64 protein-coding genes, 1 tRNA gene, 2 pseudogenes and 3 riboswitches (1 of these 70 running past the window's edge) are annotated in these 57,671 nt (G+C 29.7%); of the genes and pseudogenes, 39 read left to right on the forward strand and 28 right to left on the reverse strand.

All coding sequences use genetic code 11. From position 1 onward, the window contains the following. The first annotated feature begins 120 nt into the window (after positions 1–120). Together ABD766_RS09745 and ABD766_RS09750 are read left to right on the forward strand one after the other, a co-directional pair. Entirely contained in the window at positions 121–1,059 is a 939-nt protein-coding gene (locus ABD766_RS09745) for a hypothetical protein (protein WP_344816499.1), read from the forward strand. Positions 1,060–1,348: 289 nt separating this feature from the next. Further along, the gene (locus ABD766_RS09750) at positions 1,349–2,080 is read left to right on the forward strand and encodes a DUF3667 domain-containing protein (RefSeq protein ID WP_344816500.1); all 732 of its coding nucleotides are present in this window, start codon (positions 1,349–1,351) and stop codon (positions 2,078–2,080) included. Positions 2,081–2,083: 3 nt separating this feature from the next. Here the strand turns inward: ABD766_RS09750 and arsB are convergent, their stop codons facing one another. The 5 genes from arsB to ABD766_RS09775 all read right to left on the reverse strand — a co-directional run bounded on the left by arsB (position 2,084) and on the right by ABD766_RS09775 (position 5,259). Further along, entirely contained in the window at positions 2,084–3,112 is a 1,029-nt protein-coding gene (gene arsB / locus ABD766_RS09755) for an ACR3 family arsenite efflux transporter (RefSeq protein WP_344816501.1), read from the reverse strand. A gap of 68 nt (positions 3,113–3,180) precedes the next feature. Beyond that, positions 3,181–3,789 (reverse strand): arsenate-mycothiol transferase ArsC, encoded by a 609-nt coding sequence (locus ABD766_RS09760; RefSeq protein WP_344816502.1) that lies wholly within the window; start codon positions 3,787–3,789, stop codon positions 3,181–3,183. A gap of 1 nt (position 3,790) precedes the next feature. Then, positions 3,791–4,405, reverse strand: coding sequence for a class I SAM-dependent methyltransferase (locus ABD766_RS09765; RefSeq protein WP_344816503.1), 615 nt, complete (start codon positions 4,403–4,405; stop codon positions 3,791–3,793). A 16-nt stretch (positions 4,406–4,421) separates the two neighbouring features. After that, entirely contained in the window at positions 4,422–4,898 is a 477-nt protein-coding gene (locus tag ABD766_RS09770; RefSeq protein ID WP_344816504.1) for a DUF6428 family protein, read from the reverse strand. Between the two features lie 37 nt (positions 4,899–4,935). Continuing rightward, positions 4,936–5,259 (reverse strand): ArsR/SmtB family transcription factor, encoded by a 324-nt coding sequence (locus ABD766_RS09775; RefSeq protein ID WP_298305457.1) that lies wholly within the window; start codon positions 5,257–5,259, stop codon positions 4,936–4,938. Between the two features lie 141 nt (positions 5,260–5,400). On the opposite strand from ABD766_RS09775, the gene tpx reads away from it, so the two are divergent. From tpx to ABD766_RS09810, 7 genes and pseudogenes are all read left to right on the forward strand, one after another. Next, a complete protein-coding gene (gene tpx, locus ABD766_RS09780; RefSeq protein WP_298305454.1) occupies positions 5,401–5,898 on the forward strand; it encodes a thiol peroxidase in 498 nt (165 codons plus the stop codon). Then, positions 5,898–6,269, forward strand: a complete 372-nt coding sequence (locus ABD766_RS09785; protein ID WP_344816505.1) for a diacylglycerol kinase — start codon at positions 5,898–5,900, stop codon at positions 6,267–6,269. The genes tpx and ABD766_RS09785 overlap by 1 nt, the downstream gene beginning before the upstream one ends. Positions 6,270–6,318: 49 nt before the next feature. After that, positions 6,319–8,826, forward strand: coding sequence for a DNA translocase FtsK (locus ABD766_RS09790; RefSeq protein WP_344816507.1), 2,508 nt, complete (start codon positions 6,319–6,321; stop codon positions 8,824–8,826). A 1-nt stretch (position 8,827) separates the two neighbouring features. After that, on the forward strand, positions 8,828–9,469 hold the full coding sequence (gene lolA1, locus ABD766_RS09795; protein WP_298305449.1) for an outer membrane lipoprotein periplasmic chaperone LolA1: 642 nt from the start codon (positions 8,828–8,830) through the stop codon (positions 9,467–9,469). 5 nt (positions 9,470–9,474) lie between these two features. Then, positions 9,475–10,911 (forward strand): annotated as a pseudogene (locus tag ABD766_RS09800) (LptF/LptG family permease); the annotation flags it as partial. Positions 10,912–11,263: 352 nt separating this feature from the next. Next, positions 11,264–12,394, forward strand: a complete 1,131-nt coding sequence (gene ribB, locus ABD766_RS09805; protein WP_425556578.1) for a 3,4-dihydroxy-2-butanone-4-phosphate synthase — start codon at positions 11,264–11,266, stop codon at positions 12,392–12,394. Between the two features lie 158 nt (positions 12,395–12,552). Beyond that, a tRNA-Ser gene (locus ABD766_RS09810) sits at positions 12,553–12,637 on the forward strand. Between the two features lie 149 nt (positions 12,638–12,786). Here the strand turns inward: ABD766_RS09810 and ABD766_RS09815 are convergent. The 3 genes and pseudogenes from ABD766_RS09815 to ABD766_RS09825 form a co-directional block, all read right to left on the reverse strand. After that, positions 12,787–13,044 (reverse strand): annotated as a pseudogene (locus tag ABD766_RS09815) (Sir2 family NAD-dependent protein deacetylase); the annotation flags it as partial. Between the two features lie 208 nt (positions 13,045–13,252). Beyond that, positions 13,253–13,678, reverse strand: a complete 426-nt coding sequence (locus ABD766_RS09820; RefSeq protein ID WP_344816509.1) for a hypothetical protein — start codon at positions 13,676–13,678, stop codon at positions 13,253–13,255. A 207-nt stretch (positions 13,679–13,885) separates the two neighbouring features. Beyond that, a riboswitch (SAM-I-IV-variant riboswitch) is annotated at positions 13,886–13,981 on the reverse strand. After that, positions 13,977–14,291 carry a hypothetical protein gene (locus ABD766_RS09825; protein ID WP_344816510.1) on the reverse strand — a complete coding sequence of 105 codons (315 nt, stop codon included), beginning with the start codon at positions 14,289–14,291 and terminating at the stop codon, positions 13,977–13,979. (Overlaps the previous riboswitch by 5 nt.) A gap of 60 nt (positions 14,292–14,351) precedes the next feature. Next, positions 14,352–14,447: riboswitch (SAM-I-IV-variant riboswitch) on the reverse strand. Positions 14,448–14,596: 149 nt separating this feature from the next. Beyond that, a riboswitch (SAM-I-IV-variant riboswitch) is annotated at positions 14,597–14,691 on the forward strand. A 152-nt stretch (positions 14,692–14,843) separates the two neighbouring features. Between ABD766_RS09825 and ABD766_RS09830 the strand changes: the two genes are divergently transcribed. The 11 genes from ABD766_RS09830 to ABD766_RS09880 all read left to right on the forward strand — a co-directional run bounded on the left by ABD766_RS09830 (position 14,844) and on the right by ABD766_RS09880 (position 20,782). After that, positions 14,844–15,116: a hypothetical protein gene (locus tag ABD766_RS09830; protein WP_344816511.1), complete on the forward strand. Its 273-nt coding sequence runs from the start codon at positions 14,844–14,846 to the stop codon at positions 15,114–15,116. Between the two features lie 2 nt (positions 15,117–15,118). Beyond that, a complete protein-coding gene (locus tag ABD766_RS09835) occupies positions 15,119–15,565 on the forward strand; it encodes a hypothetical protein (protein WP_344816512.1) in 447 nt (148 codons plus the stop codon). A 130-nt stretch (positions 15,566–15,695) separates the two neighbouring features. After that, the gene (locus tag ABD766_RS09840; protein ID WP_344816513.1) at positions 15,696–16,415 is read left to right on the forward strand and encodes a PP2C family protein-serine/threonine phosphatase; all 720 of its coding nucleotides are present in this window, start codon (positions 15,696–15,698) and stop codon (positions 16,413–16,415) included. A 57-nt stretch (positions 16,416–16,472) separates the two neighbouring features. After that, the gene (locus tag ABD766_RS09845) at positions 16,473–17,216 is read left to right on the forward strand and encodes an N-formylglutamate amidohydrolase (protein ID WP_344816514.1); all 744 of its coding nucleotides are present in this window, start codon (positions 16,473–16,475) and stop codon (positions 17,214–17,216) included. A gap of 62 nt (positions 17,217–17,278) precedes the next feature. After that, positions 17,279–17,695 carry a DUF3293 domain-containing protein gene (locus ABD766_RS09850; protein ID WP_344816515.1) on the forward strand — a complete coding sequence of 139 codons (417 nt, stop codon included), beginning with the start codon at positions 17,279–17,281 and terminating at the stop codon, positions 17,693–17,695. A gap of 3 nt (positions 17,696–17,698) precedes the next feature. Continuing rightward, positions 17,699–18,067, forward strand: a complete 369-nt coding sequence (locus ABD766_RS09855) for a hypothetical protein (protein ID WP_344816516.1) — start codon at positions 17,699–17,701, stop codon at positions 18,065–18,067. A 14-nt stretch (positions 18,068–18,081) separates the two neighbouring features. Continuing rightward, a complete protein-coding gene (locus ABD766_RS09860; RefSeq protein WP_344816517.1) occupies positions 18,082–18,594 on the forward strand; it encodes a L,D-transpeptidase family protein in 513 nt (170 codons plus the stop codon). Between the two features lie 21 nt (positions 18,595–18,615). Continuing rightward, positions 18,616–19,191: a matrixin family metalloprotease gene (locus ABD766_RS09865; RefSeq protein ID WP_344816518.1), complete on the forward strand. Its 576-nt coding sequence runs from the start codon at positions 18,616–18,618 to the stop codon at positions 19,189–19,191. A 15-nt stretch (positions 19,192–19,206) separates the two neighbouring features. After that, positions 19,207–19,338: a hypothetical protein gene (locus tag ABD766_RS09870; protein ID WP_344816519.1), complete on the forward strand. Its 132-nt coding sequence runs from the start codon at positions 19,207–19,209 to the stop codon at positions 19,336–19,338. Between the two features lie 209 nt (positions 19,339–19,547). Continuing rightward, positions 19,548–20,435: a hypothetical protein gene (locus ABD766_RS09875; RefSeq protein WP_344816520.1), complete on the forward strand. Its 888-nt coding sequence runs from the start codon at positions 19,548–19,550 to the stop codon at positions 20,433–20,435. Between the two features lie 11 nt (positions 20,436–20,446). Next, a complete protein-coding gene (locus tag ABD766_RS09880) occupies positions 20,447–20,782 on the forward strand; it encodes a hypothetical protein (RefSeq protein WP_344816521.1) in 336 nt (111 codons plus the stop codon). Positions 20,783–20,810: 28 nt separating this feature from the next. Here ABD766_RS09880 and ABD766_RS09885 read toward each other — a convergent pair whose 3' ends face one another. Continuing rightward, positions 20,811–21,158, reverse strand: coding sequence for a hypothetical protein (locus tag ABD766_RS09885; protein WP_344816522.1), 348 nt, complete (start codon positions 21,156–21,158; stop codon positions 20,811–20,813). A 359-nt stretch (positions 21,159–21,517) separates the two neighbouring features. On the opposite strand from ABD766_RS09885, the gene ABD766_RS09890 reads away from it, so the two are divergent. The 4 genes from ABD766_RS09890 to ABD766_RS09905 all read left to right on the forward strand — a co-directional run bounded on the left by ABD766_RS09890 (position 21,518) and on the right by ABD766_RS09905 (position 24,206). Further along, positions 21,518–21,949 carry a DUF1810 domain-containing protein gene (locus ABD766_RS09890; protein WP_344816523.1) on the forward strand — a complete coding sequence of 144 codons (432 nt, stop codon included), beginning with the start codon at positions 21,518–21,520 and terminating at the stop codon, positions 21,947–21,949. 158 nt (positions 21,950–22,107) lie between these two features. Then, positions 22,108–22,461 (forward strand): hypothetical protein, encoded by a 354-nt coding sequence (locus tag ABD766_RS09895; protein ID WP_344816524.1) that lies wholly within the window; start codon positions 22,108–22,110, stop codon positions 22,459–22,461. A gap of 120 nt (positions 22,462–22,581) precedes the next feature. Further along, on the forward strand, positions 22,582–23,580 hold the full coding sequence (locus tag ABD766_RS09900; RefSeq protein ID WP_344816525.1) for a DUF4116 domain-containing protein: 999 nt from the start codon (positions 22,582–22,584) through the stop codon (positions 23,578–23,580). A 137-nt stretch (positions 23,581–23,717) separates the two neighbouring features. Next, entirely contained in the window at positions 23,718–24,206 is a 489-nt protein-coding gene (locus tag ABD766_RS09905) for a GNAT family N-acetyltransferase (protein ID WP_344816526.1), read from the forward strand. A gap of 45 nt (positions 24,207–24,251) precedes the next feature. On the opposite strand, the gene ABD766_RS09910 is transcribed toward ABD766_RS09905, so the two are convergent. Continuing rightward, positions 24,252–25,319 (reverse strand): hypothetical protein, encoded by a 1,068-nt coding sequence (locus ABD766_RS09910; RefSeq protein ID WP_344816527.1) that lies wholly within the window; start codon positions 25,317–25,319, stop codon positions 24,252–24,254. Between the two features lie 377 nt (positions 25,320–25,696). Here ABD766_RS09910 and ABD766_RS09915 point away from each other — a divergent pair, with 377 nt between their 5' ends. The 12 genes from ABD766_RS09915 (at position 25,697) to ABD766_RS09970 (ending at position 40,427) form a co-directional block, all read left to right on the forward strand. After that, complete coding sequence (locus tag ABD766_RS09915) at positions 25,697–26,449, forward strand: hypothetical protein (protein WP_344816528.1); 753 nt, start codon at positions 25,697–25,699, stop codon at positions 26,447–26,449. Between the two features lie 174 nt (positions 26,450–26,623). Beyond that, a complete protein-coding gene (locus ABD766_RS09920; protein WP_344816529.1) occupies positions 26,624–27,562 on the forward strand; it encodes a 5'-nucleotidase in 939 nt (312 codons plus the stop codon). 74 nt (positions 27,563–27,636) lie between these two features. Next, a complete protein-coding gene (locus ABD766_RS09925; protein ID WP_344816530.1) occupies positions 27,637–28,656 on the forward strand; it encodes a virulence RhuM family protein in 1,020 nt (339 codons plus the stop codon). Between the two features lie 127 nt (positions 28,657–28,783). Further along, a complete protein-coding gene (locus ABD766_RS09930; protein WP_344816531.1) occupies positions 28,784–28,933 on the forward strand; it encodes a 5'-nucleotidase in 150 nt (49 codons plus the stop codon). Then, positions 28,933–30,723, forward strand: a complete 1,791-nt coding sequence (locus ABD766_RS09935; protein ID WP_344816532.1) for a site-specific DNA-methyltransferase — start codon at positions 28,933–28,935, stop codon at positions 30,721–30,723. Before ABD766_RS09930 ends, ABD766_RS09935 begins: the two co-directional genes overlap by 1 nt. A gap of 77 nt (positions 30,724–30,800) precedes the next feature. Beyond that, positions 30,801–32,504 carry a site-specific DNA-methyltransferase gene (locus ABD766_RS09940; RefSeq protein WP_344816533.1) on the forward strand — a complete coding sequence of 568 codons (1,704 nt, stop codon included), beginning with the start codon at positions 30,801–30,803 and terminating at the stop codon, positions 32,502–32,504. Between the two features lies 1 nt (position 32,505). Further along, entirely contained in the window at positions 32,506–34,839 is a 2,334-nt protein-coding gene (locus tag ABD766_RS09945) for a DEAD/DEAH box helicase (RefSeq protein WP_344816534.1), read from the forward strand. 10 nt (positions 34,840–34,849) lie between these two features. Beyond that, the gene (locus tag ABD766_RS09950; RefSeq protein WP_344816535.1) at positions 34,850–35,065 is read left to right on the forward strand and encodes a DNA modification system-associated small protein; all 216 of its coding nucleotides are present in this window, start codon (positions 34,850–34,852) and stop codon (positions 35,063–35,065) included. A 2-nt stretch (positions 35,066–35,067) separates the two neighbouring features. After that, positions 35,068–37,056 (forward strand): AAA family ATPase, encoded by a 1,989-nt coding sequence (locus ABD766_RS09955; protein ID WP_344816536.1) that lies wholly within the window; start codon positions 35,068–35,070, stop codon positions 37,054–37,056. Positions 37,057–37,064: 8 nt separating this feature from the next. After that, the gene (locus ABD766_RS09960) at positions 37,065–38,645 is read left to right on the forward strand and encodes an ATP-binding protein (RefSeq protein ID WP_344816537.1); all 1,581 of its coding nucleotides are present in this window, start codon (positions 37,065–37,067) and stop codon (positions 38,643–38,645) included. Positions 38,646–38,709: 64 nt separating this feature from the next. Beyond that, positions 38,710–39,642, forward strand: a complete 933-nt coding sequence (locus tag ABD766_RS09965) for a hypothetical protein (protein ID WP_344816538.1) — start codon at positions 38,710–38,712, stop codon at positions 39,640–39,642. Between the two features lie 215 nt (positions 39,643–39,857). Next, positions 39,858–40,427: a hypothetical protein gene (locus ABD766_RS09970; protein ID WP_344816539.1), complete on the forward strand. Its 570-nt coding sequence runs from the start codon at positions 39,858–39,860 to the stop codon at positions 40,425–40,427. Between the two features lie 79 nt (positions 40,428–40,506). On the opposite strand, the gene ABD766_RS09975 is transcribed toward ABD766_RS09970, so the two are convergent. After that, complete coding sequence (locus tag ABD766_RS09975; RefSeq protein WP_344816540.1) at positions 40,507–40,980, reverse strand: hypothetical protein; 474 nt, start codon at positions 40,978–40,980, stop codon at positions 40,507–40,509. A 211-nt stretch (positions 40,981–41,191) separates the two neighbouring features. On the opposite strand from ABD766_RS09975, the gene ABD766_RS09980 reads away from it, so the two are divergent. Further along, positions 41,192–43,309 (forward strand): DUF262 domain-containing protein, encoded by a 2,118-nt coding sequence (locus ABD766_RS09980; RefSeq protein WP_344816541.1) that lies wholly within the window; start codon positions 41,192–41,194, stop codon positions 43,307–43,309. A 35-nt stretch (positions 43,310–43,344) separates the two neighbouring features. Here ABD766_RS09980 and ABD766_RS09985 read toward each other — a convergent pair whose 3' ends face one another. The 9 genes from ABD766_RS09985 to ABD766_RS10025 all read right to left on the reverse strand — a co-directional run bounded on the left by ABD766_RS09985 (position 43,345) and on the right by ABD766_RS10025 (position 50,121). Further along, positions 43,345–43,713 (reverse strand): hypothetical protein, encoded by a 369-nt coding sequence (locus tag ABD766_RS09985; RefSeq protein WP_344816542.1) that lies wholly within the window; start codon positions 43,711–43,713, stop codon positions 43,345–43,347. Positions 43,714–43,857: 144 nt separating this feature from the next. Continuing rightward, a complete protein-coding gene (locus ABD766_RS09990) occupies positions 43,858–44,562 on the reverse strand; it encodes an SIR2 family NAD-dependent protein deacylase (protein ID WP_344816543.1) in 705 nt (234 codons plus the stop codon). Positions 44,563–44,618: 56 nt separating this feature from the next. Continuing rightward, positions 44,619–45,077, reverse strand: coding sequence for a hypothetical protein (locus ABD766_RS09995; protein WP_344816544.1), 459 nt, complete (start codon positions 45,075–45,077; stop codon positions 44,619–44,621). Between the two features lie 57 nt (positions 45,078–45,134). Next, positions 45,135–45,581 (reverse strand): hypothetical protein, encoded by a 447-nt coding sequence (locus ABD766_RS10000; RefSeq protein ID WP_344816545.1) that lies wholly within the window; start codon positions 45,579–45,581, stop codon positions 45,135–45,137. A gap of 24 nt (positions 45,582–45,605) precedes the next feature. Further along, positions 45,606–47,000, reverse strand: coding sequence for a WG repeat-containing protein (locus ABD766_RS10005; RefSeq protein ID WP_344816546.1), 1,395 nt, complete (start codon positions 46,998–47,000; stop codon positions 45,606–45,608). A 15-nt stretch (positions 47,001–47,015) separates the two neighbouring features. Continuing rightward, positions 47,016–47,717 carry a hypothetical protein gene (locus tag ABD766_RS10010; protein ID WP_344816547.1) on the reverse strand — a complete coding sequence of 234 codons (702 nt, stop codon included), beginning with the start codon at positions 47,715–47,717 and terminating at the stop codon, positions 47,016–47,018. Beyond that, positions 47,698–49,071 carry a hypothetical protein gene (locus tag ABD766_RS10015; protein ID WP_344816548.1) on the reverse strand — a complete coding sequence of 458 codons (1,374 nt, stop codon included), beginning with the start codon at positions 49,069–49,071 and terminating at the stop codon, positions 47,698–47,700. Before ABD766_RS10015 ends, ABD766_RS10010 begins: the two co-directional genes overlap by 20 nt. Positions 49,072–49,112: 41 nt before the next feature. Continuing rightward, positions 49,113–49,394, reverse strand: coding sequence for a hypothetical protein (locus ABD766_RS10020; RefSeq protein ID WP_344816549.1), 282 nt, complete (start codon positions 49,392–49,394; stop codon positions 49,113–49,115). 55 nt (positions 49,395–49,449) lie between these two features. Continuing rightward, the gene (locus ABD766_RS10025; RefSeq protein ID WP_344816550.1) at positions 49,450–50,121 is read right to left on the reverse strand and encodes a hypothetical protein; all 672 of its coding nucleotides are present in this window, start codon (positions 50,119–50,121) and stop codon (positions 49,450–49,452) included. A gap of 82 nt (positions 50,122–50,203) precedes the next feature. Between ABD766_RS10025 and ABD766_RS10030 the strand changes: the two genes are divergently transcribed. Together ABD766_RS10030 and ABD766_RS10035 are read left to right on the forward strand one after the other, a co-directional pair. Further along, positions 50,204–51,076, forward strand: coding sequence for a hypothetical protein (locus ABD766_RS10030; protein WP_344816551.1), 873 nt, complete (start codon positions 50,204–50,206; stop codon positions 51,074–51,076). Next, a complete protein-coding gene (locus tag ABD766_RS10035) occupies positions 51,073–51,318 on the forward strand; it encodes a hypothetical protein (RefSeq protein WP_344816552.1) in 246 nt (81 codons plus the stop codon). The genes ABD766_RS10030 and ABD766_RS10035 overlap by 4 nt, the downstream gene beginning before the upstream one ends. Here ABD766_RS10035 and ABD766_RS10040 read toward each other — a convergent pair. The 8 genes from ABD766_RS10040 to ABD766_RS10075 all read right to left on the reverse strand — a co-directional run. Continuing rightward, positions 51,315–52,475 (reverse strand): hypothetical protein, encoded by a 1,161-nt coding sequence (locus ABD766_RS10040; RefSeq protein ID WP_344816553.1) that lies wholly within the window; start codon positions 52,473–52,475, stop codon positions 51,315–51,317. The two genes, ABD766_RS10035 and ABD766_RS10040, sit on opposite strands and share 4 nt — an antisense overlap. A 55-nt stretch (positions 52,476–52,530) precedes the next feature. After that, positions 52,531–52,974 (reverse strand): hypothetical protein, encoded by a 444-nt coding sequence (locus ABD766_RS10045; protein WP_344816554.1) that lies wholly within the window; start codon positions 52,972–52,974, stop codon positions 52,531–52,533. 165 nt (positions 52,975–53,139) lie between these two features. After that, the gene (locus ABD766_RS10050; protein ID WP_344816555.1) at positions 53,140–53,355 is read right to left on the reverse strand and encodes a hypothetical protein; all 216 of its coding nucleotides are present in this window, start codon (positions 53,353–53,355) and stop codon (positions 53,140–53,142) included. Between the two features lie 539 nt (positions 53,356–53,894). Continuing rightward, positions 53,895–55,271: a WG repeat-containing protein gene (locus ABD766_RS10055; RefSeq protein WP_344816556.1), complete on the reverse strand. Its 1,377-nt coding sequence runs from the start codon at positions 55,269–55,271 to the stop codon at positions 53,895–53,897. A 19-nt stretch (positions 55,272–55,290) separates the two neighbouring features. Further along, on the reverse strand, positions 55,291–55,839 hold the full coding sequence (locus ABD766_RS10060) for a protein-tyrosine phosphatase family protein (RefSeq protein ID WP_344816557.1): 549 nt from the start codon (positions 55,837–55,839) through the stop codon (positions 55,291–55,293). A gap of 6 nt (positions 55,840–55,845) precedes the next feature. After that, a complete protein-coding gene (locus ABD766_RS10065; RefSeq protein ID WP_344816558.1) occupies positions 55,846–56,187 on the reverse strand; it encodes a hypothetical protein in 342 nt (113 codons plus the stop codon). Further along, entirely contained in the window at positions 56,180–57,544 is a 1,365-nt protein-coding gene (locus tag ABD766_RS10070; RefSeq protein ID WP_344816559.1) for a leucine-rich repeat domain-containing protein, read from the reverse strand. The genes ABD766_RS10065 and ABD766_RS10070 overlap by 8 nt, the downstream gene beginning before the upstream one ends. 20 nt (positions 57,545–57,564) lie before the next feature. Then, positions 57,565–57,671: the 3' portion of a hypothetical protein gene (locus ABD766_RS10075; RefSeq protein WP_344816560.1), read on the reverse strand. 997 nt of this gene lie beyond the right edge of the window; the window shows 107 of its 1,104 coding nt (coding positions 998–1,104); its start codon lies beyond the right edge, outside the window; the stop codon is at positions 57,565–57,567.

Genomic DNA, 57,671 nt, shown 5'->3' on the forward strand with positions numbered 1-57,671 from the left:
TGTTGGTAACTTTTTTAAAACCCGAAGGGAATTTTTTAAAAAAAGTTATCAATCTTCCGATTACAAATCCGTATTTTTGAATTAATTAATAACCTAAAAATGGTCAACGTATTTTAGGACATGACAAAAACTACTTTATATATATTTTTCTTTCTGATTTATTGGACATGTTCGTTTTGTCAAAATCAATATACCTACATAGAAAAAGGAGTTGATTCAATAGATTTATGTAAAACAAATTACAACTTAGTTGGTCAAAAACTTAAAATATATCACAATGGAGGAATTTATTTAACTGCAAATGGAATTGAATCAAAATTTATACAATGGATAAATGAGGAAGTAAAATTAAAAGCAGGGAAATCACATTGGGGAAATTTTGAACCTAAAACTGGAGACATAGGAGAAGTAGTTCAAATTGGAAAGAATAAATATGATGAACTCATTTACATTCTAAAAATTGATTCGCTTTATGTACCAATAAAATGCAGCTATTTAACTCAAGCTAATAATCTGAGTTCCGAAGAAAAATCAATAGAGAGATGGAAAGAAATTGAACGATACGGCGAAGGAAATTGCAATTTCAAAAAAAATGGATTAAATGAAGTTTATAATCGAGCTGGAATTGCAAAAATAGATAAACTTGCTGAAAATTTTGCTTGCAACTTACGAGAAACTGGAATTGATAAGGTTATGCTCATCAAGCGAATATCAGACAATGGCTCTTCGCCAAATGAAGTTGAATATGTCTATTGGTATGAAAACGGTCAAGGATTTAAAACAGCATTTGAAAACAATAAAGAACACAATCCAACTCAAACAAAAATTGAAAAATATGATTGGAAAGATATTTTAGAATATTACAATCAGAATGTAAAAGGAATAGAACTTAAATTCCCACAATCTTTTGTAAGTCATTTTACAAATCTTATTATTCAACTTTATCAAGGTAAAGAATTTTATAGTTATGGGATGCAATTATTGATAAAAAAAGAAGATGAAAGTTTGCCAAATGTAAAATTCATAAGATATGTAGAACGAAAGCTAAACGAAAAATAAAAACATCACATAACAAGTGTTTGCCACAATTGATTACTATGATATTTCAAAAATAAGATTCATATTTTCTATTGTTTTTGGTAATAATTCAATATCTTTTATTCATTTAAAACAATAGATTTATTTAAACATTAATTAGCTCAATTTGTTTTAATCAATTTTAATTTTAGACCATGATTCTTATCTAAATAATAAAATTAAACATTCAATTTCTTGAGAGTTTTTTTTACATTTGACCAATTACTAGTTGAAATAAGTTGTTGTAAATTATTAAATATAGAATTGCGAAATGAGTGAGTATAAAAATAGTCGTTGTATAAATTGCGATACCGAAATAATTGGTAAATTTTGTCACAATTGCAGCCAAAAATCAAATACACAACGTCTTGACATTAAACATTTTATCCAACACGACATAATTCATGGCGCATTTCATTTAGATAAAGGTTTGCCTTTTACACTAAAAGAAATCATACTAAGACCTGCTGCTGTTGCTCAGAACTACATTCAAGGAAAAAGAGTACGATATTATAACTTCTTTTATTTGACGTTAGTAATTATTGGTTTTACGCTCTTGTTGCAATCCTTTATGGACAAACCAAGTTTTAGAAACAACAATCCTTCTTATGTAAAAAGTTTGAATTTTGCACGTGAGAATATCAAGTTCATTTTGCTTTCGTTTATCCCTTTATTTGCAATTTCTTCAAGAATGGTATATCACAAAGTAAAGTTCAATATCGCTGAACATAGTATTATTGCGAGTATATGCCTAATTTATTTTTTGTTGTTCAATTTATTATCTGATATTCTTAAATTAATGAAGTTGGATGAAAATACCAATCCTATCATAAATTTAATAACTGCAATAACAATTATCATTATTTACTATCAAGTTTTTAAAGAATATTATCAAAATAAAAGGTATTTGAATGTAATAAATGCCTTTATAACACTATTCATTTTTATTATTTTCTTTGTTCTACTTGTATCCTTTATTGTGTTATTTATAACAATGAAATAAAAATCAAAAATACTTTTTCCTCAACCAAAAAGCCACATTAACCAAAATAATCAATGCTGGAACTTCAACTAAAGGTCCAATAACTCCAGCAAATGCTTGTCCGCTATTGATTCCGAAAACGCCTATGGAAACGGCTATCGCTAACTCAAAATTATTTCCTGAAGCAGTGAACGATAATGCAACAGCATCTCTATAATTGGCACCAATTTTCTTGGAAACAAAAAACATCAAGAAAAACATAATGGCAAAGTAAATCACTAGTGGAATGGCAATTCGAATTACGTCCATTGGTAAATCGACAATCATTTCACCTTTCAAACTGAACATTACCACAATCGTAAAAAGAAGCGCTATCAAAGTAATTGGCGAAACAAATGGTATAAATTTCTGATTGAAGAATTTATCTCCTAAATATTTTTTAATCAAAAATCGGCTAATCACTGCTAATGCAAACGGAATTCCAAGATAAATCCCAACGGTTTTAGCAATTTCTGAAATAGTAATATCGAGTTCCAAACCTTTAATTCCGAATAATGGCAACATCACTGCCAAATAAAAATAAGCATACAAACTAAAGAAAAACACTTGTAGCAAACTGTTAATTCCGATTAATCCAGCTGTTAGCTCTCTATTACCTTCGGCTAGTTCGTTCCAAACGATTACCATCGCAATGCACGGAGCAATTCCGATAATGATTAAACCGGTCATGTATTCTGGATAGTCTTTTAGGAAAAAAGTTGCTAATAAGAACATCAAAAAAGGTCCAACAATCCAGGTTATGAAAAACGAAGCCGTCAATAATTTGGGTTGTTCAAACATTTTAGGAACTTGCGAAAAATCGATTTTTGTTAATGGCGGATACATCATTAAAATTAGTCCAATTGCCAAAGGAATATTTGTAGTTCCAGATGAAAACGAGTTAATAAAATCGGCTGAATTCGGAATAAAATAACCAATGCCAACTCCAATTAGCATCGCTAGAAATATCCAAAGTGTTAAGTATCGATCTAAAAAATTAAGTCTTTTTTTCATGTTAAACCATTAAGGTATTAAGATTCATTAAGATTTTTTATGTTCACAGTTGTCATTCCGTAGGAATCTCATTTAATCTGACTAAACACATAATGCATTTCACTTGCAATTTGCAAACTTCTTTCTGCGTATTTTTCGTTCATTAAATCCGTTCCGTCAAAAGCTTTTGGATCGTCGTATTTTATTGGAAATCTGGCTTCTGCACCAAAAACCATTGGACAACCTTCATCTGCATTATTACAAGTCATTATGGCTCCAAACTTACTTTTCGGATTAAAATCATCGAAATACGCTTTTGAAAAACAAATAATCGGGTGTTGATTTGCATCAAATTTCACAGCATAAACTGGATTTTGTTCCTCACTCAACTTCTGAATTTCAAATCCTTGATTGGTCAACGTTTCACTAACTTTTGGAAACATGGCTGTAGCTTCCGTTCCACCAGAATAGAAAAAAACCTTTTGAATTCCGAATTTAAAAGCCATTGTTTGTGCCCAAATTTGTGACAAATGACTTCTGCGTGAATTGTGTGTGCAAATGAAGTTTAGACGAATTTCTTCGTTGGAGTTTACTTTATTTTGAATATAATCAATCAAAGGTTTCAAAACTTCTGTTCGCTCGTTTGAAACTGAAATTTTTGAAATAGCTGCTATGGTATTTTTTAAATCTAGAAACATATTATTTCTTTTTAAAGGAACAAAAAATAAAATTCTGGTTAGTATCAAATGGCGTTTGATGATTTTCTTCAAAACATTTTATCTTCTCAAAATCACTTCCAAAAATGGCATCAAATTTGGCTTCAGAATATTGTGTGATTTCTAATCCACTACATTTTAAAGGTCCGTTTTCTGAGAAAGTTCCAAGAAATAAAAATCCTTTAGATGCAATTGCATTCGAAACTAATTCTTTATAAATAGTAATCTCATTTTCATTAGTTAAAAAATGAAAACTAGCTCTATCATGCCAAACATCAAAAGTAGTTTCTGGCTGAAAATCAACAATATCAGAAACTATAAAAGTTACATTTTCTGCCTTTGCTCCTAACCTATTTTTGATGCGTTCAATAGCATTCGCAGAAATATCTAAAAGAAATAAATTTTGGTAACCCATTTCTAATAAATTGTCAATCAGATAACTATCCCCTCCGCCAATATCAATGATTTTGGCTTCTTTTGGAATACTATTTTCAATGAAAAAATTAATTGATGTTTCTGGCATTTGTTGATACCAACTTACTTCCGTTTCTTGCTTGGTTGCAAAAACTTTTTCCCAATGTTCCTTTTTTGGACTCATATTTTTCAATTAATTTTTAACAACAACCAGAATCTGGAGTACAAGACGATGCATTTTTAGGTTTCCACTCTCCTATTTTTACTTTCAATTTTTCTGGCGGAATTCCACAATTGTCTTTTGCCAAACAATCGGTTAGTTTTGATTTTAATTGGAAGTTAGTTCCGTCAAAATCTAAACCGAATTTTCCTATAGTTTCTTTCATTTGGTATTCTACTTCAATTTCTAAATCTGGAATTTGCAATTTAGCTTCCGATAATTCAATGATGTGAACCAATTTTTCTGGATGCAATCTGTGATCATAATCGTTGGCTTCCCAAAGTTGGAAATTCACAACTTCTTCAGTTCGAACTACGCCACCACAATCGATGAAATGTTTAGTAATTTTCCCAACTTCAGTAACGTGAAAATGACTTGGAACCAATTCGCCATTAGGCAATTGAAAAGCTATTTGTGAAAGATTTTTTAACTGATTTTTTATTTCTGATAGTTTCATTTTTTTTAGTGATTAGTGATTAGTAAAAAGTGATTAGCTAACAACATTTGTTCTTTAATTTATGTCTAATCATTCCAAAATGATTTTCTATTTTATCAATAGTATCCGGATTGATGCAATAGCAAATGGCTGTGCCTTCTATAGTTCCTTTGATGATATTGGCGTTTTTTAATTCCTTTAAATGTTGCGAAATTGTAGGTTGTGCCAATGGTAATTCGTTTACAATATCACCACAAATACAGGAATCTACCGACAATAAATAATCGACAATTGCAATTCTTGCTGGATGTGAAAGTGCTTTGAATAAAGTTGCCATTTCGTTGTGCTCTTCTGAAAATGATTCTGATTTGGATGCTCCCATTTTTATAAAAAATTATTATATTGCAATATTACGATAAAACAATTATATAAAGCGAATTATTATGTTAAATTTATACTACAAATCAAACTTCTCAATTCCGAAATAATTTCATACTTTTGAAATCTTAAAAAATCTATAACTATGGCAGCAATAACATTAGGTGGAAACCCAATAAACACAAATGGTTCATTACCTCAAGTAGGTTCAAAAGCAACCGATTTTCAATTAGTAAAAAGCGATTTATCTGTAGCAACTTTAGCTGATTATGCAGGAAGCAAATTGGTTTTAAACATTTTTCCAAGTATCGATACTGGAACTTGTGCTACTTCGGTTAGAACTTTCAACGCAAAAGCAAGTGCTTTGGAAAACACAAAAGTATTATGTATTTCAAGAGATTTACCTTTTGCTCAAAAACGTTTTTGTGGCGCTGAAGGATTAGAAAATGTTGAAAATTTATCTGATTTCAAAGAAGGAAGTTTCGGAAAAAATTATGGTTTAGAAATCGTTGATGGTCCATTAGCAGGATTACATTCTAGAGTAGTAATCGTTTTAGACGAAAACGGAGTTGTAAAACACGCTGAACAAGTTGGTGAAATTGCAGACGAACCTAATTACGAAGCCGCTTTAGCATCACTATAATGGAATTCGAAAGAGATAAAACCTTCTTAACTGGACGATTTAAAAGTATGGGATTTGCCTTTAAAGGCGCCATCAAATTAATTACAACCGAACACAGTGTAATGGTACAAAGTTGTTTGGCTGTTGTAATGATTATTGCTGGTTTTTACTTTGAAATTTCTCACGAAGAATGGTTGATTCAAACCTTAGCCATTGGTTTAGTCCTTGGAATTGAAGGTCTAAACACTGCAGTAGAAAAAGTGGCCGATTTTATTCATCCTGAATACCATGAACGCATTGGTTTTATCAAAGACATTGCAGCTGGAGCCGTATTTTTTGCTGCGATGACTGCTATTGCTATTGGATGCATTATTTATATTCCAAAATTTTAATTGATTACAACATAAAATTTCTATTTTTATACCAACTATTTAATTTCGAATGGCAAAACAAGTAAAAAAAGAAAATACAAAACCTGACGAACTAGGAGAAAAACTTCCTTGGAAAATGAAAAGACAATACAAAGTAGTTTTTGGTTGTCTTTTAGTGCTTTTATCCATAGGACTTTTGGTGGCTTTCATTTCGTTTTTCATGCATGGTCAAGAAGATCAAAGTATAGTTACTGCTCTTTCTGACAGAAACAAACCTGCAGAAAATTGGTTGGGAAAAGTAGGTGCTTTTTTAGCTGACTTCTTTATTTACAAAGGATTTGGAGCCGCATCGTTTCTTTTTGTGAAATTGTTTTTCATAACAGGAGCTTTTATGGTTTTAGATTTGCCATTAAAGAAGTTAAAATCAACTTGGTTTTGGGATTTATTTGCCATCATCATTTTATCAATACTTTTCGGATTCTTTGCTAATTCTATTCCAGAACTTGGCGGAACTATTGGTTTTGAAATGAATCAATTCTTTCAAGATTACATCGGAAAAATTGGAACTTTCTTAGTCTTACTTTTTGGTTTAGTAATTTATTTGTTATTCAAAATCAAAATCTCTCCAGACAGCATCAAAATGTTTTTTGAGAAAAAGCAAAAAGAATTCAAAGAAGATATTGATGCTATGAAATCAAAACCTTCTGAAGATGCAAGTGGAGCTTACAACCTTGAAGAATATGCTGTTGAGGAATCAAAAGATGATTTAGATGAAGCATTTGAAGAGCCTTACATCAAACCAGCAACATCTCAGTTTGAAATCAATAAAGAAACATTGAAACCAACAATTTCAAGCTATTCTGAAATTGAATTGGAACCTACTTTAAAAAATGAACCAAAAGTTGCTCCTTCGCTTTCACTAGAAGTTGAACAACCCATAACCCCAAAAGTAGAACCTGCTAAAGAAATAATCAAAACCAATGACGAAGCTTTTGTAATTGAAAAATCGCAAGACGAAGATACGGTTGAAGAAAATTTGGCAGCCAAATTAGTAGCCGATTTTGGTTTATTTGACCCTAAATTAGAGTTATCTAATTATAAATTTCCAACTATTGATTTACTGAAAGAATACTCAAGCGTTGGAATTACCATCAATCAAGAGGAACTTGAAGACAACAAAAACAATATTGTAGAAACTTTGCGTAACTACAAAATTGATATTGCTCAAATTAAAGCCACTGTTGGTCCATCGGTAACACTTTATGAAATTGTTCCAGAAGCTGGAATTCGTATTTCTAAAATTAAAAGTTTGGAAGACGATATTGCACTTTCGCTTTCAGCATTGGGTATTCGTATCATCGCTCCTATTCCAGGAAAAGGTACAATTGGTATTGAGGTTCCGAACAAGAATCCTACTATGGTTCCAATGAAAACGGTTATTGCATCTGCAAAATTTCAAGAAGCCGAAATGGAATTACCAATTGCATTAGGAAAAACTATTTCTAACGAAACTTTTGTATTTGACTTAGCCAAAATGCCTCACCTTTTAATGGCTGGAGCAACTGGTCAAGGAAAATCGGTTGGTTTGAATGCTGTTTTAACTTCGTTATTATACAAAAAACATCCTGCAGAAGTGAAGTTTGTTTTGGTCGATCCAAAGAAAGTGGAGTTAACGCTTTTCAACAAAATTGAAAGACATTATTTAGCAAAATTACCAGATTCTGAAGATGCCATTATCACCGATAATAGCAAAGTAATCAATACTTTGAATTCGCTTTGTATAGAAATGGACAACCGTTATTCTTTATTGAAAGATGCGATGGTTAGAAACATTAAAGAATACAATGAGAAATTCAAACAACGAAAATTAAATCCAGAACACGGACACCAATTTTTACCTTACATTGTATTAGTGGTCGATGAGTTTGCCGATTTAATTATGACCGCCGGAAAAGAAGTGGAAACACCAATTGCTCGTTTGGCACAATTAGCTCGTGCTATAGGAATTCACTTAATCATTGCTACACAAAGACCTTCGGTTAATGTAATTACGGGTATGATTAAAGCTAACTTTCCTGCGAGAATTGCTTTTAGAGTAACCTCAAAAATTGACTCAAGAACTATATTAGATTCTGGTGGTGCCGATCAATTGATTGGACGTGGAGATTTATTGTTTTCTAATGGAAATGATTTAGTTCGTGTACAATGTGCCTTTGTAGACACACCTGAAGTTGAAAAAATTGTAGATTATATTGGTTCTCAAAAAGCTTATGCAAGTGCGTTCATGCTTCCTGAGTATGTTGGAGAAGAAAGCAGCATGAAATTAGACATCGATATTTCTGAAAGAGATTCTATGTTTAGAGAAGCTGCAGAAATAATTGTGACCGCGCAACAAGGTTCGGCATCATTATTGCAAAGAAAATTGAAACTAGGTTACAATCGTGCCGGAAGACTAATAGATCAACTAGAAGCAGCCGGAATTGTTGGACCTTTTGAAGGTAGCAAAGCCAGAAGTGTAAACATTCCAGACTTGGTAGCTTTAGATCAATTTTTAAACAATGAACAAAACAATAATTAAAATGAATAAATTTCTGTCAATTGCGTTACTACTTTTTGTTAGTTTAACCGCTAATGCACAAGATAAAAAAGCTAAAGAGCTTTTAGACGATGTAACTGAAAAAATTAAAAGTTATAAGAACATCGTTATTGATTTTAAATACACTTTGAATAACGCCAAAGAAAACATCAACCAAGAAAGCAAAGGAAATGTAACTTTGGAAGGAAATAAGTATGTTCTTAATTTTATGGGCGTAACTAAAATTTACGACGGAAAGAAATCCTACACTATAAATCCAGAAGATGAAGAAGTTACTATTTCAAGTGTAAATGACAAAGATGATAAAGCTATTACGCCTGCCAAAATGCTAACGTTTTTCAATAGTGGTTATAAATATTCTATGGATATTTCTCAAAACATTAAAGGACGTAAAATTCAATACATCAAATTAATTCCGAATAGCGCTAAAGACCAACGTAAAGAGGTTTTGTTAGGAATTGATGTTCAAACTAAAACCATTTACAACCTTATAGAAGTTGGTAAAAATGGTACAAAAACTACATTGACTGTTAATTCTTTCAAAACCAATCAGCCATTGTCAAAAAATCAATTTACATTTGTAGCGAGTAAATATCCTAACTACTACATCAATAAATTAGATTAGCTTTTGTGAAAATATTAGACAAGTATTTATTAAAATCATTCCTGATTACATTTACTACGGTATTTGTAATCTTGTTTTTTATATTCATACTTCAAACCGTCTGGTTATTCATTTCAGAGTTGGCTGGTAAAGATTTAGACTTCCTTTTAGTCGTGAAATTTTTACTATTCTCTATGCCAAGAATAGTTCCGCTAGTATTGCCTTTATCTGTATTATTAGCTTCTATTATGACTTTTGGAAGCTTGGCAGAAAACTACGAATTTGCAGCAATGAAATCTTCTGGAATTTCTTTTCAGAGAACCATGAGAAGCATCACCGTATTTATAATTTTACTAAGCATTTTATCCTTTTTCTTTGCCAACAATGTAATTCCTTACGCAGAATATAAGTTCATCAACTTTAGACGAAATATCGCTCAAGTTAAGCCAGCAATGGCAATCGCAGAAGGTCAATTTAGTGAAGTTGGAAATTATACCATCAAAGTAGATAAAAAATCAGGTGAGAAAGGAAACTTTCTTATTGGAGTAACCATTCATAGGAAACTTCCAAATGGTGAAGGAAATACAACCGTAATTAAAGCTAAAAAAGGTGAACTAATAAGTAGTGAATCATCTAATACTCTAAAATTAGTTTTAACAGACGGAAATTACTACGAAGACATTATTCCTAAGAAATATGAAGAACGTCCTAGAATTCCATTTGCTAAAGGAACCTTCAAACGTGATGTAATTAATATTGATTTATCAAAACTGAATCAATCGAGTATGGATGAAGTGGATATTTCAAATACTAATACCATGCTTAATATAAGTGAGTTACGATTTACTATTGATTCACTTAATACCAATTACAAAAAAGACCTTCGCTCCTACACAGAGAACATTTATTTGCGAACTGGTATAAACAATACTTACTATCAACCCGATAGTACGCAAGTAAGAACCAAAGTTTCTTCCAATAATTTATTGGCTAATCTTACTGATAGTCAAAAAAGTGAGATAGTAAAAATTGCTTTTAGTAATATAGAAAATACTGTTTTTTCTATTGACAGTTCTATTTTTGAAATGCAAGCCAAACAGAAAAGTATCAACAAACATTGGATTGCATTACATGACAAATACATGATTGCCTTTTCATGCTTATTGATGTTTTTTATTGGAGCACCACTAGGTTCTATCATCCGAAAAGGTGGTTTGGGATTACCAATTGTATTTGCAGTAGCGATTTTTATTGTATTCCATTTTATCAATACTTTTGGAAAAAGAGTAGCTCAAGAAGACGGAATGACACCCTTTATGGGCGTTTGGATGTCGTCGATTGTATTAACTCCTCTAGCAGTATTACTTACCTATAGAGCTATTAATGACATTGGAGGTATGGTAAGTTTTGATGGTGTTTTACTTCCTCTTCAAAAGTTTTTTACAAAAAAAGCACAAGAGAATGAGAATGCAACTCCAAAAACTATTGATGCCTTATTTGATACTAAATCACACATCGAAAAGTATCAAAAATATGCCAATTTTGGGTTAATCGCTTATGCTATAACATTCATAACCTGCATACTATGGTTTATAAATAGTTCAATTATCATCACAATTTTGTTTGGATTAAGTATTATAGTATTACTATATTTTATATATCAATCACAACAAATAGTTTCAAAAATAAGCAAGGCACATTGTATAGCAATCGAACCTGGTATGGGTATTTCACTATTAACTGGTTTTCCTTTTTATGGTTTGCTTTACCTTTACACAAAAAAAGTTTTGAACACATTAACTACTAATTAAGATCATGTCAAATAACATACAACTCAACACTATAGAAGAAGCTATCGAAGACATTCGTCAAGGTAAAGTTATTATTGTTGTTGATGATGAAGATAGAGAAAATGAAGGCGATTTCTTGGCTGCTGCCGAAAAAGTAACTCCCGAGATGATTAATTTTATGGCTACACATGGTCGTGGATTAATTTGTGCACCATTAACTGAAAGTCGTTGTAAAGAATTGGATTTACACGCGATGGTTAGAAACAATACAGACCACATGGAAACTGCATTTACGGTTTCTGTAGATTTAAAAGGAAATGGCGTTACTACTGGTATTTCAGCAGCTGATAGAGCCAAAACGATTCTTTCTTTAGTGGATGAAAACACAAAACCCTATGATTTAGCGCGTCCTGGACATATCTTTCCGTTGGTTGCAAAGCAAGGTGGCGTTTTGAGAAGAACTGGTCATACAGAAGCAGCAATTGATTTTGCACGTTTAGCTGGATTCAAATCGGCTGGAGTTATTGTTGAAATCATGAATGAAGATGGAACAATGGCTCGTTTACCACAATTGGTTGAAGTGGCAAAGAAGTTTGATTTAAAATTAGTTTCCATTGAAGCTTTGGTGGCTTACAGAATGCAACACGATAGCTTAATTGTAAAGAAAGAAGATTTTGAAATAGAAACACGTTTCGGACAATTTCGTTTGAGAGCTTATCTACAAACCACAAATAAACAGGTTCACGTAGCTTTAACTAAAGGAAGTTGGAGTAAAGGTGAATCTATCTTAACACGTATCAATTCAACGCAAATCAACAACGATATTTTAGGAACCTTGACCAACAATGCCGACAAAAAATTGGATGATATGTTCCGATTGATTAACGAAGAAGGCAAAGGTGCCGTTATCTTCATTAATCAAGAAGTACAATCGTTAGATTTATTGAATCGTTTAAAAGAACTTAAAGTATTACAAGAACAAGGAATCATCAATGCACCACAAATTAGAATGGATGCGAAAGATTTTGGTATTGGAGCCCAAATATTGCACGACATAGACATTTCTAAAATACGATTAATCACCAATACGCAACATACAAAACGTGTTGGAATGATTGGATATGGATTAAAAATCACGGATTACGTGGGTTATTAATGCAAAAAAAAAGCAGAATTTAAGTTTCTAAAGTATAGAAAATGAAACGATTAGTTTTTATAATAAAAATTAATCGTTTTTTTGTTTAAAATCTATTTGGAAAACAAAAAAAGGTTACTATATTTGCATCCGCAATACGGAAGTATGTGCGTCTTACTGGAGAAATGGCAGAGCGGTCGAATGCGGCAGTCTTGAAAACTGTTGACTGTAACAGGTCCGGGGGTTCGAATCCCTCTTTCTCCGCATAATTAAAACCCTAACAATTGATTATCAATTGGTTAGGGTTTTTTATTTCTAGCCCTAGTCCACATTTAGCCCACAATCAATTTAAAATCTATTTACCAAAGAATACAAGCCTTTTAAGCTGTTTTTAGCTTGTAAATTCCATTCTTGATATTTTGTGTGATTACGGTTACTTTGTATTTGGTTTCTAATTGGGCAATCAAACGGTGAGCTTCGTTGGTTTCTACCTCATCTAATTGTCTTCTTCTTGCATTGTAAATATCTAAAACCAATTGCGGATTCTTGTCAAAACCTTCAGGTGAAGCTACCTCTTCTATTTTGTGCTTGTTCCATAAGCCATTGGCATCACGAAAGGTACTAATGCAGCTTTCTTGACTGATACGGCTCCTGTTAAAAAAAAACGATATGGTTTGTTTGTTGCATTACAGTGTCGATTTTTTAAACTTATATAAGCTATAGTTCAAATAAAGAAACCTAATTCCGAAAAACAGCAAAAGAAATGGATACACTATGCAAAAAACAATGAAATTAAATTCATAATAAGATATTCCTACTAGATTTGACATGTTAATAATAAAATCGGTGCAATACACATACAGTTGCCCACCTAAGTTTTCAATTATTTCCATTTTTATGCTTTTTTAGAGTTGCGATTTTTATAGTTAAATGACGATTCCAAATAATAAGTACTCCAATCGTCAAAGGAAAGAAAACTACATATAGCAATATATTTGCTGCTCCATAATTACCTGTTGCCATTAGTAATCGAATGGTTCCAAAATAAATTGGGTCGGTATATGGAAAACTGGTTTTTAGCCATTTCGTATGATGTTTTTTACAATACAACGTGTTATTATGACATATCCACGTACATTGTTTGGCATCTGCTTTATTACTATTTATTGCTTCAATCGTGTTAACTCGATAACCTTTTTCCTTCTTTTTAAGGGCAATTGTTTCATTCACAATTACCATGAATAAGAATGGTAGTAAAAAGACCGTTATATTGAATCCAATGGATTTTAATTTTTTAATTTTCATTATTATATGCTTTATATTTGAATATAAAAATTACTAAAATATGTTTCCTCTGAGTTTTTTTTTGAATTTACAAACTATTTAAATGGTCATAAATATCGTTATCGCTTTATTATTTTTCTCAATTAATGAGATAGCTGATGTTTTCATAAACATAACAAATTAAAAATGAAACTACTGTTATGCCAAAAAAATGTAACTAAAAATTGCATTTATCAACACATTTGAACGACTGTTCTGCATACTAAGCCACCATGTCGTGAGTTGATCGGTTGGCTAACCCAATGGATTATCTTGATGCTTAATTAATATATACTTTTTGTTTATTAAACCAAAAGTAATTTTTAATAGGCACTAATTTATTACCTATTAATTCAACAGGAAATGCATAAGAGACTGAAAGTAAGGTATTCGTTTTCGGACAAATTGAAATAATTTCAGAATAATCCCAACCTCTACTTATTATTTCTTGCTCCAAAGTATTGAGGTATATACTGAGTAAAACTCCGAAAGTTTTTAGGCCTACATTCCCATTAAAAATCTTGACTAACGATTCATCAGAATAACTCTTGAATTGATTAATCCACTGCTCTCTTTGTTCGGCAAACTGATTCATAACATAGCAATTAAAATTATACACTTATTGTCATGTCGTATCAAAACGGTAAAAAATAATATTTCTCAACACATTTGAACGACTGTTCCGCATACTAAACCACCGTGTCGTGAGCTGATCGGTTGGCAGGAAATAAATTCCTTCCAGATGCTGGGTGCATAATTAAATAAAAAAAATGAAACATACAATAAAAATATTTTAATAAAATAAAAATTATTTAAAATATTAATTATCAATAACTTAAAAATTATTTATATAGAAATGTTGTTAAAAATTTTGTAGATTGAAAGTTTATTAATATCTCTGCAAAGTATTTCGAACCCATTTAGGGTACCAACCGAGTGTAGACACCACGGTGGTAAAACAATACGGGCCCGTCCGGTCAAAATAAACGTAAGTTTACCCAGACAAACCTTATTTTCGAAATACAAGTAACGATAGTTTAACTTAATCATTATTTGTATGAAAAATGTATTGCACGTTTTTTTTAATGACCACACTTCCCTTCAAATTGAGGGTGTGGTCAAAAAAACGGAGGACACTTTTTTAAAAGTGCACGAACTTAAAGAAGGTAATTTGCCTTTATTTATTGAATTAGAACACCAACAGGTAAATACTTTACTTGAACTTACCAAAATGTATCCCTATGTTTTGTTGTATTTTAATCAAGAAGATGATGGGATTCTATTTAAAGGAGCCGCATTTAATTGTAACGAATCTGAAATGCAGTTTTCCATTACGACTCAGTACAAAAAGATTCTTTTATTACCTCTTCCGATTAGTTTTAAGGTAAATGAGGTAACACATATTAATTTAATTGTTTAGTTATGGATACTAATTCAAAAAATAAAGAAAACGAAAATTGGCACGAACATAAAATGTTTAAAGATGGTTATGGCAAGTTCCCTTATGTAATACTAAAAGTGGGCTATGCTTTATTTATGCAAATTCCAATCCATTTTAATAAAAACAATGATTTTAGTAACTATCCAGGCACCCATATCAATGGTATTTCTGAACAAGAGATAAAAGATTTCGAACAAGAGTATTCCGCACCGCTTCATGAAAAAATTATTGAACATTGTTTATGGATGAAAAACAAAATCGAAGCAGAGAAAGCTAAACCCATCAAAATGTGCTTGGTGGAAGGTCCTGAAACATCTTATTATTTTGATGAAGAGGGTATCCAATTTAGTACCAATATTCCTGGTGGTGGTACATTACTTACCCAAGATAACAAAGTCATTGGTATGAATGTGCAACATTATTTATAATTAGTAACTTAAAACAAATGCTTATGTAAAATCAAAGAATTTAAGGTTAAACAATATTTCAAAAACAATAAAGTCAAAGAACAAAAAAGCAACCATCATTCTCATTTCTAACTAAAAAACATTAATAATAATGATATACATCAAATCAGAAGCTTATTTAACCGAAAAAGGACAGTGTGATGTAAATGAAGATACTATAGTATTTGAAAAAGAAGCACTTTACCTGATTTGTGATGGCGTGGGAGGAAATGGGAATGGTCAAGTTGCTTCAAAATTAGTGGCAACAACTGTAAATAACTTTTATAAAAACAATCCTAATTTCGAATTATCGAATTTAGAAGTTACAATAGCGGATGCAATTATACAATTTAAGAAGAAAAATCCATCCATGAAGCTAATGGCAAGCACCATAGCTTTGACTAGATTGACAACCAAGTCAATACAAATTGCTTGGATTGGCGATAGCTTAGTTTACCATATCAGAAATGGACATTGCAACTATAAAACAAAAGGGCATACATGGGTTAACGAAGCTATTGATAAAGGTGAAATCACAACACTAGAACAGTATTTTCATCCCAATAAAAATCAAGTTACACGAATCATAAATGGGAACCAACCTCCTACTCCACTTGATTGTCATATAGTAACAGACCTTCAAGAAAATGATTATTTTTTACTGATTTCAGATGGCGTATTAGAAGCTTTCATTGAAGATGATTTAATGGCACTGTTTAAATCTAATGATTCATGCACTGAAATCATAACGACCATCAACCAACAATGTGCACAATTTTCTATTGATAATTATTCGGCTATTCTTTATCAGATTGGAATAAATGAAAATTAAAAAAAATATCAGTAAATCAGTTACTATCAATCACAAAATCAATTTAACTAAATCAAAATGAAAAAATTACTCTTACATATACCACATGCTTCTGTTGTTATACCTTTCTATGATGGTTATATCAACGACCAATTAAAAATTGAAAAGGAGCAATTAAAATTAACCGATTGGTACACCGACGAATTGTTTTTCTCGTCATCAGATACTCTGATTAAAGCTCCATTTTCAAGGATTTTTTGCGACGTAGAACGATTTGAAAATGATGCTGATGAAGTCATGTCAAAATACGGAATGGGTGCGGTATACACGCATTTTGATTCAGGTGAATTAATGAGAGAAGTTATACCAAGTTTAAGAAATAGCATCATGCAAGAGTACTATTGGAAGCATCATAATGAATTTACTTTTGCGGTTTCTAACGAATTGGAAAAAAACGGAACTTGTTTAATCGTTGATTGCCACTCTTATCCTTCGACACCCATAACTCGCGATTTAAATCAATCTCCTAAACGTCCTGATTTTAATATTGGGATTGACCCTTTTCATACGCCACAATTCCTCATCGACGCTTCCGTTGCTTTTTTTGAAGAAAAAGGATATAGTTTAGGAGTAGACTGGCCATATAGTGGTACGATAGTTCCTATGGCTTTTTATCAAAAAAATCCAAACGTATATTCTATTATGCTAGAAATTAATAGAGGATTGTATTTACTGGAGCCAGGAAATGAAAAATCAGAACAATTTACAGCAATACAGCAAGTAGTTCAAGACTTTTTAAAAATGCTAAAAAACAAGTATTAATTTGTATAAGAAAATAATTTTATTTATTTCTGTACTTCCATTCAAACCTAAAATACACTCTTATGATACCAACTACTCTATTAGAAGCTTACAAAGCTACTTGTTATGAAATAATTCAATCCAAAATTGCAATTTTTATTGGACAAGAAAACGAAGCTTTACAAACCTTTTTAAAAGAAAATGAAATTACAAACTGGTGCTTTATAACCGCTTGGAATCCGTTTTCTAATGTTTTACCAATCGAAGAAAATAGCGCATTAAACGAATCATTAAAATTGGATTTGAAAGATTATAAAATACTTGAAGCAGAAGGAAAAGACACTATTGGAAATTGGCCACCAGAACCTAGTTTTTTTGTAGCCAATATTTCAGAAGAGCAAGCGATTGCATTGGGGAATAAATACCAACAAAACGCAATTGTATATGGCACAATCAATCAACCTGCTAGATTAATTACTTTAGTACCTATAGCATCGTAACCTATGTTGTATAACACCCATTATAAAAAAAAGAAAACAGCTATTCATTCCATTTATTATCATAATGATAAGGGTGAAAAAGTAGGCGTATTCTCCTCCTATTCACTCATTATTTCTGAAATTAATTTATTAGGAATAACTACAAAAGGAGTAAGTATCAGAGAAATTCAAAATAAAGTTAGTCAATTATCGTTGGACAATTATATGAAACTGAACTTTGAAGAAGATGTTGATTACTTTACCCTTAAAAAAAATCAAATTAAATACAGCGTGCTTATACATCATTTAAAAGAACTCAATTACTGGCTATATAATTATAATCCCAATATAATGCCAAAAGATATTGGATTTGACTATAGACTAACTAAATAATTATTTTTGTTCCCATGAAAAAAATTTTTGTTTTCTCTTTTTTATTTCTTTTAGGATGGCTCGTATATTACTTTTATCCTGAACAACCATTACCTAAAGATTCTAAAATAGATGCTATGATAGTATACAAATCAAAACATCAATTATTAGCATTCAGCAAAGGGAAATTAATAAAAACATATACGATATCATTAGGCAGAAATCCAGTTGGTGCTAAAGAATATGAAGGCGATCAAAAAACTCCTGAAGGAATGTACTCTATCCATGATAAAAATCCGAATAGTGGTTGGCATAAAAACTTGGGCATTTCTTATCCCAATCAAAATGATATGGCGAAAGCTAAAAGATTGGGCAAACCTGCAGGTGGTGATATTAAAATTCACGGTTTAAAAAATGGAAAGGGTTACATTGGTAAATTCCACCGTTGGCAAGATTGGACTTTAGGCTGTATTGCCGTTACAAATGCCGAAATAGATGAATTGTATGCTGCTGTTAGCGTAGGTTGTACGATTGAAATTAAACCATAACAATTTATAAAAAATAGAATTATGAAAAAAATAGTATTGCTATTGTTGGTTGGGATTTTTTGCTCATTTACTACCCATACACCAAAAACTATTTACATCCAACCGCTTGGAGATGTAAATCAAAAATACCTTACCTACGTTAAAAATTCAGTTACTGATTTCTATGGCTATACTTGTGTAATTCAACCAAAAGTAAATCTTACAAAGGATATTTTAGCCGCTAGTAAAACCCGTTATGAAGCCAGTAAAATTTTAAATAAATTCAAATCAAATGAAAATCTTTTACTAATTACAGAAAAAGATATCGCCTACCGAAAAAGTACTTCGTTTACCGAATGGGGCATTTTTGGACTTGGACTACGACCAGGAAAAACCTGTGTTATCTCCACTTTTAGACTTAAAAAGGGTGTAACTACACAAAAAATGTTAGTTCGTCTTAAAAAAGTAGCGCTGCACGAAATTGGCCATAATTTAGGACTTATACATTGCACCCATCACAAAGATTGTTTGATGAATGATGCCAAAGGCACCATACAACAAGTGGACCGAGAAAAAATATGGTTTTGTTCTAAGTGCTCGAAAGTGATTCATAAATAATTAAAATCATAAATTATGAAATATTACATCGTTATAATATTAGCTTTAGTTGTATTGTTTTTATTGACAACCTATTTAGAAGGATTGGGGTTTTTTATCTTTATCGGTTTAATAATTGGTTATATTTTTTATCATACTAAAGATTAATTTAAAATTTACAAAATGAACAATATGGTACTTTGGCTGATATTATTAATAGTTTGTATTTGGTTATTAACAAGAAAGTGTGACTAGTGCAATTATTTCCACTTTTTAATTTATCCAAATATTTTACACAGACACAATATGGCGATGTTGCGATTTATATTTGTATTAAATTAAAAATATTGATATCTTTATACTAATTTAACTACTCTATGCAATACCTTCGTTTATCTAGGAAAGCAACTCCTTTTTATTGTCCTGTTACTGGCGAACAACTTTTATATGAGGATAATTATCATTCTTCTGTTGCTACTTTGTTTCATTTTATAGATATTGATGGAGGAAATCTCATTGATGAAAAACCAGAAATTAGACTTCTCTATAATGAGGCATTAGAAGAGCTACTTCAAGGAAAATATAATAACTACAACTTTAAATTTGATGCTTCAGAAGCAACTAAAGCTTTTGATGTTTTGGTGCATGTAAAGTTAAAGAACCATACTAATACCGTTTTGTTTGAACTTTGTGATTCAGGAACTGCTTGTGGGCCAATATCGAATAGCGTTTTTATTGGTATTGATATGGGATTTATCAATACTTCTGAGAAAGCTGAAATTGATTTTGAAACGTTTACTTTTTGCTTTTCAGGTTTTGAAAATTATGAAAGTGTTTTATTCAATGCTACTAAACATAAACCATCATTAAACGGATATGCGTTGTTTATGGAAGATACTATGGGTTGCGGTGGGTTCTACTTTATTAACAATGAAGAGGAATGGATAAACTTGCTCCCTGCTCTAGTTCTGTTGGACCATATAAATCAAGAATATACAAGTATCCCAATTGAGGTGTTTGATTCATTGCAAAAAGTGTATTTGGACTATTTTAATGCTGGCATTTACGAACAACTACTAGAAGATTTTACTATCGATTTAAACGCTGTGTTATCGGATTATAAGATCGTGTTTTTCGGAAAAGTAACTGATTTACTTGAAGCAAACTCTGAGTTTTCAACTGAATTACTTGAGGAATTTGATAACAATACTAAAACACATCTTGATGATTTCTTAATTTTTTTAAGTAGTTACTCTAAATATTAAAATTTACTATTATGGAAGAACCTTTTAAGCAAGAGACAACTGCTTTTTTAAATGACTATTATGATGCAATAGGAATTACGTCGGAAGAGTTGAAAAAGAGTTTAAAAATAGAGAAGGCATCTGATGAAGAACTATTAGCGCAATTTTCAGAAGAAGAAATTCAGATGGGAATAGAACATTATAATGATGAATATGTAATGATACGCAATTTACTTTTCTATAAATCTATTGATGATGTTGAAAATTATTTGAAATGTATGGATGAATTAAAAGAATATGTAGAATTTTCATTTGATAAAAATCTTTTAGACAGGTATTTATTGCTTGAAAAGAATATTTTTGGATAGGCATTTTGCTTTGTTTTAGGATTCGATTTTAGGATTTATTGAAAGTGAAACGAGGTGTTTCTTTTTCTTTTACGGCAAGTTTTTCTAATAGTTGTAGTTTTTTAGCCTCTTCTACTCTACTATTAGCTTCTTTAGCAAGATCTAATTTTAGTTTTTTATCTTCCTTTTGTTGGGTTTTAATTAGATCGTTTGCTTGCATTACTGTTGTAATTGTTTCTTGAGGAATGTTGTAATAATCCGCAAATTCCTTGATGGTGATGGGCTGGTGTGCTTCTTTATTGTAGCTCTTTTTCATTTCTGCTATCATTTTATAGGATTGACGTTCTTTTTTGTTAAAGAATACCATAATGTCGTTTACATTGATTACTTGTCTCATGCTTTTTGTTGTTTTTTTGATAGGGTAAAATTATTGAGTCAGGAGTGCTTTTTAGGAGACTGGATTGTAGCTTTTGTTCTATTTATAAGTAGTATTTACGATACTTTTTGGTAGTGCTTCTGGGATTTATTTGAATTGAAGGCTTTTGAATTTACTACTTTTTAAAGATACTTGTTGTTCTACATTTGGTATGCCTTTGATATGCCTTTTGTATGCCTTTGATATACCTTTGATATAATTGTGAATTACGAATTGTGAATTACGAATTACGAATTGTGAATTAGGAATTAGGAATTTATTAGCGGTGGTGGTAAATAATTTTATATTAGAAAAAAAGTAAATTTGTTAAAATTCTAGATATGGAAAATGATTTGAATCGGTTTTTAACGGCACAAGAACATAATTATGAAACAGCTCTTGCTGAGATTAAACTTGGTAAAAAACAAAGTCATTGGATGTGGTATGTTTTTCCTCAACTAAGAGGTCTTGGTTATAGTAGTACTGCTATGTTGTATGGTATTCAAGATTTGGAAGAAGCCAAAGCATATCTTGCGCATCCGCTTTTGGGTTCAAGACTAGTTGCCATTACCAATGCACTTTTGTTGCTAAATGAAAAAGATGCCTACATCATTTTTGGAAATCCCGATCATTTAAAGCTTAAATCTTGTATGACATTATTCTCGCTTGTTGATGAAGGAACTGATGCTGTCTTTAAAAAAGTAATTGAACAGTATTTTAATGGAAGTATGGATGCTAAAAGCTTACAACTAATTTCAACTAACGAAATTTAAAAAAAAACTATAAAATGGAAAAATTGCTTCAAATAAACTAATTGCACTCAACATGTCTAAATAAATAATTTCATATTAGAAAAATAAATATATTTGGTAAATAAATATTTCATTTAAAATACACTACTACTTTATATTTAATTAAATAACAAACCAATATGATACAAATTGACTTAATTGAAATACTTTTAAAACGTTTAAAATCGACAGGATGGATCCAAAATGGCGGGTATGCTATACGAGAGAATCCAAGAGTATTAGATCGCTTCGGAATTAGAATTGCGGTAGTCAAACCTATTAGAATTGATCCTTTTAAAATATTACAAGACGAGATAGATAAATTTTTTACGTCTCTAATTAGTATCATTAAAAAAAATGGTATTAAAAATATTTTTCTTCCTGGAGGAGGACCAATACCCATTCCTCAATTCTTTTTAGATTTTTGCAGAGAAAATGGTATAAATATCACTGTTGTGACAGATGAAAATATTGATAGTCTCAATAGTTTCTAAATATTAGCAAATCCTGATAATAAATACTTTAAACTAACAATTAGAATATAATTGTTTATTATCCTTTTTTATATGTTTAGTGACAAAATTTTAATTAAAAAAACTTAAAAAAACTCCTCTATGTCAGATCAAGAATTATTAATAGAAGTAAAAAAGAATGGAATGCTACTTGAAAATGCTTCTGAAGCTCAAAAAAACATAAAAAATATAGTTTTAACAGCAGTTTGTCAAAATGGAGTTGCTTTAAAATTTGCAAGCACTGAATTAAAAAATGATATCGATATAGTTAAAGCTGCTGTTATTAAAAAAGGAAGTGCATTGTATTTTGCCTCAGACGATTTAAAAAATAATAAAGAAGTAATTCTACTTGCTGTCGGAAAAGATGGCATTGCACTTGAACATACTACAAAAGAATTTAAAAAAAATAGAGATGTAGTATTAGTAGCTGTTAAAAAAAATGGATTAGCATTGGAATTTGCTAGTGATAAATTAAGAGATGATGAAGAATTAGTATTACTTGCTGTTTCTTCAAAAGGAAAATCTTTAAAATTTGCAAGTAGTAATCTGAAAAAAGACAAACACATTGTTGAAGCTGCAGTTAAACAAAATAGACTAGCATTTCAATTTGCTGATGATAATTTAAAAAATGATAGTGATATTGCTTTATTAGCTATTGATGGTTTTGGAGGTGATAGTGTATTAAAAAATGTTTCAAAGAGATTAATGGATAATAGACTTTTTATTTCTGATGCGTATAAAGTTAATTATCATATATTAAAATTTGCCTCTGACTCTATTCGTGGTGACAAAAAATTTATAATTGAATTATTTACAAAGAATCATCATCCTCAATTAAAATATGTTTCTGAGCAATTGAAATCAGATGAAGATTTAGCTACTCTCTGCTTAATAAAAAGTACTACATCAATATGGGACATCTCTTATAAACTCCTTCATAATAAAGAATTTATAAAAAAAATAATTTCTAATGAAAAAATAATTAAACACCATGGGGTTTGGTTTGCATCAAGAGTTTTAAAGAGTTCAACCTATATTGTACAAAACGATGAAGAAATTTTAAATATTTATAATTCACTTGCAACAAAAAAAGATAAGTAAGAATAAACAAAATAATACACCGCAAATTCGCCAATTCTAGTGGTTTTATTTAAAAAATTAAGAAGGTTTTAGGTACAATAAAAATATACTACCCGACGTTATTAATAATTCTAATCAAAAAATTAAACCAATTAATTATGACAAGTGTACTTTTCATACCAAGAACTGATCGAAATACGAAAAGGGCTTTAATCAATGAAATAGCGGAAGCTGTTTTTGGTACTGCTGAACAAAGTGCTTTTTCTGAAGAATTTGTTCCTGTTGGCGGTAGAGTACCTGCTCCAAAAAAAGAGAATTTTGCAAACTTCTTAATTAATGTCCCTGAATTATTATGGGCTGTTCAATACAATGAAAAGACAATTGGTTTTATTCTGATTTTTAATATCCCTGATCCTAGTTCTATTGGCTTTAGTATTAATTCAAATTTTGCAAATAAAGGAATTGCTACTGATGCCTTTACTTTAGTTCGTCATTCAACTTTAATTAAGTATCCCATATTTGGTTCTACTTCTACAAGAAATACAATTGCGCAACATTTTATGTTAAAACAAGGATTTGTTCAACTACCACAATCATTTAATTTTTGTGGTGAGGAAAGTTTCAAATATAGATTAGACCTTCCATAATAAGTTAATCAAATTTCTACACTTTGTTGTTTCAGATTATTTATTTTAATCTACTTTCAATAACTGTTTATATAATTTATATTTTAGTTCTTTTCCTGCATGATCTTTTATTCTGGATAGGGTTTTTATTGGGTTGTTGAGTTCTATTGCATATCCTGATTCTTGGTTGAACCAATTTCTGAATGGGGTTTCTTTTACTACTATGGCAGGTGGGTTTTCTGTTTCACTCATTATTCGGAAAATAAATCCTATTTCATCTGCTTTAGGATGGTGTTGCATCATGGCATGGAATAATTGATAATTTTGAGCGCTTCTAAAAATATGGGTTGGATAGTTTTTGGATTCCGTTGCTGTAATAGTGGTTGCTGGCGCTACTATTTCTGGATTATCTATTCCTGCTGCTAGGTTTAGTTTTGCAATTATGTTTTGGAATAATTTATCAGCGGCTGTAAAAAATGGATTTGAAAAGTCTGTGAAGGCTTTCATGTCGTGATAAAGCGCATTAAAGCCTTTATTTAATGAACTTATATACTGTTTGTATTTTTGAGGGTCCAAAAATTGTAAGGCTTTGTTATTGATTACATAGTCTACTTTTAATATTTTTAGTTCTTGTTCTATTATTAAATCAAAAGCTACCTGTTCATGACTCATGTAGTGTTTTATCATTATATTAATCAATGCTTTTTTGAATTTTTTCAGGAATGATTTTACTGAATAAGCTTCTATATTTTGATTTTGAAGCATTTGTTCTAACGAAACCGAAATCTTTTCGATTGGATACTCTTCTACTTCTTGCACTACAAATAAGAAGTTTTCTAACCTTGCTGAAACTGTGTCTGTAAATTGTTTTGTAGTGGTTGGCGTGTTTTCAGTACATTTCTTTAAGGCACGCGCCATACGTTTGATTTGTTTGTGCAATTTCCCTTTTTGTAGTTCTTCTTGAAACGATAAAAGTGTTTTACCTGCTTCTGCAATTTGTTTTTGTAAGGCACTCATCGCTTCTAATTCAAACGAATTTGAAATTAACTCACTTAATTTCTTCATACTTTCCGTTAGAGAAGTTCCATCAAAACGGTCTAAAGCATTTTCTTGTGTGTTGTTTTTAGTATTCATAATTTACTAATTTAGAAGTTACCAAATTACTGTAAATCAATCGAATTTGAAATTTTAGTTTTTAACAATTGGTTGATAATAACTCCTTTGTTTTTTCTTCACTTTTTCATCACTTTTTCTTACTGCATTCTACTGTAATGTCCTGCGATTTACTGCATTATGTTGCGGATATTGAACCTATGTTCTTAGTAATCAATAGGTTGAATTTACTTTTGAATCAAATAATTGTACAGGATGCATCAGAACATTATTTTGAAATTTATGTTTAACTAAAAAAGGAGTAACCATGCGTACTTTAATTGAAAAAGTCTGCGAGACTACGCAGCAGGTTCTTGAAAGAACAAAAAATGAATGTTTAATTTTTAATACTAAATGTAATGGCTAAATTTGAAGGAATCTTCGATATTGAAGGTACATTGAAAGGGATGACTTTTTACAAAACTGCAGAAGGCATCCGAATTCGCACTAAAGGTGGGATTAGCAAAAAGCGCATCATGAATGATCCTGCTTTTGCAAGAACAAGAGAAAATGGCGCTGAGTTTTCGCACTCGGCTAAGATGTCGCAATTGTTGCGGCATTCGGTTTCGACTTTGGTTGATCATGCTAAGGATAGCAGAACGAGTAGCCGCCTGAACCAGATCATGTCTCGTATCAAGAATATGGATACGGTAAATGTTCGTGGCGAGCGAACAGTTCAAGAGGGATTAAATAATCCTGTGGGCATACAAGAATTAACTGGGTTTGATTTTAATAAGCATTCTACTTTAAGTAGTGTTTTGAAAAAATCATACGTATTTTCTGCTGCTGATGGGAAGTTGACTTTGACTGATTTTATTAATGGAAAGCATCTGCAATTGCCTCCTGGAGTTTCTAAAATTGGTTTTCGACTTGGTGCTTCTAGTATTGACTTTTCTGGGCAGAGCTATGAATTTGTGGAAAGCCCTCAAGAGTTAATGAACGTTGAATTGTATATTCCTACTACGTTTACGTTGACCTTGCCTTCTATCCCTAGTGGTGGTGGGTTGTTGTGTTTCTTTTTCTTGATTGAATTTTATCAAGAGATTAATGGGGTTGACTATCCGCTGAAAAACAAGCAGTTTAATGTTTTGAATATGATTGCTGCTTCTTAGTTTTTTGAAGGCGTTGAAGAGACAGCTGGCTATTGCCAGCTGTTTTTTTTTATTATCGACACTATTTGTCTACACTAAAATTTATTTTTGATATTTGGTTTTAAGTTTGGAATTAATTTGTGTATAATTTTTTTTATAGTTGTATTTTGGTATATTTGATTTTTAATCTATTTGATGGCTGTTGACCTTTCTGACCTATTAGTGATTGGCGTTTCTACAAGAGCGTTGTTTAACCTTGAAGTTGAAAATGATCTTTTTCAAAGTCAAGGTATTGCTGCTTTTAGATCTTATCAATTAGAAAAAGAAGAAGAACTATTAGCGCCTGGCACTGCTTTTTATTTGGTTAAAAGTTTGTTGGAATTGAATAAAATTGCCAACAAGAAAATAGTTGAAGTGGTTGTTATGTCTCGTAATAGTGCCGAAACAGGCTTTAGGGTTTTAAACTCTATAGAACAACACCAACTGGATATTACCAGAGTGGCTTTTACAGGAGGCGAACCTTTGTCTCCTTATATTGAGGCGTATGACATTGATTTGTTTTTATCTAAAGATAGTGCCGAAGTGCAACGCGTGATTGACTCTAAAAAATGTGCTGCTGCTTATTTGTATGCTCCTCCCACAGATTTTAATCCTACTGACACTAGAGTAAAAATAGCTTTTGATGCCGATGCAGTTTTATTTTCTGAGGAATCGGAATATCGCTATAAAACCGAAGGTTTGGATTCTTTTCAAGACTATGAAAAAGCACATGAAAATGATGCCTTGAGCGAAGGACCTTTTGCTAAATTATTAATCAAACTTTCTAAAATACAAGAACACTTTCCAATGGAAATAGAACACTCACCCTTACGGTTGGCTATTGTTACCGCACGCAGTGCTCCCTCTCACAAAAGAGTGATTAAAACCCTAAGAAAATGGGGTGTTTATGTAGATGAAGTGTATTTTTTAGGAGGTTTGGCTAAAGACAGTGTATTGGAAGCTTTTGGCGCCCATATTTTCTTTGATGACCAAGATACGCATTTACAATCTACCTCTTTAGTAGTACCCTCTGGCAAAGTACCTTATGAAACGAATTCACCATTGGATCAATTGCAGAAAAATAAGAATAACTAAATCATAATTTGAAACCATCTATAAGATTGTAAAAAAAGTTGACGAAAAATACCTACTCCCAAAATCCAAACACTATGAGTGCTATACTACCGAGTAACAACAACTTCATATTATATTCTGCTCCAAGTGGTAATGTAAAAATTGAAGCTTATATGCAAGATGAAACTATTTGGCTTACACAACAAAGGATGGCAGACGTTTTTGGTGTAGCTAAATCAACTATTAGTGAACATCTTGGTAATATATACGAAAGTGGAGAATTAGAAAAAGAGGCAACTGTTCGGAAATTCCGAACAGTTCAAATTGAAGGCGAACGTGAAGTGTCTCGAAATTTAGAATATTATAATTTAGATGCTATTATTTCTGTAGGTTACCGTGTAAATTCTACCAAAGCAACACAGTTCAGAATTTGGGCGACTAACGTATTAAAAGAATTCATTGTAAAAGGCTTTGCAATGGATGATGACCGATTAAAACAAGGCACTACAGCTTTTGGTAAAGATTATTTTAAAGAATTACTAGAAAGAGTTCGTTCTATTCGTGCGAGTGAAAGAAGAATTTACCAACAAATCACTGATATTTTTGCTGAATGTAGCATAGATTATAATCCGAAAGCCGAAATTACTAAAAACTTCTATGCAATAGTCCAAAACAAATTCCATTTTGCGATTACAGGTAAAACCGCAGCTGAAATCATTTATTTAAAAGCTGATAGTTCAAAACCTCAAATGGGCTTAACGACATTCAAAAATGCTCCTGATGGAAGAGTACTTAAATCAGATATTGAAATTGCAAAAAACTATTTAGAAGAAAAAGAAATTAAACAATTGGAGCGAACCGTATCAGGTTACTTTGATTATATCGAAAACCTTATTGAACGCCAAAACACCTTTACAATGGAAGCATTAGCAGAAAGTGTAAATAAGTTCCTTTCGTTCAATGAATACAAAATACTAGAAGGTCTCGGAAAAGTATCGCATCAACATGCAATTAATAAAGCAGCTAAAGAATACGACCTGTTCAACAAAACACAAAAAATAAATTCAGATTTTGATAAACAAATTAAGGCTTTAGAACAAAAAAACAAAAAATAAGCCACATAACAATTCAAAATAAATTAATTATAACATGGATTATATGGCTAAATTTTCCTGATATTTGGAATTTTAATTCTATGGAAGAAAAATAGTAAATAATGAAGTCGAAAAAGGAAGAAGAGGTTTGGCAAAAGACAAGGTTTTGGAAGCTTTTGGAGCCCATATCTTTTTTGATGACCAAGACACGCATTTAGAATCGGCTTCTATAGTAGTGCCTTCTGGCAAAGTGCCTTATGAAACGAATTCACCATTATATAAATTACAAAAAAAATAATGAACAAGAAAGACCTAATTTCAAAAATAAAAACACTTACTGATATTTCTACTGAGGAGCGCGCTTACCTTATTGATTTGGTAAATACCAAGAAAAAATATGGCATCGTTTGGGAAAATAAAACTGAAGATGTTGAAGAGCAATTGCGTTCCATGCTGCCTGTATTAAATGAAATAAAAGATAAAGCCATAGTAAATAGTGCTGAACACCCAAACCATATTTTGATTGAAGGTGATAATTTACATGCACTTACAGCATTAACTTTTACTCACGAGGGCAAAATTGATGTAATTTATATTGATCCACCATACAATACTGGAAATAAAGATTGGAAATACAATAACGACTATGTAGATAGTGAAGATAATTTTCGTCATAGCAAATGGTTGTCAATGATGAAATCACGATTATCATTAGCAAAAAATCTTTTATCAGAAAAAGGAATCATAATTTGTGCTATTGACCATTATGAGCTATTTACACTTGGGTGTTTAATGGATGAAATATTCAGAGAAGAAAATAGAATTGGTATTGTTTCCGTTATACATAAACCCGAGGGTCGAAATCAAGAGAAATTTTTTGGAACAAGTAATGAATTTGCTTTATTCTATTCAAAAAATAAGAGCATTTGTAATTTTCAAAAAGTAGTTCTAGACGAACAAATTCAAAACCAATATGATCTTACTGACGAAATAGGTCAATTTAAATTAGAAACTTTTATTCGTAAAAATAGAGGAGAACAAGGTATTGATACAGGATTAAGAATAAACAGACCCAATTCGTGGTATCCATTGTTTGTAAATCGTGACACACTTGAAATATCTTTAAATAAAGACAATGAACAATATATTGAAATATTACCAATTGGTAATAATAATCAAGAAAGAACTTGGGATGCAAGTGAAGAAAATGTGCAACAAAAAATACAAAATAAAGTACTTGTAGCAAAAAAAGAAAAAGATAGCACTATCAAGATTTATGTAAAAAAATACGCTAATCAAGTTATTAAAACACATTGGATTGATTCCAAATATCATGCAGTTACCTATGGAACAAGAGTATTAACAGACATTATTGGCGCAGGAAAGTTTAATTTTCCAAAATCATTATTTCTTATTCGTGATATTTTAAAATTAGTTTCAAGTGAGAACGCAATAATCTTAGACTTCTTTGCCGGTTCTGGCACCACACTTCACGCGACAATGGCTCTCAACGAAGAAGATGGTGGTAATAGACAATGTATATTAGTAACCAACAACGAAAATAACATTTGTGAAGAAGTAACCTATGAACGCAATAAGCGAGTTATTGAAGGATATTCTAATGCTAAGGGTATAGCTATTGAAGGTTTAAAAAATAATAATTTACGGTATTTTAAAGCTGGCTTTGTGCCTAGTGAACGTAACGAAGTTAATCGCCGTAAGTTAACCCAAGAAAGTACTGACTTGCTTTGCATAAAAGAAAATTGTTATGGTAATGTTTCTAAAGAGTTTATGATAAACGAAAAAGAAGCCAAACTATTTACGAATGGTTTGGGTAAATACATGTTAGTATTGTATCATTCTCGTAACCAAATGGAGGTTATAGAAAAATTGACAGCTATTATTCCAACCATAGCAACCAAAGAGAAAATCAAGTTGTATGCCTTTAGTCCTGAGAAAGAAACCATTGAAGAAGATTTCTTTAGTGTTGCTAATAAAATTGAGGCAGTTCCATTACCAGATAGCATTTACAATGCCTATCGTGCTACTTTTAGAACTTTAAAATTAGATAAAACACACAAACAATAATGAACAAAAAAGAACTTATATCTAAAATAAAAACACTAACAGATCTAACTGATACTGAGCGTGCACACCTCATTGAATTGGTAAACACCAAGAAAAAATATGGACTCGTTTGGGAAGACAAACCTGAAGATGTTGAAGAACAATTGCGTTCCATGTTACCTGTATTGAATGAAGTAAAAGAAAAAGCCATTGTAAATGGAGCAGAACACCCCAACCATATTTTGATTGAAGGAGATAACCTGCACGCATTAACTGCAATGACATTTACGCATGAAGGTAAAATTGATGTAATTTATATTGATCCACCTTATAATACAGGAAATAAAGATTTTGTTTATAATGATACTTTTATTGATTATGAAGATAGTTTTAGGCACAGCAAGTGGTTATCTTTTATGTCTAAAAGATTACAAATTGCAAAAAGTTTATTAAATCAAAATGGTATTCTTTTCATAAGTATTGACGATAATGAAGTTGCACAACTCAAGTTACTATGTAACGATGTGTTCGGTGAAAATAATTTCATAACTCAATTTCTTTGGGAAAAGACATCTACTCCTCCATCACTATCAAAAAAGGTTAGAAAAAAAATGGAATATGTTTTATGTTATGAAAAATGCAGAGACAATTCTTCATACTCAATTGGTAAAGTTGATGGAGGAGATGTTCCTCTTCTTAATTCGGGGAATGCTAGAGGAAAATTAAAATTTCCAGTAGGTTCAATAAAATTTAATATTCCTGATGGAATATATACAGACAACCTTGAAAGAAAAGTAAATATTATTAATGAAAGTTTAATTGTCGAAAATTCTTTAAATGCTAATGAGGTCGTATTAGAGGGGAATTTTAAATGGAAACAATTGATGCTAGATAAAGAAGTTTTGTTGGGAACTCATTTTATTATTAAAACTGAATTATTTTCTATACGTTTTCAGAGAAGAGACGATAATTTAAAGACAAAAACCCCTACAAATCGTTTAGATAAAGAGTTAAATGTTGGAACTAATGAAGATGCAAAAAAAGAAATTGATGAGCTATCCATTAATTATTTTGATTATCCAAAACCTTTGTCATTAGTAAAACTTTTAATCAATTTAAAATATAAAGAAAATTCAACTATCCTCGACTTCTTCGCAGGTTCTGGCACAACCCTTCATGCTACAATGGCTCTTAATTCAGAAGATGGTGGAAATAGACAATGTATTTTAGTAACCAATAACGAGAATAATATTTGTGAAGAAGTTACTTATGAACGTAACAAACGTGTAATTGAAGGTTACACTAATGCTAAAGGAGAAGCAATTGAAGGTTTAAACAACAACAACTTAAGGTATTATAAAGCCGAATTTGTACCGAGTGAACGTAACGAAGTAAATCGCCGTAGGTTAACACAAGAAAGCACTGATTTACTTTGTATTAAAGAAGATTGTTATAATAATGTTTCTAAAGACTTTACCCTAAATGAAAAAGAAGCCAAACTATTTACGAATGGATTAGGTAAATATATGTTAGTACTTTATCATTCTCGTAACCAAATGGAAGTGATAGAAAAATTGACAGCTATTATTCCAACCATAGCAACCAAAGAGAAAATAAAGTTGTACGCCTTTAGCCCTGAGAAAGAAACGATAGAAGAAGATTTCTTTAGCGTTGCTGATAAAATTGAGGCAGTTCCCCTACCCGATAGTATATACAATGCTTATCGTGCCACTTTTAGAACTTTAAAATTAGATAAAAAACAGACCGCTACTGTCGCGTCTCAAACTACTGAACAAGAATAATATGTATACTTTATTAGAATTTCAAGAAAGAGCAGTAAATCAATTACAACAGCATGTAATAACTGCCATAGAAAACGGAAGACAACAAACGCCAATATTGTTAAAAGCACCAACTGGAGCTGGTAAAACAGTTATGGCTGCGGCTTTAATAGAGCGTGTGGTTGACCAAGCTCATTTACATCCAGGCTTAGATAGCAACATGGCTTTTATTTGGTTCGCACCAAACACCTTGCATATTCAGAGCTATGTGTCCTTAAGTAAATTTTATGAAGATACGAGAAGATTAAATTGCTTAGATTTAAATTCGTTGTCCTCAAATCCGGTATTAAATCCAGGTGATTTACTATTTGTTAACTGGGCTAGTTTAAGTAGTGAAAAAAATATTTGGCGTAAAGAAAATGAATCTAACACCAATTTAGAAACACTGGTAGAAAATACAAAAGCCAATAGCACTAAAATTATTTTAATTATAGATGAAGCTCACTTAGGTGCTTTTACGGGTACTCAAGCAACAAAAGTTAGAAATTTAATTGGAGCTGATGTTGAAATATTAATAACTGCTACGCCACATCATATGCCTGATTTAAACGTAGTTGTGCAAAGGAATGAAGTTATTAAACAACAACTTATCAAAAAATCAGTACGATTAAACATTGGCTTAGACCCAGAACAACAAAATAGTGATAATGTTCATATTCATTTACTTAGAAAAGCATTTGAGAAAAAGAATGAACTTCAGCGATTGTATGATTTAGAAGTTGGTGAAGGAGTTGTCAATCCTTTAATTTTAATTCAATTGCCATCAGATTCTACAAAAATTACTGAAGAAGATGAAAAAATACGTGATATTATAGAAGGACTACTAAATATAGAATATAATATTTCAACCAATAATGGAAAATTAGCAATTTGGTTATCTGGTGAAAAGAATACCGATGGTTTGGAGGACTTAAATGGTTTTCAAGATGTATTGATTTTTAAACAAGCTATTGCACAAGGTTGGGATTGTCCAAGAGCAGCAATTTTACTAAACTATAGATCTATTGGAAATGAAGACTTTGGTATTCAAACCGTTGGAAGAATATTACGAATGCCACATCGAAGACACTATAATCATGACGATTTAAATCACGGTTATGTTTATACAGATATAGAAACTAGTCGAATACGATTGGTGCCTGCCGATTCTGATTACATAGAAAGATTGAAAGCAGAGCGAAAAGAAGACAAGAAATGGGTATATGATACTTTGAAAACTGCCCAAGTTATAAATGACCGTGAAACTAGTGCTACGCTTACTTCTGCTTTTCAAACTATTTTCTTTACCGTTATGGAAGAAAAATATGGGATAAAACAATTGGTTGATATTGATTTCTTTACGTCAAGAACTGCTGAAGAAAATGCAGCTCAGAAAAAAATAAATACCGATTTCATGAGAGCAAGAGGATGGGAATTTGATATTGATACGCATCAAATAGTTATTCCTACAGACATACAAATTGACGAATACCAAGTGGATGCAATTATTAATTTAAATAAAACCAATACTAAAGCGTTTGCGATAACAAGTGAACAGTTCAGACAGCTTTTTGATCGTTTTTGTTTTGATAGTATTACTCGATTAATTAAAGAAAAAAGTTGGAGACAAATGCGCACCACGCTTATCAACTTTGCAGAATATTATTTAGAATCCTTTGAGTTTGATGCTAGAAAAATATTTTTATTTTCACAAAACAAAGTATTAATCTTAGATGATATTAAGATCGCATTGGAGCGATTTGATGTTTGGCAACGTGCTAAAGGAAATGAAAACAGACGTATTGAGTATGCTGATTGGGAAATACCTAAAGAACGTTACTATAGTGATAAACACAATAGATTTGAAGTCGAATCGCATGCATTGGAGCCTTTTTATGAACAAACATCTGCTTCTAAACCAGAAAAACTATTTAAAGATTTTTTAATAGCCAACGAAACCAAAATAAACTATTGGTATAAGAATGGAGATTCTGGAAGAGAACATTTTGCCGTTGACTACGTAGATGTTAATGGGAGAAAAAGATTGTTTTATGTTGATTTTATTGTAAAAATGAAATCGGGTAAAATAGGTCTTTTTGACACAAAAAGTTTAAATTCAGAAGTGGATGCCTCTAATAAACATAACGCTTTAAGAAAGTGGATGTCGGATAATGGTGTTGATTTTTTTGGTGGGATTTTAATACCTGTTGAAACTGCTGGTACTTGGAATTTTTATTTTTCAGAATTTGATTTACCTGAAAATAAATTTATAGAAAACACTACAGGTTTTACAAACTTAAATTTAAGCAACTTTTAAATAGCACAAGATGAATAAAGGTTTAGATGGAACATTTATGCACTATGGTATTCGCAATGAAGACATGAGAATAATTCAAGATATTTGTGAGAAAAATGAAATTGATTTTGATTGGTTTAAAGAAAACATCTTAAAAGAATATCATAACCTCAAGATGAAAAATGAAGAAATGGATGTAAAAACATTACATCGTCTTTTAGAGAATGCATTAACAAAAAATAAGTAATTATGTTAATCACAAAAATAGCTGCAAAAAACTTTAAGACTTATAAAGAATTAGAGTTAGACTTATCCGTAATCGATGAAAAACCAATTGTTTTAATTGGAGGTATTAATAATGGTGGAAAAACAACCTTATTTGATGCAATTTATTATGCTTTATATGGCATAGTAATAAAAGATGCTGAACATTTTAAACGTTTAGTTAATGCATCAGTACCTATAAAAGATGATACCAAAATTGAATTAACTATTGATTTTAAAGGCAAAGTGCTTTCTAGTGATTATTTCTACAAAATAAAAAGAGTTTATGCGCTCAATACTCAAAAACAACCTGTTGAATCAGTAACACTCAATTTTAATGGTGATACTTTTACCTATGGAACAGCAACTCCGTTTGCTGAAAGGACTAAAAGTGAAGCGGAAGTAAACAAGATTATAAAATCAAATTTACCGAAAGAATTAAGTAAATATTTCCTATTTGACGCTATGAAATCAGGTGATCTTTTAAAAGAAGATTATCTAAGTAGGGTTATTAAAGAAAATATTGAAAATGTAATGGGATTCAATAAATATATCCAACTAGGCGATGCTACAGTTAAACTAAAAGAGAAATACATTACTGATTCTATAGCAATTCATGAAGAAAGAGAAGAATATACAAAATTACTTCTCAAGAAGGCGGAAACTGAAGCTCTAATTAATGAAAATGAAGAAAAAAAGAAAAAATTATTAGGCTTTTCAATAGACAATAAAGAACTATATCTGAAAGCTAAAGATGGGAAAAATTTAGAGCAAGAATACAAAGAACAAATTCAGTACTTGGATTCGAAACTTACTGTTTTAAAAGACAAAGAAATTGAATTTATAAGTAGCACTGAAAAATTTATAAACGATATAGAAATACAAGCTTTTTTACCAAAATTAATTGATAGTATTCATGAAGAATTAGAACTAATTGTTTCAAAAACAAATACTAGTGACAATGGAGAAAAGTTTACGGGTGCACAATTAGATTTTATAACCCAACAAGTAATTCTTTATTTGAAAGAAAATAATCATATTAATCAAGAAAATGAATTACTGGAAAGTGAAATCAAAAAATACATTACAAACAACCAAACAAAAAAAGGGAATAATGATACTTTTGATTATTTATCAGACGATGAATTATCAACGATTAAAACTCTTTTAAATAATTCATCCATAAATAATTTCAATCTTTTAAATCAAACAAAAAAGAGCTATGAAAATGAAATAACACAATTACCGACTTTATTAAAAGATTTGAACCAAGCAAAAAGTCATTTAACAAAAGAGGATAATTCGATTATTGATGAATATGAAAAGAATGAAGAAGAACTTAAAGATTTAAAAGCAGCAATAACCAACTTAGAGTTAGCAAATGTTAAAACTTGTAATGATCTTTCGAGATATGATATATCTGAAGATGAAATTCCAAATCCTAAATTAGAACTCTTAAAAAAACTTGAGCCACTATTTGAAATTATATCTGATAAGTTATTAGTGTCAAAAAAACAACGCATTGAAGAAACAATGCTTGAAGATTTAAATACTACACTAGTTGCTTACGCAGGTCAAATTGAACGAGTTGAATTATCTGAGAAATTAAATAATTTATCCTTCAAAATATACCATAAAGCAGGAAATGAAATTTATTTGGAAGAACTTAATGCTGCCTCTAAGCAGATTATTGTTCAAGTTTTACTAAAAGCTCTTCATCAATTTGGTGATTATAATCCTCCCGTTATGATTGATACTGTAATGGGATATTTATCAGAAGATAGTCGCGCCTCTTTATTAGAAAACTATTTCCCTAAATTATCACATCAAACGATTTTATTTAGTACCGACACTGAAATTAGAAAAGACATTGATTTACCCAAAATAGAAGAATTCATTTCAAAAAAATACACTCTAATAAGAGATAAAGTGAGTCAAACAACAGAAGTTACAGAAGGATATTTTAATAATTAAAAGTAAAAATGAAAACATTAGAAACAAATCTTCGTGTAGCTGAAGCTGTAGGTCCTAAAATGGATCAATTACGTTTAGAATTTGAAACTATTTTAAATTTAGAAAAATACGAATTTGACAATAAACCAGTTTCAGTAAAAGGAAATGCAAAATTCATGCGTATTTCTTTATTAGCTGCATTATCCCTAAACGATAACAGAACTGAGGAATTCAAGGATTTAATAATGACTAGCAATAGTATACATGCAACATTGTTTACCGTTCATAATTTAGCAAATACATTAAATACTTTAATTCATCATAGATATGCTCATCTGAATATTAATTGGGATGACAATATTACCAGAAGTAAAATTATCTGTTTTGAAATACTGAAAGGAGCTGACTATTTGTTAAAAGATGAAAACTTATCAAAATGGATTTCTTTTACAGGATCAAAAACTGGTAATTCAGGCGGAATACCACATTTAAATTTAAATATAGGGGAATATGCCGACGATATCCCTGCTTTTTTAGATATGAATAGTAATGCAATTACTAATACTCAAATTTTAATTGCAGGAACAACTGGTTCTGGAAAATCTAATTTATTAGCAGTTTTGATGAATGAAATTCGTTCAATATCAATAGAAACAAGTTATCCTGTAAACTTTTTATTTTTTGATTACAAAGGTGAATTTTCGGATATAGCTAACAACCATTGGTTAAATCATTTTGCTATTGATAGAAGTTCTATTCTAGATCCAATGGCTGAGCCACTTCCATTCACTCCTTTCAAAAATTTTGTAAATGCTACTCAAAACGAAATAAACATTTATTCAACAGAAATGGCAAATGCGCTTTGCGCTATAGACAGAGCAACAATTAGTGCTAATATGAGTAATCGCCTTTCTGAAGCAATTATTGATGCTTATAAACAAACTAAAGGAAAGCCTATTTCTTTTCAACTTATGTTAGATTGTTATACCGATTTACAACCTAGTAATGAAAAAGAAAAAGTAGATAGTGTTAAATCTGTTCTGAATCAACTTGTTCGTTCCAATTTATTTTTAAACGAAGATAAAATCGATTTAATTAATAATAGCTTTATTATTAAAATGGATAAATGTCCTAAAGACGGTCCAATAAGTAAAGCTATAGTTTATTTCATTGTTTCTAAACTTAACAACATTTACGAAAATATTCCTGCTCAAGCTAACGATGGTTCAAAAGTTCAATTACGCCATTTTACAATCATAGATGAAGCTCATTATATGTTGGATTTTGAAAACAAACCTCTTAAAGATTTAATTGCTGTTGGAAGGAACAAAGGCATGAGTATAATTTTAGCAACTCAAAATATGGATGCCTATAAGAGTAAATATTTTGATTTTTATGCTAATGCACAATATCCATTAATCATGAAACAACAATCCATAAACGATGCAGTACTAAAAGATATGTATGGTGTAGCAGGAAACGATTTAGTAGAAATAAAACAAGCCATTGCAGGACTTCAAAAAGGAGAATTAATTATAAAAAATAACGAAGCTATCGTTTTAGGAATGGGAAAACGCTATAAAAAAATATTGGTTAGGCACTTAATTTAAAATTTAAATGTAACTAAATATCAAATTATAAAAAGTCAAAAGTTAATTTTAAAACTAAAAAAACATGAAATTTATACAAGACACCCAACCATTTGAAATATTAAAACAGTACTTTATTCCTGCTATTTACCACAGGATAATAGAAGGAAGAAAAAAGGTATATCAGCTATCTATTTCTATAGAAGGAATAGAAAAGGTGATTAAAAAATCAGTTAAACCATTCGAGCACACAAGTTATAATAAAGTTATTACAGGTGCGGTCAAGAGAATGGAAAAACTATTTGCTCCTGAACAGCTAAATTTGGAAGTTATTCTATACAAAAAGCCTAATTTAAATCAACTTGATTTGTCTTTTGAACTTGTAAATAAAGAGTTTTTTAAAATAGGGAAGGAAGAATATTATGCTTCAATTATGGTTGAATACAGTTACTCTAAAATGGATTTTGTAACCTATTACCCGATAATTTACAGACAAACTTGTTTAAATGGTCAAGTTGCAATAATGTCAAAAAATTTCAAAGAAGTTATAGCAACAAATAAAATTTTTGATATTGGTTGTGATTGGTCAAAATGTACATTTGAATCTTATCAAAGAAAATTAACCAATTATTTTGAAATTTTACAGGATAATCGACAAGGCGGTTTATTTGATGAAGAAGATTTTGAATTATTCGAAAGGAATGCAATACGTAAAATGGAGCAAGTCCTTAAAATTAAATCTAAAAATTCTGATATTGATAGAAATTCGGATAATATAAATAATCCTCAGAATTTTTTTAGAAGAAATATTGAAATGCTTGGACGAAATCAATTTGCAGTATGGAATGCTATTACTGACTTTGCTTCAAGAGAACGAGACATTGAAAAACGTAATGTAATGTTTCTTAATGCGGGTAAATTCTTATCTGATGAAATTGAAAAAACGTTGAATAAACAAAAAAAGGATTGGTCAAATAATTTGATTTGGGGTGAAGTTTTACGAATAGCAAAAAAATAAATTACACAATTTTTAATAAAAAAGTATAGGATACAGTAAATTTAATTATGAAGATTTATTTAACCAATAAAGCCAATTAATGGGTGTTTGTAAAATACTTAATTTTGAAAATTAATCATAATGACATTAAAATTAGCGTAAATATTTAAAAAAATAAAAGAAGAAATTCATTTATCTTCTTGTTTACATCAGGAATAAACATTAAATCTTATTTTATGACTATTGAAGATATAATTGAAGAATTAGGTGAGCCAGAAATTGCTTTGAATAATGCAGAAAATATAGATGCAAATGAAAATTCGTATTATTTGTATGAATTGCATCAAATGTACAATTTTTGGGAGAAGAAAGTATGGTTTTTTAATGACTTGCAGGAGTTTTATGATTATGCCTACTCTCATGTTATGATTCAATATGTAAATAGAGAGTTGGATGAAGAGTATGATTTTGATGATGACACCGACAGAAGTGAATTGTATCGGTATTTATTGAAGTTAAAAAATACGATATGGACCATTGAGGAATGTGAGAATTTTATAAAATCTTTTAGTGATTCTTCTTTTGAACTAGTTGAATTTGGAAAAGTGATTGATTTAATTGCGATTACAGATGAAGACTTTGAAAAATGTAAAGAGCATTACAGTACCAAAGAAGAACTTGAAAATATAAATCTTAAAGAAGGTTGCTATAAAATCATTTCAGGATATATTAATAAAAATTATAAAAATCCAAAAAAACCGAAAGAATCTTTAGCTGAATTTCTCGCTTATCTAAATCATCAATAAAATTTAATAGGTACTATTGTAATGCAAAATTAATGTTTTGTATACAATTGAAAAATATCGCTTAATCTAAACTCTATTTTTAGGTTGTAAAATCATCTAAAAAAATCAAAAACTCTTTTTTGTATTCATTAGCGTTTTTCCCGAATTGTATATGCAAAAGCTCAAGTAAGTCGTCTTGTAAATCATTTTTAAAAAGTAATGTGGTTTTGCCTAAAAAATTTACATCATACGATAGATGATTTCCTTTTAATTCTTCCTTAAATTTCTCAAAATCTGAATCGTTCCATTGGGAAGATTGGTATTTTTGATAAATTACATATAATTTTTTTAAATCGTCTTGATCATAAATTCCATACTCTTGATCGAGAAGTGCATCAATAAAAACAATCGCAGGATACAATTTTTTCCATTCTTCTAGATTATCACAAAAACAAAAGGCACCCACACCACTATAGGAATCGCTTGTAAAACAAGCATAGCCCTCAATTGTGCTTTTATTGGATTGTGTGTTGTGAAATAAATCAAGTAAAATATTTAAATCAGGTAGTTCCATAGCTATTGTTATTTTAATTTTATAAAGATATATATTCTAAATGTGGTTTTTTATAATTTGAAAGTTCTATTTTTGTATGTACTGATAAAACTACATTTCATTACTGTTGAAGAACTAATTAATGAAATAGTAAATTCAGAATAAACTCAATAGCAACTTGCAGTCGTTTGGGTAAATTAGATTCAATAATAAATAATTTTTTAAATAAAAAATGAAAGAATTACAATCATTAGATGATGTTTATAACAAAAAGCTATTTCGAATTCCAGATTATCAAAGAGGATATGCATGGGGAATAAAGCAACTGACCGATTTTTGGGATGATTTAATTTCATTGGATGGAAGTAGATTTCATTATACTGGTGTTCTATCTATTAAAGAAGTTCCAGAATCTATTTGGAAGCATTGGAATGATGAAAAGTGGTTGATAGAAAATAGAAAATTTACACCATTTTATGTAGTTGATGGTCAACAAAGACTTACAACAACTTCTATTTTTTTGCAATGCCTTGTAGAACAAATTAGAGGTTTATCAAAAAATCAAGAACTGAAAGACGACTCAATTTATCTAGGCTCTTATAATTTAAAAGAAATAAAAGAGAATTATATTGTTTTATCACAACCGCCACAAAACATAATTAACACCTACAAATTTGGTTATGAAGCCGATAACCCATCGTTTCAATTTTTACGTTACAAAATTTATAATGAAGCAGCTGCAGGTACTGTAAATGAAACGTTTTATACCTTGAATCTAGAAAATGCTAAGCAATTTTTCAAGACTAATATTCAAGAACTAGTAAGTAATAAAGGGGAAGAAATTCTTCAAAATTTATATGAAAAACTAACTCAAAAATTATTATTTAATTTATATACTATTAGTGACGACTTTGATGTTTTTGTTGCATTTGAAACAATGAATAACAGAGGTAAATCATTGTCTGACCTAGAATTATTAAAGAATCGACTTATTTACTTAACAACTCTATATGGTGAAAATGAGGTAAAAGAGAATGACAAAATTGCTATAAGAGATAACATTAATGATTCTTGGAGAGAGATTTATTATCAACTTGGAAGAAATAAACATCAACCGCTAAATGATGATGATTTTTTAAGAGCGCATTGGATTATGTATTTTAAGTACTCCAGAAAAAAAGGTGATGATTACATTCGTTTTTTATTGGACGATGAGTTTTCTCCAAAAAAAGTATTAGAAAAAGTGGAAGTAAAGACCAATATACTTCAAAAAGTTGAAGAATTAAAAGATTCAGAAAATGACGATGATGATTATAATGAATCTGATGAACTGTTTGAAACTTCAAAATTTGCAAAATTATCGATTAAAGAAATTAATAATTATGTATTAAGTTTGAAATCTGCCGCCAAACATTGGTATAACACTTTTAATCCGGAATATAATAATGATTTAACTACAGAGGAAAGTATCCTTTTAGACCAATTAAATAGAATTGGAATTGCTTATTTTAGACCATTAGTTTTAGCATCGTTCGTTAATAAAGAAATAAAATCGGATGAAAGAATTACTTTATTAAAGGCTATTGAAAGATTTATATTTTTAGAATTTAGGGTATCTAGAGCAATGTCGACCTATAGAAATAGTGTTTACTTTAATGCTGCAAGGGATTTATATTATGGTCAAACAAGTATTTCAAATATTATAGATTCTCTAAACGAAGATTCAAAAGGCCTTTTTAACAAAGACGGCTCCTTTAAATTTTCTTATTTCAAGGATTATATTGATAGAAAATTCACCTCAGAGGGTAGCGGTTTTTATGGTTGGAATGGAATAAGATATTTTTTATATGAGTATGAAGAAGAACTTAAGAAAAGTAGAAATCAGCCTAAAATTTCGTGGAAGAATTTTGTTAAAAGTGAAAAAGATCAAGTTTCAATAGAACACATTCTACCACAGACTCCTTCAAAACAAGGTTGGCAAGATTATTTTTCGGACTATTCAAAAGAAGAGACAATCTATTTGACAGGTTCTCTTGGTAATTTATTACCACTCTCTTCAAGTATAAATTCAAGTTTACAAAATGTCCTATTCACTGATAAAAAAAGTGTAAAAACAGATGCTCAAGGGAATACCATTCGTAACGGCTATTCAAATGGATCGTATTCAGAACAAGAAGTTGCAGTTTTGCCAAATTGGACTGCTGAAGAAATTAAAATAAGAGGAATAAAACTTTTAAAGTTTTTTGAAAAACGATGGGGTATTAAATTTAATAATGAAGATGAAATGATTGACTTATTACATTTAAATTTTTTAAATCCAAAAGTAACGAATGAGGAAAGTAGTTTTTAGTACTAAATAAAGAAAGGGATTATTATTTTCTTTATTTATATAAATCTATTTTTTCTTGCATCGTCGTACCACTGTTTAATTTCTTGTCTTCGTCCATTATTTTCGAAAGTTTCCATTACTACTTTTTTAAGGGTGTAGTGGAGTTTTCGTTCTATTAGTTCTGGAGCTTCGGTAATTGGAATGAAAAAAATTTGTTCTTTTTCGTAAGCATCAAAATTGAGTTTGAGTTTTACAGCACGGGTGTATCTTTCTATTACTTGAATAGTTATATCCATGTATAGAATTGTTCCTTCTTGTACACAATAGTTTTCACCATTATCACCAGGTATTGGTAGTTGAATTTTAACTTGAGTATGAATTAGGTTTTCGAGTATAAAGTCTATGTATTTTTGTCTGAGTACCATTTTTGTCATTTTTAGTTTACTTAATGTTTCTTACAATTGTTTCATCCCATCGGTAGCTTTTTCGGAAAGGTTATGCATTTGCTGAACTTACTTTTTGATTTTATCACCGCATAGATAAAAGACTATTTAGACGATTTATATTTATTATAACTTACTCAACACTTCATACAATTGCTGCATCCCATCGGTAGCTTTTTCAGAAAGGTAGTAAATGGAGCGTTCGTCGTCAATATCCATTTCGTGTGCTAGTGGGTCGATTACTACCATTTGGCTAGCGAAAGGAACATAGTAAGGCAAAGCATTGGCTGGACTTACTTTTAGAGATGTTCCTACTACTACAAATACAGCGCAGGTAACTGCTTCTTTTATAGCTGCGTCATGAATAGACTGGTCTAATCCTTCACCAAAAAACACAATATGTGGTCGGAGTTGGCTATTTTGTTCGCAAAGGTCACCTATTAGTACATCTCCATCCCTATTGTATAGTAATTTGGGATTGGCTGTAGAGCGAGATTTCATTAGTTCTCCATGCAAGTGGATTACTTTGGTTGAACCAGCTCTTTCGTGAAGATTGTCAACATTTTGGGTTACAACTACTACTTCATAATGTTCTTCTAATTTAGCTATGAGTTCGTGCGCTAGATTAGGTTTGGCATCGTGGCATTGTTTTCGTCTTTGGTTGTAGAAGTCTAATACTAGCGCTGGATTATTATTCCATGCCTCTGTTGTGCAGACGTCTTCAATTTTGTAATTATCCCAAAGTCCATCTTGAGAATCTCTGAAGGTTTGCAGGCCACTTTCTGCTGATATTCCGGCTCCTGTGAGGAAAAGTATTTTTGGTTTTTGCATGAATATCGTATTTATATTTTCTAAAAAAACAAGCTAAATTAATCAATTAGTGATTGTTAATTGTCATTATTTTTTCCTTTTTCAACCCTATACATATTGAGAATACTAGCTTCAATTACACTTATCGCAAAAGGTTTTTCAATCACTTGAAATTGATATTTCTGAGCAAAAAGATACGGATTGAATGGTGTGTCGGTTGAGATCAATTTAATCGATTTATTTGTTTTAAAAAAAGACTCTAAATCATTCATTATATAACAATCCTCTGCATTTAATTCTAAACAGCTATACATTAATTTTACTTTTTGATAGAAATCGTTGTAAAAGTAAATTGTTTTTTGATTGTAATCTTTCACAAAAATAAACTGTGCTTTGAATTCAGAGAACATAAAACCATTAGGCCAATCCTGAGGATAGGAATAAAAATAATACCCTTTACTAGAGTCGTTATTTATTGTTACCTGTTCGAGTAAATCTAAACGTAACATTCTATGTTTTTCAATGGTATTTACCATTTTCAATCTTTATTATTATAGAACTACAAATTAAATTAAAAGATTATTTTTATAATCTTATTTTTTAGGAAACTCACAAAAATTATAATAGATAACTTGACTATCATCGACATAATGTTGGAATGTAATACAATCTAAAATCCCTGGTTTACCATTAAGTGTAAAATAGTGGTTTGTTTTTCTATCAATGTTGTCAAAATGAAAAAGTCTAAATAAATTATAAAATCCGAATACATCTAAGTTTGTAAATGGATTGTTTTCTGTCATACCAACCCCTCTTAGGATTTGATTGCAGCCGTCTGTCAAGATTTGCAATTCTTCGTCATCAAAATCTGAAGGAGGTTGATTAAAGGCATCATGCTTTCTATATATCTCTGGACCCATCTTTAGATACATCCATGCTTTAGAAAAAATATAGGCAAATTGATTGGTATCCATTAATAGTTTTTCTTCTTCGGAAAAATTATTTATTACTTCATCTAATGCTTGTAATTTATTTTTCATAGTAGTTTTTTATAAATCTTATTTTTAGAATGGTAAATCAGAATCGTCCTCTTGTTCGGTCAATGAAATATTGCTTGTATCTAAATCAATTTCCTCTTCCTGATAAGCCTCGTATTGGTTTTTATATAAAGCTTTTAGTCTATCTGAAAGCAAGTCGTAACAAAATACTGAGTCAATTTGTAAAGCAAAACTACCTATTTCCTCGTTATCTGCATATAACAAACTCAGGTATTCAAAAGTTGTAGGATTTGCTTGTATTGCTTGTTTTACAAATTGCTTGTTTACAAATAAATCATCTGGAATTGAATTAATTACAAAGCTATTTTTTTTAATTTTTTCTAACCAAATATTTTGATTCGTATTAACATCAATTGTATTTTCTTGATTGATCGACTCTTCTAAATTAATGTGTTCTTCTTGTTTGAGTATATTTCCATTTAAATCAATAGTAGCAAAAGTACCGTAACCATTTAACATTTCGTCTTCCTCAATTTCTAAACTAAAATTATGGTAAAGCTTTATTGATTGATATTTTGAGCACTCTATTTTTCTTATTATAGAAAGTGGGATTATGTGTTTTTTCGGAAATTGTTGAAAACTCGTTGTAAACCACTCTCTATTTTTATTAGGAATATTTTTGAAACATTCTTTCTCTATCCATTCCCCTCTAGGATTTTTAAATGTTGGGCTAATTATCAAAACTTTAGCCATACCTTTCTTAAATGAAGAGGCATAACCAAATTGAAAATCGATAATAACCTCCCCTTTTGCGTTAATATAACCCCATTTACCATTTAAAGCGACAGCGGCAAGACCTTCGCTATACTGTTTGCCATTATCAAAACAAAAGGGAGTAGCCAGTTCTAAATTTTCATCATAATAACCACTATCTACAAATAATCTATTTTCTGAAAATTTAAATTCACCATACATTTTATTTTTTTCAAGTTCAGCAATTAGCTTTAGTTGGTTATTGTTAGCATCATAATGGTATAACCTTTGATTTAAATCATGGTCTTGGATGAAAATAACATTATTATCAAATGCTGAAATATCTCTTGCGTCGCTGTAGATAATTTTACCACTACTATCCATTAAATCATATTGTTGGTCATCGCCAAATTTAGAAAAACAAACTAAATTATCATTTTGAAGAGGCTGCATGTAAGTATAAATTATGGGCAGCAATAATTGTCCTTGATTATTTTCTAAATTATAGAATTCTAAATGATCTGGAAAGAGCTTTTTATTAATAAATACTATCTCTTTATCTGTTAAATTATTAATTTCTTTATTTAAGCTTGCTAAAATGTCTTGTAATTCATAACACATTCCTACTTGAGCATCAATAGTATTTTTATAAAACACTTTAGAAAGTTCTAAAGTAGGTTCAAGCTTAATTATTTTAACTTTTTTCATATCAATTTAATTTCCCTAAAATGGAAGTTCTAAGTTATTGTTTAAATTTCTTTCCACATTATGAGACGGTTCGTTTCTGTTGCAAATTTCATCATATAATTCCTTTCCTAAAACATCAATCCATTGATGTGGCAATTTGTCTCTATGGTCGCAATAAATAGAATATACTTCTGGTGTGATATTTTCAAAACCTTTTTCAACCATATATGATGCTAATAATTCACTGTATGCTTCTATTTTATTGTTTTTTTTATCAACATTTTGTTCTAAAAAATCTTTTAAAACGATGTCAAATTCATTATTAGTCCTATTATTAGATAGAAAATAACTACTGAAAGTACTATCTGTATGAAATTCAGAAAATAGACCTATTTCGTACAAAGTAATGCCGTTATTGTTTAAATTATTATTGGTTATTTTTGCAGAATCTGTAAAAATTTCAATATTATTTTCTTCATCAATTGAAAAATCGAAATAATGAGACACTAGATTAACTGATTCATATCCAACATTACCAAGTTCATCTTCACAAGACTCCACCCAATTAAAAGTAGTAATAGTATTCAAATTTTCATTAGTTATCAATGATTTTAAGTTCTCTTGAATAGCATTATTTACTTGTGAAATGAAAAAATTTAGATTGTTAGCATCCTGTTTGTATAAAACGATGCCATATTCCTCATCAACATTACCATAGTTAATCTTGTAAAATCCCATTATTATTATTTTTAGAAGTTTTAATTAATCGAATTGCAGCATTCAAGACAAGCCAATCATCTTGATAACCAAAGAAAGGAATGGAATCATAAATTAATTCTTCTTCGTCAAAAAGATACGTTAGTGACCAAATAGCAATTTCATTTTGTTCTTCAATTGCTAATGGCAATAAGTAATTCATCTGATCTTTTATACATTTTTTAATTTCGTCGGAATCTTTAGTAATCACAAAGGATTTGGAATAGTCAACTATTTCCTCTTGGGTCATTGGATACCCTACAGTCATTTGCATCAGGTTAATAAACTTATCATAAACGGTAGTGAACGTATTCTCTGTTAAAATCTTGATTGCGTCAATATTGGACTCCCCTTGTATATGGGCGCAAAAATTGAAAATGACTTGTTTATCTATAACACTTGAAGTGTAATGGTGAAATGGTTCAATTAACAATCCGTTTATATAATCTGAAAGATCTGTATTTATGGCTATTTTCAGTATTTCTAATGCTTTTTCTTTTGTTGGTTTTTTCTCTAGATTGCCAAGGAAATAGTGGACAGCATCCATACAAATTTCTTTTTTATCTTCATGCTGTAAAGCTATGATTAATAACAAGATAATATGTCCATAAATATAGGCTTCGCTGCTTCTTTTATCTAAAACATCATACAATTCATTTTTTTCAGAAAGCGAATAGATCAAATCAATTGATTCTGATGTTTTGATACAAAATTCTAAAACATGCTTGAATTGATTTGTAATGCGCTCTACATCATTATCAAATAGCGGATCGGGATTATTCCCAAGTAATTTTTCACCTAATACGGCAATGCCCTCGTTTCTGAAACGTTCAATTATGTTTACTGCTGTCCAATTGAAATGGGGTTTCTTTAAATTTTCATTTAAACTAAGTGCAGCGTCTGCAAAGTTGTTTACTTTTTTATTAGTTGCCTCTATAGTATCCGTTTTACTGATCATAACATAATCAGCAGCATGGATAATTTCATGCAATATTGTATCATCATATTCATAAAAATCATCACTAGCATAGATTTTTTTTTCAATAATCTGCCTTATCGTATTTTGGTAAATTCTGAAATAAAAAATAGTATTACTGCTTTGATGTGCATCAAAAAGGCCTAGAATATTTTCGCCATAGTCAGATTCTAGCTCGAGATTTACATGAAAAAAGATATCATCTGATGAAAATAAGCTATTTACTTTTTCAAATTGGAGTTTAAATGATTTTCTAATTTCAATTAAAATTTGGTTAAAATCTAATTTAGGTGTAACGTGCCTATAATCAAATTCAAAATTCATCCTAACCCCTGAGTTATCAATTATTTTAATTTCCATGTATTTATAATTTTGATGCTTTTAAAGAAAATCTATTCAAATTATTTTAAAAAAATAAAACAAAAAAAAGTTACTATTACTAAAATAGAAATTATTAATAGTACTATTTTTTGTTGAAGTTTTCTCTTCTTTGCGAGCATGATATTTAAGTATGTTTGTTCCTCAAATAAAACTGAATTACAATAACGACAACAGGTTTCATTTTTCTTGTCGGGAACAGCAAACGTATCATAATAATCAAATACTACTCCTGTTTTATCAAAATTTGCTGGACAATTTTCATTAACTACACAAACAAAATTTAATTTAGATATATCTTCCATTAAATTATTTTATTTATTTTTTAATTATATTTTATATTAACTCAAAAGACTGCTTTTAAAGCTTACTTTTTTTGGAATAGATTGTTTTTTTACTCAGGAATTTTACTTGATTTTTATTTAATAAAACAAAATGATTGATCTCTTTCCAATTCCTGCTTATTTCTTCTCTTGAATTTATTGAAGAGGCATTTACTATCACAAAGAAATCATTATTTTTATGAATTATTTGAATTTTATCAAATGTATTTTGAATAGTAGCAGTATAGGGTGTAGTTGAACAATCTTCTAGTCTTTTTAAAGCCTTGTAATCCCCTTTAAACCATTTTTTGAGAAAGCCTAAATGGCTGTCTGAACACTGATAGCCTAAATTTAATGCTGTTAGAACTTTACACTTTAAATTACTTCTATCTGCATTACATTCATCATCCCAATTACAATCACTTCCAATAAAAGTTGCTATATAACCAATAACTGCTCTTTCTGGGTCTGTTATCGTTTTACAATAAGATTGATTAATACAAATTTCTGAAAACGTAGTTTTATATTTTTTATTATATTTTTCTTCACGCCATAAAAAAACAATGGTTTTATTGTGCTTCTTGAAAGATTTTTTTTTAGTACTCTTTAATAAATTTTCATTTATTTGTAGTTCAGCATGATTCTTTGCCGCTTTGATAGGTATCACAAAACTAAAAAAGCACAATAATATTACGAAACGTTTCACCATTAATTTTAAATTCTAAACTTTTTCAAATTTAATTTTTTTAATTTAATGTTACCTTGTATATTTCAATTAAATTTAGTTTTTTATGAAAACACTAGCTTATTTTGGTTGTGGCATCGAAACTATGGATTTTTCTGATTTTCAATATGATCGAATTATACTTATTGATTATCATTTAAAAATTCTTAATAAAAATTTTGAAGAAGTAATTGAAAATAAAATAATCATTAAAATGGCTTGTGCTGCCTTAGATGCCCTTGCTATTTTAAAACAGAAAAACATCAAATTAGATTGTTACATATCTATAAATGAAGGGTTAAGAGATGGGTACGGGGATTACCCCTTAAATGGTAGTTATTTTTTGTCTTATTTAGCGCCTGTTCTTAATGATACTTATTATCACATCTATGCTCCGAGATATTATGGCAAAACTGACATTACTCCATTGTGTAATAAAAAGAATTTCAACAATAGTTCGTTTAACATTTTAGGTCCTGTAAGTATTGAAGCAACTGGTGTTATTGCTTCAAAATTAAATAATTGCGAAAATTTTCCATTAAAAAGTTATTTACTTCAACGAAGAAGGGATATTGTTGTTTTTGATGATCCTAATGCAAATTTTAAAATCATTTATGGTAATATATGGGCGCATGAACCTGATTTGGATGTTTTATTTTTAACTTTGAATAAAAAATATAGTCCATTTCTTAAGCAGTTAAAAAAGATTGAATGGTTTGAAAAAGGAGTCTTTCCCTATGACAAATTGGAAAATTTAAATATGAAGGAGGTTAAAAAAATTGGTATAATTCCCTGGTATAGTATAAACTATATAGAAGAACTGAAAAAAATCATGGAATTTGCAGAAAAAAACAGCATAGAAATTACTTTGTTTTTTGTTGATAAAAATGACCAAATCCTTTTTGAAAATATATTACAGAATACATTATTAAAAATATGAAACCAAATATTAGAATTATATGTTTAGCACAATATCTGCTTAAAAATCCAGATGGACTTACTCTACAAGAGCTTTTTTTCTTTCTAAAAACACGAAGTCTAAATGTAAATGAAAGTTTGTTTGACCAAGATCTTGAACAAATGAGATTACTTGGCTTAAACTTAAGATTTGAAGGGAATAAAATTATTTTGACAAACGAAACCTTACCTGATTTTTGGAATTTAGATTCGCCAATAGATTAGGACATTTCTTCTGTCATTCGAATAAGTCCTTGAATATATTGATCCTTGGTATTTGTGTAAATTCTTAATTTACCTAGTTTTAACTTTATTTGTGTAAAATAGAAATGGTTGGGATTATTTGTAGTATGTAAAGTTATCACTTCACATAATTTTTCTATAGCTTGACCATAGCCTAGCACTACTACTTCTTTAAACTGAAGTAAACTAATATTATCATTGCTGATATGCTGAAAAAAAAATGGATAATTCTCGATGATACTGCTGGCATATAGTGCATAAATATCTTCAAAATCTCCTTTGTTTAGATGATAAAATCTTATCGATTCCAAGTTGTTTGATGGCAAAGCATTAATTAAGTTTACTATTTCTTCGTAATTTCCATTATTCCAAGCAACCAAACCTACTCGTTTTACATCACTTTTAATATAGGTTTCCATAATTTCTGAAAAATGCTTTTCCTTGATATTTTGTACTTTTGGTTTGCTTTCAAAAAAATCTACTACATTTTGACTACCGTTTGCTCTACCAACCAACTGGTGTTTTGATCTTAAGTTTAAACCTATAAAATCTAAATTATCTTCATCTTCCCATATACTTCCATGAACTATTTCGATTTTCATACCTATACTATCAGAATTTAAAGAGGTTACTTTACGTTCTTTTTTCATAAGCAATACATTTCCAAATACTTCATCTTGCGAAAATTCTCGATAAGAAGTAAAGAGTTTTGGATTGATATAACCAATGTCCTCAGAAGTGAGCTTTTTTATGATTTTATGCCCCCAATCCATTTTTGTAACCGCATTTAAATTTGAATCGTAATAACTTAAATCACAAATTAATAGGTATTCCTCTAGTAAAATTGGACTTAAATACCCTATAAGAAAATCAGAAAATAAAGGATAAGATCCTCCGCCTTGCCATAAGCCCTCATTTATAAGGACTAAACAATCAATTTTAACTTGTTTTGATTTTAAATAATCTATAGCAAACAAAGCATCCATTCCTAAAAATGTAATTTTTGGATGATCTTCAGGATATGATTTTTTAAAATTACTATTTCCATCTACAAAATAAAGATGGTCAAAAGGTAAGTTTTCATATTCTGGCTTATATCCTCCTGAGGCAATATATAGTAACGTTTTGCTAGTGTTCACCGTTCTAAAAATTAATTATTAGATAATCTAAAAAAATAAAATAATTAATTTTTATTTACTCCTCCTCATTATCATAAAGATAATCTTCATAACAATCTTTTACATCAAATCCTTCGTTCAATAATCGTTTGGCTACACAAGTAATCCCTTCTGAATACACTTTGTCTAAAAAATCATATTGAATTTCTTCATAATTTTCATCTTCTTCCTCATTCGGTCCATAAATAGACGTTGGATATTCTTTAATTACCATTTCCAATTCTTTTAATTGGTCAGCATTTAGGAAATTACTATATATACCTTCTTGATACATTATGTAGTGTATTAGGCTATAAATAGAATTATCGTAACTACCATCAATTTTATCTAAATAGAATTTTTTATACCCATAGTTGGGAGTTACTTTGAATTCTTTAGATTTTTTGAATTTTGCTACATGCTCATCAATAATCTGATTTAGAATTACATTTACTTTTTCTATTGCTTTATTAGTTTCCATAAAAGGTGTTTTTTAGTTTTGTTATTTTTTGTGGTAGAAAAACAATTTTATTTTATAATTAAATGGTTTTCTTTTTTGTTTCAGGTAGAACAAAATTTAAAAATAACAATAGAGCCATTTTTTTTATTGTTTATAAGTTTTACTTTCTTTTGTATTAAAACAAAATTAAAGTATTGGGAAGCTACCGTTTTGTTCTAACATCTGTTCTTTTAATTGGTTAAATTGATCAACCAATTCGCTTTTAATATATACATCACCAAATCCTGTTAGCCTAGATTCATTTCTAAACTCAGAATCAGGAAACTGAGCCAAAAATCCAGAGTTACAAATTTGTTCATATGTACCAGCCATTGTGGTACCAACTTTTACTAAATTACTCATACTATTCGTTCTTTTTTAATTAATTTTTTATTTATTATTTCAAAAATAGATTTTTTATTTTGGAAATAAAAATTTACGGTTAAAAATTAATTAGTAATGTATTAATAAATAATATCAATAATTAGGAAGGCACTAAATTTACGAAAAAAAGTTAAGATCAATTTTGCAATCTATTTAATAATTGAATTTTTCCTTTTTCTACTTTTCGTTAAAAAAAAAGAATTTAACTGGTAATAATTTATAAGTTGAAACCCAATAATATTTTTAAAAAGGTATAAGAAAATTAACTGTGATAATATTTCTTAATTAAAAAAAACACAAGTTTAAATTTAATTATGGTGTGTTCTCCACGATTATCATTATATTAACTTATGAGAGAACCAAGAACTTTAATTGACTTGTCTACCATTTCTTTTTCCTATTAATAAATTAATTTTAGGAAATTTATTTATTCATGGAATTTATATAGTGTTGAGGACGAAATTACTTTTTCTATTTTTATTCTGACTTTTATTTCTTTGTACTATCTAATTTTTATCTTAAAATGGTAATTCTTCTTGTAACTCATTAAATTTGTCTAAAAAGACACTCTTTAATCTTTCGGAAAAATAATAATATAAATCTGGATTTAAATTAAAAGCAATTTCACAAATTTCATCATCATCCGCATAATAAGTACTAAAATGTATAAAACACTTTGGATTTTCTTGAATAGATTTTATAACAAATTCCCTACTCAAAAATAAATCATCTGGGACAGAAAAGGTTAAATCACTGTGATTAATTATTTTTTTTAACCAAGAATTGAATCGTTCTTCTTTTTCCAAAACATCTAATCTAGCTTTTCTGTTTTTCATTTCTAAATCAGCCTCGATTGCAATTTCTATATTTACTTGGTTACCCAATTTGTCTATGGTAATCCATTTTCCATATTTGTCTGTATCAATCGGAAGATTGTAACTATTATTACCAAAACCTAATGCGTAAAAATGATATTGTTCAATAAATTCCTCTCGCTTTTTCTGTAATTTTCTAATTACAGATAATGGTTTCTTAATTTGTATTGGAAATTGGGGGAAATTAATATCAAATACATCTTCAGAATAATTAAATTGACTATGTTGATTGGAACTATTTACTTCTATCCAATTTCCTTTTTCAGATTTAAATTCAGGCTTTAACTCAAATACTTTGGCAAAACCATTTTCAAATGAATTGGCATCACCAAATTGAAAATCAATTACGATTTCACTTTTATGGTTAATATATCCCCATTTCCCATTTAAACATACTGCTGCAAGGCCTTCATTGAATTCTTTTCCTGCATCGAAACAAAATGGAGTTTGTGGCTCAAAATTCTCATTTACATAACCGTTGCTAAAAAACAATTTGTTTTCAGAAAAACGTATTGGAGATTCAAAAAAACTATCATCAACTTCTTCAGCAATAAAAACAAGTTCTTCTGATTTTGAATCGTATTTATATAGATTATTATTCAGATCATAATCTTGAATGATAATCAAATTATTGTTTAATAAATGCACGAAATAAGCATCCTCATAAAGAACTTTTCCATACTTATTTATAATATCTAAAAATTGATTATCGTACTTAGATAAAGGGAATAGTTCGAGAGATTCTTTTAAACCGTAAAATAAATTTGTGTACATAAAAGGTAGACAAAACTCATCTTTCGTATTCACCAAATTGTAAATTTTTAGATTTTTCCAAAATAAATTTTCGACAATTATTGTTATATCCTCTAATGATAATTCTTCAATTTTTTTATTTAAATTATTTAATTTTTCTTCTAAACGAATTGCGATTTCTGCATTACTTTTCAAAATAGTATTGAAAAATAATTTATATTGTATAATGTTAGGGATTATGGTAATTAACTTTAGTGCTTCTTTCATTTGTAAATTTGTTTTCAACTTACTTATTCCTTGACCAATTTAAAACAAACTGACATTGTTCTACTGTTTCAGGAGAACTTCTGTGAGCAATATTGGTAGTTCTCTTGAGATAATTTATAGTATCTATCACTTTTTCAGGTTCAGCAAATCCATTTCTAATAAGATAACAACCTATTACAGTTCCTGTTCTTCCTACGCCACCCCAACAGTGCACATAAACTCTTTTACCTAGAGCGATTTGTTCGTCTATTTTATTAAGAATTTCAACCATAAAGGTTTCTGAAGGAATATTTAAATCTTTTATGGCAAATCGCAACATTTCAATTTTTTTATTCTTTTTGGCAGCCTCTTTGTATAATGTTATTGAATAATCTTCTAATACCTCATCGCTAAAGTTCTTTTCAACAACTTCCATTAAATTAATGATAACATCAATATTGCAGTCCAATAAATTATTTATTTTATCAATTTTTCTGCTTTCTGTTTTTGAACTTGGAATTTCACCTGCAAGTAATTTATTAGTCAAAACCCAATAGGATCTTTCATAAGGGATAATGGAATTGTTCATAATAAATTATATTTCTTTGCCGAAAATTTTTGAAAGTTTATATTTGACTAAATTACGTTCGCCAGGCGTTTCATAATATCTACTATTGATAGCCACAAGAATTTGAATTGGTTCATAAAATGTTTCTTTTTCTTCTGAAGTCATTGAATTTACTAGCTCACAAATTGTATCAAAATATTTTCTTTCATCAGGAAGATATTCATCAAGTACAGCTCCAATATCATCCATTGTTACCGACTTATACTCGGATAAAAAGTCTGCAATTGGTCTGTACCTTTGTAATAGCTCATCTGGAAAACAAGCAATAAATATTTTTAATACTGTTATTTCAAATTTCTCTTTATTCATTTTGCATATATTTAATAAGACAATCAGAAGGTACTTGTTTCTCAATTGATTTGGTTTCATTTTCCCCAAAATAATAATCTGTGGGGTATGGCATTCTTTCGGGTAATTTTTTATATAAAATTATTTTTTTTAGCTCTAAATTATTTTGTATATCCAAATATTTCAAATTTTTTGATGAAGCTAAATCAATATTTTTAATTAAGTTTGTATTGCACGACACCGTTTCTAATTTTGAATTAGCCGGAAAAATAATCTCGTTAACTTTGTTTTTATCACATGTTAACCAAGTTAATTTTTCATTATAACTCAAATCAATTTTTTCAATGGCATTAAAATTACATAAAACAAATTCTAAATCAGGTTTGTTTTTAAAATCCAAATATTTTAATGAATGATTAGACTCTACTCTTATAAACTCTAAATTATTATTGTTTGAAATATTAATTTCCTCGGCTTGACAATTCATAATTGAAATTTCATCAAGATTTGGATTGAATGAAAAATCAATCTTTGGTATAAAAGTCATCATAGCAAAAAAACTTTTTAACTTTATATTTTTTGAAATGTCAAAATCTAAATACAAAACATTAGGAATATCATTATGACTAACAATTCCCGATCCAATAGAAAGATATTTAAGATTAATATTGTTTGATGTAACTAATTTTTTTAAATTTTCATTATGAGAACAACTTAAATGTTCAAGAAGAAGGTTACTTGAAAAATCTAGTTCTTTTATATCATTGCCAACACAATCTAGAATTCTTAGTTTTTTAAAAGCTTCAATGCCTTTTATACTTTTAATTTTATCATTCTTAGGTGATGAAATATTTAATGAATCTATATTTTCTACATTAGAAATTAATACGGAATGATCTAAAATAGTATCTAACTTTAATTTTATTAGTTGCTTTTCAAAATTAATATCGGGAATCTCAATATATTTTTTATTCATTTTATAAAAAAGAGCATTCATTTCTTTTCCTCTTTTTGTTTCAAAAAAATTATCGGGTATTATTTCTCTAGTTGTTCTTAATTTTCTTCTTTTAACCCATTTACCATCGGTGTTAATAGAATCCATTTTAATTATACTTTCGTAATAATCAGAGTAGGATAAATAAACATTTCTATCATATTCAACGTCTTCATCGTCAAATAATTCATTAGTAAGTCCTGAAAAATCAAAAATAATTTTATACTCGTCTTTGGTTCCTTTATTAACAGCAATGGTATCAACTTTTATAGCTGTAGAAGTATCTTTTGATATTTCTATTCTATCTATTTTATTACTTTTTTTAATTACATTACAAGAGGTAATTAAAAAAATTAGTAGTAAAGTAATCGTTTTAAATTTCATAGGTTTTTGATTAAAAAACATTAATAGCTAATTTTCATTGGGGCTAATTCTTCAATCATAATTAAATCATTCTTGGTTGCTAGTTGAAAATATTTATGGTATTTAGTTTCTTTATTTAGAATACCAT

The sequence above is a fragment of the Flavobacterium cheonanense genome (genome assembly GCF_039539185.1).
Taxonomy (GTDB): Bacteria; Bacteroidota; Bacteroidia; order Flavobacteriales; family Flavobacteriaceae; genus Flavobacterium; species Flavobacterium cheonanense.

Bases quoted from the DNA above. Each gene is read 5' to 3' on its own strand.
- ABD766_RS09745 (WP_344816499.1), top strand. From the start codon at position 121: ATGACAAAAACTACTTTATATATATTTTTCTTTCTGATTTATTGGACA.
- ABD766_RS09750 (WP_344816500.1), top strand. From the start codon at position 1,349: ATGAGTGAGTATAAAAATAGTCGTTGTATAAATTGCGATACCGAAATA.
- arsB (WP_344816501.1), bottom strand. From the start codon at position 3,112: ATGAAAAAAAGACTTAATTTTTTAGATCGATACTTAACACTTTGGATA.
- ABD766_RS09760 (WP_344816502.1), bottom strand. From the start codon at position 3,789: ATGTTTCTAGATTTAAAAAATACCATAGCAGCTATTTCAAAAATTTCA.
- ABD766_RS09765 (WP_344816503.1), bottom strand. From the start codon at position 4,405: ATGAGTCCAAAAAAGGAACATTGGGAAAAAGTTTTTGCAACCAAGCAA.
- ABD766_RS09770 (WP_344816504.1), bottom strand. From the start codon at position 4,898: ATGAAACTATCAGAAATAAAAAATCAGTTAAAAAATCTTTCACAAATA.
- ABD766_RS09775 (WP_298305457.1), bottom strand. From the start codon at position 5,259: ATGGGAGCATCCAAATCAGAATCATTTTCAGAAGAGCACAACGAAATG.
- tpx (WP_298305454.1), top strand. From the start codon at position 5,401: ATGGCAGCAATAACATTAGGTGGAAACCCAATAAACACAAATGGTTCA.
- ABD766_RS09785 (WP_344816505.1), top strand. From the start codon at position 5,898: ATGGAATTCGAAAGAGATAAAACCTTCTTAACTGGACGATTTAAAAGT.
- ABD766_RS09790 (WP_344816507.1), top strand. From the start codon at position 6,319: ATGGCAAAACAAGTAAAAAAAGAAAATACAAAACCTGACGAACTAGGA.
- lolA1 (WP_298305449.1), top strand. From the start codon at position 8,828: ATGAATAAATTTCTGTCAATTGCGTTACTACTTTTTGTTAGTTTAACC.
- ribB (WP_425556578.1), top strand. From the start codon at position 11,264: ATGTCAAATAACATACAACTCAACACTATAGAAGAAGCTATCGAAGAC.
- ABD766_RS09820 (WP_344816509.1), bottom strand. From the start codon at position 13,678: ATGAAAATTAAAAAATTAAAATCCATTGGATTCAATATAACGGTCTTT.
- ABD766_RS09825 (WP_344816510.1), bottom strand. From the start codon at position 14,291: ATGAATCAGTTTGCCGAACAAAGAGAGCAGTGGATTAATCAATTCAAG.
- ABD766_RS09835 (WP_344816512.1), top strand. From the start codon at position 15,119: ATGGATACTAATTCAAAAAATAAAGAAAACGAAAATTGGCACGAACAT.
- ABD766_RS09840 (WP_344816513.1), top strand. From the start codon at position 15,696: ATGATATACATCAAATCAGAAGCTTATTTAACCGAAAAAGGACAGTGT.
- ABD766_RS09845 (WP_344816514.1), top strand. From the start codon at position 16,473: ATGAAAAAATTACTCTTACATATACCACATGCTTCTGTTGTTATACCT.
- ABD766_RS09850 (WP_344816515.1), top strand. From the start codon at position 17,279: ATGATACCAACTACTCTATTAGAAGCTTACAAAGCTACTTGTTATGAA.
- ABD766_RS09855 (WP_344816516.1), top strand. From the start codon at position 17,699: ATGTTGTATAACACCCATTATAAAAAAAAGAAAACAGCTATTCATTCC.
- ABD766_RS09860 (WP_344816517.1), top strand. From the start codon at position 18,082: ATGAAAAAAATTTTTGTTTTCTCTTTTTTATTTCTTTTAGGATGGCTC.
- ABD766_RS09865 (WP_344816518.1), top strand. From the start codon at position 18,616: ATGAAAAAAATAGTATTGCTATTGTTGGTTGGGATTTTTTGCTCATTT.
- ABD766_RS09870 (WP_344816519.1), top strand. From the start codon at position 19,207: ATGAAATATTACATCGTTATAATATTAGCTTTAGTTGTATTGTTTTTA.
- ABD766_RS09875 (WP_344816520.1), top strand. From the start codon at position 19,548: ATGCAATACCTTCGTTTATCTAGGAAAGCAACTCCTTTTTATTGTCCT.
- ABD766_RS09880 (WP_344816521.1), top strand. From the start codon at position 20,447: ATGGAAGAACCTTTTAAGCAAGAGACAACTGCTTTTTTAAATGACTAT.
- ABD766_RS09885 (WP_344816522.1), bottom strand. From the start codon at position 21,158: ATGAGACAAGTAATCAATGTAAACGACATTATGGTATTCTTTAACAAA.
- ABD766_RS09890 (WP_344816523.1), top strand. From the start codon at position 21,518: ATGGAAAATGATTTGAATCGGTTTTTAACGGCACAAGAACATAATTAT.
- ABD766_RS09895 (WP_344816524.1), top strand. From the start codon at position 22,108: ATGATACAAATTGACTTAATTGAAATACTTTTAAAACGTTTAAAATCG.
- ABD766_RS09900 (WP_344816525.1), top strand. From the start codon at position 22,582: ATGTCAGATCAAGAATTATTAATAGAAGTAAAAAAGAATGGAATGCTA.
- ABD766_RS09905 (WP_344816526.1), top strand. From the start codon at position 23,718: ATGACAAGTGTACTTTTCATACCAAGAACTGATCGAAATACGAAAAGG.
- ABD766_RS09910 (WP_344816527.1), bottom strand. From the start codon at position 25,319: ATGAATACTAAAAACAACACACAAGAAAATGCTTTAGACCGTTTTGAT.
- ABD766_RS09915 (WP_344816528.1), top strand. From the start codon at position 25,697: ATGGCTAAATTTGAAGGAATCTTCGATATTGAAGGTACATTGAAAGGG.
- ABD766_RS09920 (WP_344816529.1), top strand. From the start codon at position 26,624: ATGGCTGTTGACCTTTCTGACCTATTAGTGATTGGCGTTTCTACAAGA.
- ABD766_RS09925 (WP_344816530.1), top strand. From the start codon at position 27,637: ATGAGTGCTATACTACCGAGTAACAACAACTTCATATTATATTCTGCT.
- ABD766_RS09935 (WP_344816532.1), top strand. From the start codon at position 28,933: ATGAACAAGAAAGACCTAATTTCAAAAATAAAAACACTTACTGATATT.
- ABD766_RS09945 (WP_344816534.1), top strand. From the start codon at position 32,506: ATGTATACTTTATTAGAATTTCAAGAAAGAGCAGTAAATCAATTACAA.
- ABD766_RS09950 (WP_344816535.1), top strand. From the start codon at position 34,850: ATGAATAAAGGTTTAGATGGAACATTTATGCACTATGGTATTCGCAAT.
- ABD766_RS09955 (WP_344816536.1), top strand. From the start codon at position 35,068: ATGTTAATCACAAAAATAGCTGCAAAAAACTTTAAGACTTATAAAGAA.
- ABD766_RS09960 (WP_344816537.1), top strand. From the start codon at position 37,065: ATGAAAACATTAGAAACAAATCTTCGTGTAGCTGAAGCTGTAGGTCCT.
- ABD766_RS09965 (WP_344816538.1), top strand. From the start codon at position 38,710: ATGAAATTTATACAAGACACCCAACCATTTGAAATATTAAAACAGTAC.
- ABD766_RS09970 (WP_344816539.1), top strand. From the start codon at position 39,858: ATGACTATTGAAGATATAATTGAAGAATTAGGTGAGCCAGAAATTGCT.
- ABD766_RS09975 (WP_344816540.1), bottom strand. From the start codon at position 40,980: ATGGAACTACCTGATTTAAATATTTTACTTGATTTATTTCACAACACA.
- ABD766_RS09980 (WP_344816541.1), top strand. From the start codon at position 41,192: ATGAAAGAATTACAATCATTAGATGATGTTTATAACAAAAAGCTATTT.
- ABD766_RS09985 (WP_344816542.1), bottom strand. From the start codon at position 43,713: ATGGTACTCAGACAAAAATACATAGACTTTATACTCGAAAACCTAATT.
- ABD766_RS09990 (WP_344816543.1), bottom strand. From the start codon at position 44,562: ATGCAAAAACCAAAAATACTTTTCCTCACAGGAGCCGGAATATCAGCA.
- ABD766_RS09995 (WP_344816544.1), bottom strand. From the start codon at position 45,077: ATGGTAAATACCATTGAAAAACATAGAATGTTACGTTTAGATTTACTC.
- ABD766_RS10000 (WP_344816545.1), bottom strand. From the start codon at position 45,581: ATGAAAAATAAATTACAAGCATTAGATGAAGTAATAAATAATTTTTCC.
- ABD766_RS10005 (WP_344816546.1), bottom strand. From the start codon at position 47,000: ATGAAAAAAGTTAAAATAATTAAGCTTGAACCTACTTTAGAACTTTCT.
- ABD766_RS10010 (WP_344816547.1), bottom strand. From the start codon at position 47,717: ATGGGATTTTACAAGATTAACTATGGTAATGTTGATGAGGAATATGGC.
- ABD766_RS10015 (WP_344816548.1), bottom strand. From the start codon at position 49,071: ATGGAAATTAAAATAATTGATAACTCAGGGGTTAGGATGAATTTTGAA.
- ABD766_RS10020 (WP_344816549.1), bottom strand. From the start codon at position 49,394: ATGGAAGATATATCTAAATTAAATTTTGTTTGTGTAGTTAATGAAAAT.
- ABD766_RS10025 (WP_344816550.1), bottom strand. From the start codon at position 50,121: ATGGTGAAACGTTTCGTAATATTATTGTGCTTTTTTAGTTTTGTGATA.
- ABD766_RS10030 (WP_344816551.1), top strand. From the start codon at position 50,204: ATGAAAACACTAGCTTATTTTGGTTGTGGCATCGAAACTATGGATTTT.
- ABD766_RS10035 (WP_344816552.1), top strand. From the start codon at position 51,073: ATGAAACCAAATATTAGAATTATATGTTTAGCACAATATCTGCTTAAA.
- ABD766_RS10045 (WP_344816554.1), bottom strand. From the start codon at position 52,974: ATGGAAACTAATAAAGCAATAGAAAAAGTAAATGTAATTCTAAATCAG.
- ABD766_RS10050 (WP_344816555.1), bottom strand. From the start codon at position 53,355: ATGAGTAATTTAGTAAAAGTTGGTACCACAATGGCTGGTACATATGAA.
- ABD766_RS10055 (WP_344816556.1), bottom strand. From the start codon at position 55,271: ATGAAAGAAGCACTAAAGTTAATTACCATAATCCCTAACATTATACAA.
- ABD766_RS10060 (WP_344816557.1), bottom strand. From the start codon at position 55,839: ATGAACAATTCCATTATCCCTTATGAAAGATCCTATTGGGTTTTGACT.
- ABD766_RS10065 (WP_344816558.1), bottom strand. From the start codon at position 56,187: ATGAATAAAGAGAAATTTGAAATAACAGTATTAAAAATATTTATTGCT.
- ABD766_RS10070 (WP_344816559.1), bottom strand. From the start codon at position 57,544: ATGAAATTTAAAACGATTACTTTACTACTAATTTTTTTAATTACCTCT.